The organism is Litoreibacter sp. JB4-2 (assembly GCF_055693445.1).
The window spans coordinates 1073417-1128757 of the sequence record NZ_CM146334.1 but is presented as its reverse complement, the minus strand read 5'-3'; the positions used below and the strand labels follow the sequence as shown (position 1 = coordinate 1128757).

The 55341-nt window shown below is 57.6% G+C and carries 56 protein-coding genes, 1 tRNA gene and 1 pseudogene (2 of these 58 only partly in view); 32 read left to right on the top strand and 26 right to left on the bottom strand.

Annotated features, from left to right (window positions below; translation table 11 throughout):
• Window positions 1-940, bottom strand: partial view of a phosphatase PAP2 family protein gene (locus tag ACZ1G7_RS05630; protein ID WP_472662853.1) — the 5' portion only. It extends 170 nt beyond the left edge of the window; only the first 940 of its 1110 coding nucleotides appear in the window; its start codon is at window positions 938-940; its stop codon lies beyond the left edge, outside the window.
• Window positions 941-1085: 145 nt separating this feature from the next.
• Between ACZ1G7_RS05630 and ACZ1G7_RS05625 the strand changes: the two genes are divergently transcribed.
• Window positions 1086-2729: an AfsR/SARP family transcriptional regulator gene (locus tag ACZ1G7_RS05625; protein WP_472662852.1), complete on the top strand. Its 1644-nt coding sequence runs from the start codon at window positions 1086-1088 to the stop codon at window positions 2727-2729.
• Here the strand turns inward: ACZ1G7_RS05625 and ACZ1G7_RS05620 are convergent.
• A complete protein-coding gene (locus tag ACZ1G7_RS05620) occupies window positions 2726-3415 on the bottom strand; it encodes an HTTM domain-containing protein (RefSeq protein WP_472662851.1) in 690 nt (229 codons plus the stop codon). The genes ACZ1G7_RS05625 and ACZ1G7_RS05620 overlap by 4 nt on opposite strands.
• Entirely contained in the window at window positions 3412-3747 is a 336-nt protein-coding gene (locus ACZ1G7_RS05615) for a hypothetical protein (RefSeq protein WP_472662850.1), read from the bottom strand. The genes ACZ1G7_RS05620 and ACZ1G7_RS05615 overlap by 4 nt, the downstream gene beginning before the upstream one ends.
• A gap of 345 nt (window positions 3748-4092) precedes the next feature.
• Between ACZ1G7_RS05615 and ACZ1G7_RS05610 the strand changes: the two genes are divergently transcribed.
• Window positions 4093-4168: transfer RNA gene (locus ACZ1G7_RS05610), tRNA-Thr, on the top strand.
• Window positions 4169-4333: 165 nt separating this feature from the next.
• Window positions 4334-4675, top strand: a complete 342-nt coding sequence (locus tag ACZ1G7_RS05605; protein WP_472662849.1) for an Arm DNA-binding domain-containing protein — start codon at window positions 4334-4336, stop codon at window positions 4673-4675.
• A gap of 287 nt (window positions 4676-4962) precedes the next feature.
• Here the strand turns inward: ACZ1G7_RS05605 and ACZ1G7_RS05600 are convergent, their stop codons facing one another.
• From ACZ1G7_RS05600 to ACZ1G7_RS05590, 3 genes are read right to left on the bottom strand one after another with little or no spacing between them, the layout of a single operon-like run.
• The gene (locus ACZ1G7_RS05600) at window positions 4963-5718 is read right to left on the bottom strand and encodes an ABC transporter ATP-binding protein (RefSeq protein ID WP_472662848.1); all 756 of its coding nucleotides are present in this window, start codon (window positions 5716-5718) and stop codon (window positions 4963-4965) included.
• Window positions 5718-6494: an ABC transporter permease gene (locus ACZ1G7_RS05595; RefSeq protein WP_472662847.1), complete on the bottom strand. Its 777-nt coding sequence runs from the start codon at window positions 6492-6494 to the stop codon at window positions 5718-5720. Before ACZ1G7_RS05595 ends, ACZ1G7_RS05600 begins: the two co-directional genes overlap by 1 nt.
• A gap of 3 nt (window positions 6495-6497) precedes the next feature.
• A complete protein-coding gene (locus ACZ1G7_RS05590; protein WP_472662846.1) occupies window positions 6498-7532 on the bottom strand; it encodes an ABC transporter substrate-binding protein in 1035 nt (344 codons plus the stop codon).
• 152 nt (window positions 7533-7684) lie between these two features.
• On the opposite strand from ACZ1G7_RS05590, the gene ACZ1G7_RS05585 reads away from it, so the two are divergent.
• Window positions 7685-9205 carry a sulfatase gene (locus ACZ1G7_RS05585; protein WP_472662845.1) on the top strand — a complete coding sequence of 507 codons (1521 nt, stop codon included), beginning with the start codon at window positions 7685-7687 and terminating at the stop codon, window positions 9203-9205.
• 31 nt (window positions 9206-9236) lie between these two features.
• Here the strand turns inward: ACZ1G7_RS05585 and ACZ1G7_RS05580 are convergent, their stop codons facing one another.
• Genes ACZ1G7_RS05580 through ACZ1G7_RS05550 form a run of 7 tightly spaced genes read right to left on the bottom strand, consistent with a single transcriptional unit; the run spans window position 9237 to window position 16669 of the window.
• The gene (locus ACZ1G7_RS05580) at window positions 9237-10172 is read right to left on the bottom strand and encodes a formylglycine-generating enzyme family protein (protein WP_472662844.1); all 936 of its coding nucleotides are present in this window, start codon (window positions 10170-10172) and stop codon (window positions 9237-9239) included.
• Window positions 10165-10278, bottom strand: coding sequence for a hypothetical protein (locus ACZ1G7_RS05575; RefSeq protein WP_472663675.1), 114 nt, complete (start codon window positions 10276-10278; stop codon window positions 10165-10167). The genes ACZ1G7_RS05580 and ACZ1G7_RS05575 overlap by 8 nt, the downstream gene beginning before the upstream one ends.
• 20 nt (window positions 10279-10298) lie before the next feature.
• A complete protein-coding gene (locus tag ACZ1G7_RS05570; RefSeq protein ID WP_472662843.1) occupies window positions 10299-11138 on the bottom strand; it encodes a sugar-binding transcriptional regulator in 840 nt (279 codons plus the stop codon).
• 2 nt (window positions 11139-11140) lie between these two features.
• Window positions 11141-11806, bottom strand: coding sequence for an L-ribulose-5-phosphate 4-epimerase (locus ACZ1G7_RS05565; protein ID WP_472662842.1), 666 nt, complete (start codon window positions 11804-11806; stop codon window positions 11141-11143).
• Entirely contained in the window at window positions 11806-12867 is a 1062-nt protein-coding gene (locus ACZ1G7_RS05560) for a zinc-binding dehydrogenase (protein WP_472662841.1), read from the bottom strand. The genes ACZ1G7_RS05565 and ACZ1G7_RS05560 overlap by 1 nt, the downstream gene beginning before the upstream one ends.
• Entirely contained in the window at window positions 12864-14378 is a 1515-nt protein-coding gene (locus tag ACZ1G7_RS05555) for an FGGY-family carbohydrate kinase (protein ID WP_472662840.1), read from the bottom strand. The genes ACZ1G7_RS05560 and ACZ1G7_RS05555 overlap by 4 nt, the downstream gene beginning before the upstream one ends.
• Window positions 14375-16669, bottom strand: a complete 2295-nt coding sequence (locus ACZ1G7_RS05550; protein ID WP_472662839.1) for a molybdopterin-dependent oxidoreductase — start codon at window positions 16667-16669, stop codon at window positions 14375-14377. The genes ACZ1G7_RS05555 and ACZ1G7_RS05550 overlap by 4 nt, the downstream gene beginning before the upstream one ends.
• Window positions 16670-16751: 82 nt before the next feature.
• Here ACZ1G7_RS05550 and ACZ1G7_RS05545 point away from each other — a divergent pair, with 82 nt between their 5' ends.
• The 18 genes and pseudogenes from ACZ1G7_RS05545 (at window position 16752) to ACZ1G7_RS05460 (ending at window position 36761) form a co-directional block, all read left to right on the top strand.
• Entirely contained in the window at window positions 16752-17675 is a 924-nt protein-coding gene (locus tag ACZ1G7_RS05545) for a transketolase (RefSeq protein ID WP_472662838.1), read from the top strand.
• An 11-nt stretch (window positions 17676-17686) separates the two neighbouring features.
• Window positions 17687-18691: a transketolase family protein gene (locus ACZ1G7_RS05540; protein ID WP_472662837.1), complete on the top strand. Its 1005-nt coding sequence runs from the start codon at window positions 17687-17689 to the stop codon at window positions 18689-18691.
• A 500-nt stretch (window positions 18692-19191) separates the two neighbouring features.
• Window positions 19192-19905, top strand: a complete 714-nt coding sequence (locus tag ACZ1G7_RS05535) for a GntR family transcriptional regulator (protein ID WP_472662836.1) — start codon at window positions 19192-19194, stop codon at window positions 19903-19905.
• A gap of 52 nt (window positions 19906-19957) precedes the next feature.
• Window positions 19958-20641: a phosphoglycerate mutase family protein gene (locus ACZ1G7_RS05530; protein ID WP_472662835.1), complete on the top strand. Its 684-nt coding sequence runs from the start codon at window positions 19958-19960 to the stop codon at window positions 20639-20641.
• Between the two features lie 25 nt (window positions 20642-20666).
• Complete coding sequence (locus ACZ1G7_RS05525; protein ID WP_472662834.1) at window positions 20667-21344, top strand: glutathione S-transferase family protein; 678 nt, start codon at window positions 20667-20669, stop codon at window positions 21342-21344.
• Window positions 21345-21571: 227 nt separating this feature from the next.
• On the top strand, window positions 21572-23302 hold the full coding sequence (locus tag ACZ1G7_RS05520) for a PEP-utilizing enzyme (RefSeq protein WP_472662833.1): 1731 nt from the start codon (window positions 21572-21574) through the stop codon (window positions 23300-23302).
• A 126-nt stretch (window positions 23303-23428) separates the two neighbouring features.
• On the top strand, window positions 23429-24244 hold the full coding sequence (locus tag ACZ1G7_RS05515; RefSeq protein ID WP_472662832.1) for a PEP/pyruvate-binding domain-containing protein: 816 nt from the start codon (window positions 23429-23431) through the stop codon (window positions 24242-24244).
• Between the two features lie 9 nt (window positions 24245-24253).
• Window positions 24254-25105, top strand: coding sequence for a branched-chain amino acid ABC transporter permease (locus tag ACZ1G7_RS05510; RefSeq protein WP_472662831.1), 852 nt, complete (start codon window positions 24254-24256; stop codon window positions 25103-25105).
• Window positions 25105-26028 carry a branched-chain amino acid ABC transporter permease gene (locus tag ACZ1G7_RS05505; protein WP_472662830.1) on the top strand — a complete coding sequence of 308 codons (924 nt, stop codon included), beginning with the start codon at window positions 25105-25107 and terminating at the stop codon, window positions 26026-26028. The genes ACZ1G7_RS05510 and ACZ1G7_RS05505 overlap by 1 nt, the downstream gene beginning before the upstream one ends.
• Window positions 26018-26764 carry an ATP-binding cassette domain-containing protein gene (locus tag ACZ1G7_RS05500; protein WP_472662829.1) on the top strand — a complete coding sequence of 249 codons (747 nt, stop codon included), beginning with the start codon at window positions 26018-26020 and terminating at the stop codon, window positions 26762-26764. Before ACZ1G7_RS05505 ends, ACZ1G7_RS05500 begins: the two co-directional genes overlap by 11 nt.
• Before the next feature lie 2 nt (window positions 26765-26766).
• Complete coding sequence (locus tag ACZ1G7_RS05495; RefSeq protein WP_472662828.1) at window positions 26767-27459, top strand: ABC transporter ATP-binding protein; 693 nt, start codon at window positions 26767-26769, stop codon at window positions 27457-27459.
• A 37-nt stretch (window positions 27460-27496) separates the two neighbouring features.
• The gene (locus tag ACZ1G7_RS05490; protein ID WP_472662827.1) at window positions 27497-28753 is read left to right on the top strand and encodes an ABC transporter substrate-binding protein; all 1257 of its coding nucleotides are present in this window, start codon (window positions 27497-27499) and stop codon (window positions 28751-28753) included.
• Between the two features lie 73 nt (window positions 28754-28826).
• Complete coding sequence (locus tag ACZ1G7_RS05485; RefSeq protein ID WP_472662826.1) at window positions 28827-32477, top strand: molybdopterin cofactor-binding domain-containing protein; 3651 nt, start codon at window positions 28827-28829, stop codon at window positions 32475-32477.
• Entirely contained in the window at window positions 32474-33544 is a 1071-nt protein-coding gene (locus ACZ1G7_RS05480; protein ID WP_472662825.1) for a zinc-dependent alcohol dehydrogenase, read from the top strand. The genes ACZ1G7_RS05485 and ACZ1G7_RS05480 overlap by 4 nt, the downstream gene beginning before the upstream one ends.
• A gap of 24 nt (window positions 33545-33568) precedes the next feature.
• Window positions 33569-34489, top strand: a complete 921-nt coding sequence (locus tag ACZ1G7_RS05475; protein ID WP_472662824.1) for an SMP-30/gluconolactonase/LRE family protein — start codon at window positions 33569-33571, stop codon at window positions 34487-34489.
• A 4-nt stretch (window positions 34490-34493) separates the two neighbouring features.
• Window positions 34494-35426, top strand: coding sequence for a 3,5-dioxohexanoate:acetyl-CoA acetone transferase (gene kce / locus ACZ1G7_RS05470; RefSeq protein WP_472662823.1), 933 nt, complete (start codon window positions 34494-34496; stop codon window positions 35424-35426).
• 15 nt (window positions 35427-35441) lie between these two features.
• Window positions 35442-36137: a CoA transferase subunit A gene (locus tag ACZ1G7_RS05465; protein ID WP_472662822.1), complete on the top strand. Its 696-nt coding sequence runs from the start codon at window positions 35442-35444 to the stop codon at window positions 36135-36137.
• A gap of 1 nt (window position 36138) precedes the next feature.
• A pseudogene (locus ACZ1G7_RS05460) lies at window positions 36139-36761 on the top strand (3-oxoacid CoA-transferase subunit B).
• Window positions 36762-37071: 310 nt separating this feature from the next.
• On the opposite strand, the gene ACZ1G7_RS05455 reads toward ACZ1G7_RS05460, so the two are convergent.
• A complete protein-coding gene (locus tag ACZ1G7_RS05455) occupies window positions 37072-37626 on the bottom strand; it encodes a hypothetical protein (protein WP_472662821.1) in 555 nt (184 codons plus the stop codon).
• A gap of 259 nt (window positions 37627-37885) precedes the next feature.
• Between ACZ1G7_RS05455 and ACZ1G7_RS05450 the strand changes: the two genes are divergently transcribed.
• From ACZ1G7_RS05450 to ACZ1G7_RS05435, 4 genes are all read left to right on the top strand, one after another.
• Window positions 37886-38986, top strand: coding sequence for an OmpA family protein (locus ACZ1G7_RS05450; protein ID WP_472662820.1), 1101 nt, complete (start codon window positions 37886-37888; stop codon window positions 38984-38986).
• A 100-nt stretch (window positions 38987-39086) separates the two neighbouring features.
• Window positions 39087-40271 carry an OmpA family protein gene (locus ACZ1G7_RS05445; protein ID WP_472662819.1) on the top strand — a complete coding sequence of 395 codons (1185 nt, stop codon included), beginning with the start codon at window positions 39087-39089 and terminating at the stop codon, window positions 40269-40271.
• A 34-nt stretch (window positions 40272-40305) separates the two neighbouring features.
• Entirely contained in the window at window positions 40306-40557 is a 252-nt protein-coding gene (locus ACZ1G7_RS05440; RefSeq protein WP_472662818.1) for a hypothetical protein, read from the top strand.
• Window positions 40558-40868: 311 nt separating this feature from the next.
• A complete protein-coding gene (locus ACZ1G7_RS05435; protein ID WP_472662817.1) occupies window positions 40869-41882 on the top strand; it encodes a hypothetical protein in 1014 nt (337 codons plus the stop codon).
• A 53-nt stretch (window positions 41883-41935) separates the two neighbouring features.
• Here ACZ1G7_RS05435 and ACZ1G7_RS05430 read toward each other — a convergent pair whose 3' ends face one another.
• Entirely contained in the window at window positions 41936-42247 is a 312-nt protein-coding gene (locus ACZ1G7_RS05430; protein WP_472662816.1) for a phosphoribosyl-ATP diphosphatase, read from the bottom strand.
• Window positions 42244-43008 (bottom strand): imidazole glycerol phosphate synthase subunit HisF, encoded by a 765-nt coding sequence (gene hisF / locus ACZ1G7_RS05425; protein WP_472662815.1) that lies wholly within the window; start codon window positions 43006-43008, stop codon window positions 42244-42246. Before hisF ends, ACZ1G7_RS05430 begins: the two co-directional genes overlap by 4 nt.
• Before the next feature lie 120 nt (window positions 43009-43128).
• Here hisF and ACZ1G7_RS05420 point away from each other — a divergent pair, with 120 nt between their 5' ends.
• The gene (locus tag ACZ1G7_RS05420; protein ID WP_472662814.1) at window positions 43129-43572 is read left to right on the top strand and encodes a DUF302 domain-containing protein; all 444 of its coding nucleotides are present in this window, start codon (window positions 43129-43131) and stop codon (window positions 43570-43572) included.
• Here the strand turns inward: ACZ1G7_RS05420 and ACZ1G7_RS05415 are convergent.
• Together ACZ1G7_RS05415 and hisA are read right to left on the bottom strand one after the other, a co-directional pair.
• Complete coding sequence (locus ACZ1G7_RS05415; protein ID WP_472662813.1) at window positions 43569-44045, bottom strand: DUF2867 domain-containing protein; 477 nt, start codon at window positions 44043-44045, stop codon at window positions 43569-43571. The two genes, ACZ1G7_RS05420 and ACZ1G7_RS05415, sit on opposite strands and share 4 nt — an antisense overlap.
• Before the next feature lie 83 nt (window positions 44046-44128).
• A complete protein-coding gene (gene hisA, locus ACZ1G7_RS05410) occupies window positions 44129-44851 on the bottom strand; it encodes a 1-(5-phosphoribosyl)-5-[(5-phosphoribosylamino)methylideneamino]imidazole-4-carboxamide isomerase (RefSeq protein WP_472662812.1) in 723 nt (240 codons plus the stop codon).
• A gap of 139 nt (window positions 44852-44990) precedes the next feature.
• Between hisA and ACZ1G7_RS05405 the strand changes: the two genes are divergently transcribed.
• The gene (locus ACZ1G7_RS05405; RefSeq protein ID WP_472662811.1) at window positions 44991-45383 is read left to right on the top strand and encodes a DUF2147 domain-containing protein; all 393 of its coding nucleotides are present in this window, start codon (window positions 44991-44993) and stop codon (window positions 45381-45383) included.
• A gap of 3 nt (window positions 45384-45386) precedes the next feature.
• On the opposite strand, the gene hisH is transcribed toward ACZ1G7_RS05405, so the two are convergent.
• Window positions 45387-46028: an imidazole glycerol phosphate synthase subunit HisH gene (gene hisH, locus ACZ1G7_RS05400; protein ID WP_472662810.1), complete on the bottom strand. Its 642-nt coding sequence runs from the start codon at window positions 46026-46028 to the stop codon at window positions 45387-45389.
• Between the two features lies 1 nt (window position 46029).
• The gene (hisB, locus tag ACZ1G7_RS05395; RefSeq protein WP_472662809.1) at window positions 46030-46617 is read right to left on the bottom strand and encodes an imidazoleglycerol-phosphate dehydratase HisB; all 588 of its coding nucleotides are present in this window, start codon (window positions 46615-46617) and stop codon (window positions 46030-46032) included.
• Between the two features lie 201 nt (window positions 46618-46818).
• Here hisB and pseG point away from each other — a divergent pair, with 201 nt between their 5' ends.
• Genes pseG through pseI form a run of 3 tightly spaced genes read left to right on the top strand, consistent with a single transcriptional unit; the run spans window position 46819 to window position 49402 of the window.
• The gene (gene pseG / locus ACZ1G7_RS05390; protein ID WP_472662808.1) at window positions 46819-47850 is read left to right on the top strand and encodes a UDP-2,4-diacetamido-2,4,6-trideoxy-beta-L-altropyranose hydrolase; all 1032 of its coding nucleotides are present in this window, start codon (window positions 46819-46821) and stop codon (window positions 47848-47850) included.
• Window positions 47843-48340: a UDP-4-amino-4,6-dideoxy-N-acetyl-beta-L-altrosamine N-acetyltransferase gene (gene pseH, locus ACZ1G7_RS05385; protein ID WP_472662807.1), complete on the top strand. Its 498-nt coding sequence runs from the start codon at window positions 47843-47845 to the stop codon at window positions 48338-48340. Before pseG ends, pseH begins: the two co-directional genes overlap by 8 nt.
• A gap of 9 nt (window positions 48341-48349) precedes the next feature.
• Window positions 48350-49402: a pseudaminic acid synthase gene (pseI, locus tag ACZ1G7_RS05380; protein ID WP_472662806.1), complete on the top strand. Its 1053-nt coding sequence runs from the start codon at window positions 48350-48352 to the stop codon at window positions 49400-49402.
• Here pseI and ACZ1G7_RS05375 read toward each other — a convergent pair.
• Both ACZ1G7_RS05375 and ACZ1G7_RS05370 read right to left on the bottom strand, forming a co-directional pair.
• On the bottom strand, window positions 49377-49523 hold the full coding sequence (locus ACZ1G7_RS05375) for a winged helix-turn-helix domain-containing protein (RefSeq protein ID WP_472662805.1): 147 nt from the start codon (window positions 49521-49523) through the stop codon (window positions 49377-49379). The two genes, pseI and ACZ1G7_RS05375, sit on opposite strands and share 26 nt — an antisense overlap.
• A gap of 10 nt (window positions 49524-49533) precedes the next feature.
• Window positions 49534-50697, bottom strand: coding sequence for a DUF4910 domain-containing protein (locus ACZ1G7_RS05370; RefSeq protein WP_472662804.1), 1164 nt, complete (start codon window positions 50695-50697; stop codon window positions 49534-49536).
• A gap of 133 nt (window positions 50698-50830) precedes the next feature.
• Here ACZ1G7_RS05370 and ACZ1G7_RS05365 point away from each other — a divergent pair, with 133 nt between their 5' ends.
• Entirely contained in the window at window positions 50831-51565 is a 735-nt protein-coding gene (locus tag ACZ1G7_RS05365) for an FkbM family methyltransferase (RefSeq protein WP_472662803.1), read from the top strand.
• A 6-nt stretch (window positions 51566-51571) separates the two neighbouring features.
• Here the strand turns inward: ACZ1G7_RS05365 and pseF are convergent, their stop codons facing one another.
• The 4 genes from pseF to ACZ1G7_RS05345 form a co-directional block, all read right to left on the bottom strand.
• Window positions 51572-52267: a pseudaminic acid cytidylyltransferase gene (gene pseF / locus ACZ1G7_RS05360; RefSeq protein WP_472662802.1), complete on the bottom strand. Its 696-nt coding sequence runs from the start codon at window positions 52265-52267 to the stop codon at window positions 51572-51574.
• Complete coding sequence (gene pseC / locus ACZ1G7_RS05355) at window positions 52267-53409, bottom strand: UDP-4-amino-4,6-dideoxy-N-acetyl-beta-L-altrosamine transaminase (protein ID WP_472662801.1); 1143 nt, start codon at window positions 53407-53409, stop codon at window positions 52267-52269. The genes pseF and pseC overlap by 1 nt, the downstream gene beginning before the upstream one ends.
• A complete protein-coding gene (gene pseB, locus ACZ1G7_RS05350) occupies window positions 53410-54408 on the bottom strand; it encodes a UDP-N-acetylglucosamine 4,6-dehydratase (inverting) (RefSeq protein WP_472662800.1) in 999 nt (332 codons plus the stop codon).
• 171 nt (window positions 54409-54579) lie between these two features.
• Window positions 54580-55341, bottom strand: partial view of a type III PLP-dependent enzyme domain-containing protein gene (locus tag ACZ1G7_RS05345; protein WP_472662799.1) — the 3' portion only. 474 nt of this gene lie beyond the right edge of the window; the window shows 762 of its 1236 coding nt (coding positions 475-1236); its start codon lies off the right edge, out of view; its stop codon occupies window positions 54580-54582.

Here is a 55341-nt window from a genome sequence, read left to right as displayed (position 1 = left end):
ATTTCAAGTCGGTGGTCTCGCCAACCAGATGCAGGAAAGCTTCGGCAAAGGCGCGGCCAATCACGGCGCCCGCGATACAATCCATCGGGTAATGCACGCCCGCGATCACCCGGTTGACCGAGATGCGATGCGCAATGCGCGCGGGCAGGGGCCAGTCATCGGAAAGATCAAGGCGTTTGGACATCAGCCGTTCCAGAATGGTGGCGACGGCAAAAGCCTCGACCGCGTGACCGGCGGGGTAGGCGGAATGATCCGGCGTCTGGATGATCGGAAGCACGCGCGGGTCGACTTCACCCGGCCGTGGTAGCCACAGCATATGTTTCATCTGCATTTCCAGTGGTACGCAAAGGCCTTGCACGACCGAGAGCAGCTCCATCGTCGCCTTGCGATCACGCGGGTTGAGCCGCGCCGCCTGTCCAAAGAAGGACATGATGTCGCTCAGCTGGACCTGAATTTCAGGGATCCGGTCAACGCGCAGGTCGGAATATCCGCGCATCAGCGCAATCTGCTGGGACAGCGCATGCGCGGATTTGCCCCTGCCGTAGCCCACATTGGGTTGGTGAATTTGCGCGACGGTTCTGCCCAGATAGACCAGCGAGGCGGCGGTGCCAGTCTCAGGCTTGATGTGGAAATGCGGCGCGCCCTGGCCAATCAGGACCTGTATCCGGCGCAGGCCGGTGAGGTAATTCATGTCGGTGGGTTTCTTTGGCAGATCAACCGATTTTGGCATCTCCCAGCCGCCGCGCACGCCTTCTTGATTGGCTAAAAGTGCAGCCGATAGCAGTGGTGATGGGCCGCTTCCGGCGTGCTGACCAGCTTCGTGCCCGCCAGCGTGGCCTCCCGCATGTCCACCGGCGTGACCACCAGCATGTCCGCCCGCGTGTCCACCGGCATGACCGCCCGCGTGGCCCCCGGCCTGTGCAAATCCATCTCCGCGCATAACGCCCCCCAAAAAACCAAATTTAAACAGGGAGATGGAAAACGCGGAAATCCTTCAGGTCAATACGGTTGGTGGTGGAATTCACGAATTATTGACGCTAGGCTAACAATTGCGCGAAACAATGTTGCGCTAAGAAGGGTGCGCAATGAGCAAGGTCAGGCTTTTCATCAACCTTTTCGGTGGCTTTTCGATTGCCGATGAAGCGGGCACTGACCTGACGCCGCGCGCGACCAAAACGCAGGCACTTGTCGCTTTATTGGTCACAAGCCGCCACCATCGCCGCAGCCGCGCATGGTTGCAAGACCACCTTTGGAGCGACCGCGAGGCGGAACAAGCCTCCGGTAGCTTGCGCCAGACCCTTCACGACCTGCGCAAAACGCTCGGCGACCATGCCGAGGTGCTTGAAGCCAGCCGATCTGTGATCTCGCTCGACAGTGATCAAATCGAGGTCGCGCCGCTAGAAGACATGCCCGCCGCAGAGGCGGAGTTCTTGGCCGGCATGGATGTTCGAGACCCGGAATTCAACGACTGGCTGCGTGCAATGCGCGCCCATTACGAGGAACAGCCCGCAACCACGGTCGTCAAATCATCGCTGGTTGCGCCAATGGTGACCCAACAAAAACCGGCCCCCATTCAGGTGCGCATCATCGCTGCCGGCACGGGCGACCCGGACAATGTCATCCTTGAAACGATCCTGATCGAGGCGATCCAACGCAGCCTGAATGAAGCGTTTGACGTCGAATTTTCCTTCGACCTGCCTGATGGTTCGTTTCAAACCAGCAAGATCGAAAGCGGTTTGGTGCTGCGGGTGCAGGGGCTGGCCAACCAGACCGGCGAGCGGCATGTTCGTGCCTCGCTGGAATCGCTCAGCGGGTTGCGCAGTTTTTGGGGCGAGACGGTCACCATCGCCCAGAACGAGGTCGCAGGCCCTGAAAATTTCAGCTGCCAGTCACTCGCGCACCGCGCCACCGTGGCCTTCGCAGAGCTGTTGATGGGCAATAGCGGGCTGGCGCAATCTTTGGCGGCGTCTGAGGCCGATATGATGGCCGCCTCCGCCTTGCGTAAAATGTTCACCATGCGCCCCGACGAGGTCGAAGAGGCACGCCTGCTGCTCAACAATGCGTTGGAGCGGCAAAACCGCGGTCTCTACCACGCATGGCTGGCGCAGGTGCATTGCATCCAGCATGTCGAGCAACAAAATCAGGAATCAAATATCCTGCGCGAGCAGACGGATGCACATGTGCGCTACGCGCTTGAGCTGGAACCAATGAATTCCAACGTTCTTGCTGCGACCGCCAATGCGCGGCTGATCTTTGACAATGATACGATCCAAAGCGGCGCGCTCGCCCGGCAATCGGTGACGCTGAACCGCTCCAACCCGCTCTGCTGGTTTGCCTGGGCCAATGCCAACCTCTATGGCGGCTCGCTGGAGACGGCATATGCTGCAGCCGTCACCGCGCAGGCCTTGGGCGCGAAATCATCCATCGAGTTCTGGACGTCGTTCCAACAAGCGCTCAGTGCAGCTGTCACCGGGCGACTGGATGAGGCAATGTCATATGCGTCCGTCTCCAACGCGCTCGCGCCGAATTTCCGCCCGCCTTTGCGCTACCTTGCCGGGATCGCGTCGCAGTTGGGGCGGATGCCGGATGCGTCGCGCGCATTGACGCGGCTCAGCACTTTGGAGGAAGAATTCTCCGTCGACCGGATGGTCAATGACCCTAGCTACCCGGTCTCGATGATGCGCCGGGCCAAGCTGCTGCAGCCCGACAAACTGACCGATTTGCTCTAGATCAGCTGCGCGACTCGCGACTGCAACCAGATCAGCGACGGGTAGGCCGCGACCCAAACGAAGACAAACCGGTTAAGCCCGAACAGGCCCGCATTGGCCAAATGAAACATCAGACCAACGGCCAATGCCGCCATCAGCAAGCGTGTATCGAGCAAGCTGAACGGGAAGAGCAGCTCAAACACCATCACCGCCCAGGACATCGCCAGCAGCAGCCGCTGCTTATGCGCCAGCCCGCGCAAGTTGCGGCAGACCGGGTATGCGGAAAAGCGGAACACGTCGCGCAGCGCCCGGCCCGCGCGCCAATCCGGGTTCACGATCTTGACCTGACCAGAGATGAAGTAAGACAGCACCACCTGTAGCGCCAGATAGCCAAATGCCAATTCCTGTGGGCGGCCTGACGGCAGCCAATGCACAGCCGTCAGGCAATACAGAACAAGCAGCCCCATCCGGTCGCTGCCGCCGTTATAGGGCCCGTCAAACCGGTGCAAAATCGCAAGGCTGTGGAGCGACAGCGCCAGCACCATCCAAGGGCTCGACACACCTGCAAGCAGCAAAACGGATAGCGCCGCGCGGGGCGCAAACAAAATGCCGTCACCTGTCTTGGCGAACAGATGCTCTGCGGAGCTTTGCAAAAAAGCAATTGCCAGAAGGATTTCACTCGCGCGCAGCGCCGCCTCCAGCGTCACGCGCTTTCCTGCTCAGCCACAATATACGGGTCCGACACGAATATCGTGTCGCGGGTGATCTTCCCGGCGGTGGCCTGCACAAAAACCAGCCGGAACAAAAAACGTCCGTCGCAGCCTGCCGCGCGCGCAGATCGCGCAATTCGTGTGCGAATTTCATTGATCGCATGGGGGTTTGCCTGCACGGTGATCCGCTCCGCGCAACTGACAAGATAAAGCGTTTCATTCCACTCCGGTGCCCAGAACAACCGGCCCAACATCTGCTTCGGTGAAAGTGTCTTCGGACGTGGTCGAAACGGGCGCCACCCTGCTGTCTCACCATCAGGAACATCCAAAAGCCGCCATTCAATCCGGGGGAGGGCGCAACCTCCTTGAAAAACCGCCAGGACGGCAGCAAGACCGGGATTGTCATCGCAAGCACATGCCACATGATTGCAGATAACCCGATCATAGCTAATGAATGGTGAAGAGGCGAAAGCCTGTACGAACGGCAATTGGGTGGCGTTGGCAATGCCTCTGTCGCACGCATGCGCGGCAAAATCTTGGTCCGTAAAACTCTCGCAATAAAGACAAGAATTCACCCTTGCGCATGGTTCAGCGCTGCGCTAATGCATGCGCGGCTCACATCGACGCGTCGCTGCTCTGAGCCCGTCGCGGAAAAGGCCACCTGACCCGCGCACGCCCCTATAGCTCAGCTGGTAGAGCAACTGATTTGTAATCAGTAGGTCCGCGGTTCGAGTCCGTGTGGGGGCACCATTTAACCATTCTTTAAAGTCCAGTGACATCTGGTTTAGCCTTTTTTATAAGGCTATGGTCGAGATCATTCGTCCTTTGCTGTTTTATGTGATTCAGCAGCGTACCCCCAGGAAAGGGGTGCAATTGGTGGCACGATGAATTTGCGAAACGTAGCGTACCCCCACGATGCCTTTAAGCGATATCCAAGTCCGAAACCTGAAATCAAAGGATAAAGCCTACAAAGTCAGTGATTTTGAAGGGTTGTTCGTTTTGGTTAAAGTCAGCGGATCAAAATCGTGGCGGTTCAAATGCCGCATCGATGGCAAAGAGAAGTTGCTGGTCATAGGTGACTACCCGGCAACCAGCCTTGCACAAGCCCGAAAGGCAAAGGATGCCGCCACGGCACTACTGGCGCAAGGCGCAGATCCGAATGACGCTAAGCAGGAAGTAAAACGGATCAGGTTGGCAGCCAAAGGCCAGACCAATGAATATCTGGTGCAGGCGTTTCTGAAAAAGCAGCTTATCTAAGGGAAGTCCAAAGCGGCTTTGGACAAAACGGCCTACCATTTGAAGTTGAAATATACTGCAATACGGGCAACCTTCGCGCGATGCAGCTTCTGCATGGCTAAGCATAGGTTGATAGCACGGTGCGTTGCCTCGGCGTTGAGTGGGAAGATGCTCTAAATATTGTTGAGCGCATCGACCTTCAAGCGATGTCGGCGAACGGTGTCTGCCGTTCCTCGATTTAGAGGAGACTTAAGACCATGCAGCGGCGAAAACGAAATACGAGCCCTTAATACCTACGCGATATCTGACTAGTGTTCGAGCATGGCCCACAAGCGGCGTTTGATCTGAATGAACTCATCCGTCAGCCGCATTCCGTCCGTACGGGGGCGTGGCAACGAGACCTCTTCGATATGATGAATGCGACCAGGGCGGGCGGACATAACGATGATCCGATCGGACAGAAAAATCGCTTCTTCGAGGTCATGTGTAACAAAGACAACCGTTTTTCTTGATTGTTGCCAAGCCTCTAATAGGTCCGACTGCATGCGTTCTTTGGTCTGGGCGTCAAGCGCGCCGAAGGGTTCATCCATCAGCAACACGTCAGGATCATTGGCGTAAACCCGGCCAATATCGACCCGCTTGCGCATGCCGCCGGAAAGCTCCCTCGGCCAACGATCTTCAAACCCTTTGAGGCCGACCATCTCGGTCCATTTGGCCTCCACCTCGCGCTGTTCAGCTGCGCTGGCACCGCGCAGGCGGGGGCCGTAAGAGATGTTCTTGGCAACGGTCATCCAAGGAAATACTGCATCCTGTTGGAACACCATTCCGCGCCGGCGGTCGGTGCCTTTGATGATGTCGCCGTCAAGCGTCATCTGACCATCGGAGGGATCAAAAAGACCGGCCATCATTTTCAGCAGGGTGGATTTGCCGCAGCCGGAGGTGCCGACAATGGAGGTGAAGCTGCCGTCCTCGAATTTAAGTTCGATGTTCTCAAGAACGGTGAGCGCTTCTGGGCCACCTTTGCCGAACGTGTGGGTCAGCTTATCAACAACAATCTCAGGCATTATTCACGGGTCTCCGACCAGATCATCAGGCGTTTCTGGATTGAACGAAAGGTGCGATCCATGATGAAGGCACAGGCACCGATGATGACGATGATCATCATGACCTGATCCGTTAGAAAGTACCGTCGCCCTTCTTGCAGCATGTATCCAAGCCCGCTTGGAGCGGCGATGAGCTCTGCGGCCACGAGGGTGGTCCACGCTGCTGCAAGAGCGATGCGATACCCGGTGATGATGAACGGTGTGGCCGCTGGAACTGCGACCGTGCGGAACACCTGAAACCGGCTGGCGCCCATCGTTGAGGCCGCATCGACATAAACCTGTGGCACGTTTTTCATGCCAGCGATGACATTGACCACACAGACCATGAAACAGGCAATCGAGATCAGCAGTACGCGGCTGAATTCTTCGATGCCGAACCAGATGATGATGATCGGAATATAGGCCAGCGGCGGGATCGGACGGATTGCTTCGATCAGCGGATCAACAAGGTATTCAACGGTCTTATACCAACCAACCAGACAACCAATGATCACAGCTAGCGTCGTGCCAATGAAGAAGCCAAGGAAAATCCGGTACAGGCTCGCCCCCAACGCATCCAGCAACGTCCCCGCCGCGAGGTTTGTAAAGAACGACGCGATGATATCTGGAATCGGCGGTAAGAGTGCCGGATTGTTGTCGGGGCGACCGGTGATGAGGGTATAAACCAAAAGCACTAGGCCAATCGACAGGGCGCCCAGCACAAAGCGCCCGGTCAATATTCTTTTCAGACCATCCATGGTCTAGATTTGCTTGATGATCTGATCGGATACAAGGGCATCGAGGTCCGGCATGCCGCCAATCCGCTCGTTCGCCACGAGGAACTCCGATTGGACAGCAAGCGCCTTGTTCAGAATGCCCTTGGCGTAAACGTCTTTGATCTCGGCCTTATCAAAGTAGAAATAGCCGTTCAGCAGCGGCTCGACATCTGCGGCCGTGACACCCGCACGTCCCATACCGGTCTGCCACTCAATCATCCGCTCAACGGTTCCGGCGTTATCCTCGCGCAGCATTTTCACGGCCTGATCGTGGAAGGCCCGGACAACCTCGACATAGGCGTCTTGTTTGGCGTCCATATTCTGCTGTGTGGTCATAAAGACGTCCATAATGGACGGGCGCGCCTCAAGCGGCATTTGCGATCCTTCGACCAACAGGGATGCGTCAGGCAGGGCATCATAGATCAGTTTGCGGGATGTGGCCAAAGGCACCGTCGCGTCAACGGCACCCGCGATAAAGGCCGATTGGCCGTCAATCGGTTCCATGTTCACGCGGGTCAGTGGCATATCTTCCAAGCCTTCGTTGGCCAAAGCCACGCCAAGGAAGAAATCGAAGTTCGACCCGGAGGTGACGGCGATTTTCTTGCCTTCAAGGTCAGCCAAGGAACTCATGCCCGGTTTGCCGACAATCTGGAACAACCCTGAAGCATCACCGCAGATTGAGATTTCGCGGAAGTCCGCGACTTTGCGGAACATCGCAGCCAGCGGGGGCACGGAACCCACGGTGATTGTGTCGACAGAGCCGCCTACCATGGCTTCGATTGCAGGCGGGCCAGACGGGAAAACAGAGAATTCCATGTCGACACCGGGTGCAAAACCCTGATCCTGGATCAGCCAGTACAGGCCAAACGAATAGGCGGGGATGATCCCGACTTTCAGCTTTTCATTTGCTGCATGCGCCTTTCCGACGAAAAAAGTTGGTGCCGCAAGTGCAGCGCTTGCGGCGACGCCGCCTTTCAGAACCGTCCGGCGGTTCAGGTAACTTGTCTTTGAATTTGGCATAGCCAGTCCTCCCGGTTTATTCTTGCACCTGGTTTCGGAATGGGCGTACCGAAGCCATGGTCGTAACTAATCAATTGTCATAATTTTTGACACTTGTCAATTTTAAGGTCTGAAGCTAAACTATTTGCAGGCCGCTAATGACGGAGTTTGGCATGAATATTGTTCTTGTCCTTGTGGACAGTCTGACAAGGGATTGCCTCCGCGCTTATAACCCCGACAGTTGCTGCGCGACTCCCAACATTGATCGCCTTGCTGCACGCTCGCACGTGTTCGACAACCACTTTGTGGGCAGTCTGCCCTGCATGCCCGCGCGACGCGAATTGATCGCAGGTCGAAAGGAATTCATGTGGCGCCCGTGGGGGTCGTTGGAAGTGTTTGATCCGCGGTTGCCTGCAGAAGTCAAAAAGGGCGGATATCACACCCACATTGTGACCGATCACTATCACTACTGGGAAGAAGAGGCGAACGGCTACATTCAGAGCTACGACACCACTGAAATGATCCGTGGCTACGAAGTTGACCACTGGAAGGTTCAGGACCCAAATGAAGAAAAGCCTGCTTGGGTCAAAAAGGTCGAAGAATTCCGCGCGCCGGAGCACATCGGGCAGTATTATGCCAATGTGAAGGATTTTGAGGGAGAAGAAGACTATTTCTCTGCAAAGACCTTTGGGGGAGCTTGTGACTGGTTGGATCGCAATGCCGACAAGGGCAAATTTTTCCTGCACGTGGAGACCTTCGATGTGCATGAGCCTTTTGAAGTCCCCGAACCCTATGAGAGCATGTATGCAGAAGGGGCCAGCAAAAATGAGTTCAACATCTGGCCGCCGTACCAAGTCTACGATGATCTCAATGCGTTCATGGATCAGACGACCGACGAAGAGCTTGCATTTCTAAAGTCACAATTCATGGGCAAGGTCACGATGATGGACAAATGGCTTGGTACCTTGATGGACAAGCTGGACGCGATGAGCCTGTGGGAAGACACGATGGTGATCCTGACCACGGATCATGGGCATGACATGGGCGAACGGCGGGCCTTTGGCAAACAGCACCCGCATTTCGACAGCCACGCGAATATCCCGTTGATGGTCTGGCATCCGGCCAATCCGGGTAATGGCAAACGCGTGTCCGGGCTGACCCAGACGGTCGATCTTTTTGCGACCATCATTGATGCGGCGGGGGTTGATGTGACCAAGGCCAATCGCCACAGCCGATCCTTGCTGCCGATGATCGTGCAGGATGCGCCGTCAACGCGCGAGGCGATTCTTTATGGGACGTTCGGGCAGGGGGTCTGTGCCACCGACGGCACCTGGACGATCCTGAAATCGCCTGAGCCGGACAAACCGCTGTTTCTTTATTCGACGGCGATCTACCGGCCGTTGATCGTGGACAATCCGATGGATGGCCGGTTGTCCAAGCCGCCCAACAAACCTGTGGATCAAGGATATTTCGATCCAAGCGTTGACCTGCCCATGTGGAAAATTCCGATCAGTGTTGATTCCCGAACCGGCGAGAATTTTCTGTTCAACCGGGTGACGGACCCCGGACAGGCGGACAATCTTTGGGACAAGAACCAGAGCGAACAGGACCGGATGCTCAAACTGGTGCGCGATCTGATGGACGCAGAGGGTTTCCCGCCAGAACAGCTTGAACGTCTTGGGCTTGCGGCCTGATCCGGATCAATCGGCGTCGTCTCAAACTGATCTACGCGTCCCACACCACACGAAACCCGGTATGGGTTGTTGTGCTGTCGGGTGAATTGCCCGTGCGGGCCGCAATGCGGTAGCGCCAGCAATAGCTGGCATGGCATAGAAATGATCCGCCTTTCGCCAGTTTGAACCCTTTCATCGCCGCTTGCCGTGCGCGGGCGGACTTTTTCTGCGACCGGATCTTGAACGGCTCGGACGTCCATTCCCAGACATTTCCGACCATGTTGAACAGGCCGTACCCGTTGGGATCGAACGATTTGGCGGGTGCCGTGGTCTCGTACCCATCGAGGCCTGCATTCGTCTGTGGAAACTGTCCCTGCCAGATGTTGCAGGGGAAAAACTGACGATCATCCGGGTCCGTGTCGCCCCAAGGGTAGCGCACATCGCCCAGACCGCCGCGCGCGGCGTGCTCCCATTCAGCCTCGGTCGGCAGTCTGCCACCGGCCCAAGCCGCATAGGCACGTGCGTCGTTCCATGAGACGTGCACAACGGGATGATCGGGGTGCCAAGCGGACGCTTGCGTGCCCGGACCGTGCAGATCGCGCCAGTTCGCTTCGTCCACCCGCCGCCACCATTCAACGCCGGACACCCCTTCGGTCGGCCCAGCGCTGTCATGCACCTGCGACCAGAACACGAAGGACCAGCCAAACAGCTCGGCCTCGGTCACATGGCCAGTCTGTTTGACAAAGGCCGCGAATTGGGCGTTGGTCACGGTCGTTTGTCCGATGCGAAAGGGCTTGATCTTTTTGCGGCGCAGCGGGCCTTCGCCATCGTCGGTGATCAGCGCAGTGTTGGTGCCGATCAGAGCGTTAGCAGCCAGAATGGCGATTGTCGGGAAATCGCCCGCTTTCATCTGTGGGGTATAGTCTGACCGGACAACATCGCGTGTCAGACGCCCCGATACGGGCCCGCAACACCCAGCCTCAGCCATCGAGCAATGCGGTCGCCAGCGCCGTGTCTACACAAAGGTGCGACACAAGCCCACCACGGATCGCACTGAGCGTTGCATCCCGCCGGTCTTCCCCGCAGACGATCAAAAGCCGCCGTTTGGCCGCTTTCAAATCGTCCAGTTCTGCCGCAATGACCCGTTCGCGGGGGGCAGGTCAATCTCAATCCCGTCGCGGTCAATATACCGGCAACAAACGATGCCAACAGCACCGGCCTTTGTTGCCGCTTTCAGCTCGGCGCTGGACGCGAGGCCTGCGGCCACCAGATGTGTGTCTGCCTTTATGTTCCCGATGGAATACACAATCAGGTCCAGCGCAGACAGCCGGTCCAGCTGGCTTTTGATTGCAGGTTCCGCTCGAAGGCGGGTCGCAAGCTCAGCGTTCGAAATCAATCCGGGCGCGTGCAACGTGAAAGACTGGGCGCCCAGTTTGCTGGCGATCTGAATGGTGCAATTCTCAGATGCCGGCACCCGGTCCGAGATCATAGAGCCAATCAATTGGCATACCTCTACGTCTGCCAAAGGGTTCATGGGGAGCGCATCCGCCACAGCCATAATGGTCTCACCCCAAGCAACGCCGACCCGGTCACCCGGGCTTGTCACATCCAGCAGGGCGGTTGACGCAACCCGCGCCAATTGCAAAAGGGTATCCGCGCGTGACAACGATTGATCCGCCTCAGCGCGTGCAACATAGACGTCTTCCAAGTCGAATTTTTCACGCAAATTGCGCGCGAGATTGGACCCCGACAGGTGGCGCCCCTCAACCCGGATATCGACGATACCCAATTCGCGGCTTTCGCGCAGCATGTTCACGATCGTGGCTCGGCTGACCTTCATGCGTTTTGCAATCTCGCCCTGTGTCAGACCCTCGCCGTAATACAGCAAGGCCACATTCGAAAGTAGGGCTTCCTTGTCCCCGCCAGAGCGGTGTGCATGTGTCGCTTTATCCATGCTTAGGAATTTACGTCCTTTTTCCCGGACTGACCATAGTTCTGACGGAACCACGCATAGCAGCGATCAATTTCTTCCTGCGGCAGTTCTTCGACCGGGCCGCGCAGCATGGCCAGATGCGTCGTCATCGCCGCCTCTTCAAGGTACATGGCAATCGACGTCGCCTCTGCTGCGGATTTGCCCATGGTGAAAACCCCATGCGCTTTGACCAACACAGCCATCCCGCCTTCAGCCGCGTCAATAATGGCTTGGCCTGTATCAACCTCGCCGGGTGTCGCGTAGCGTGAACAGGGCACGTCGCGGCCCAGGATATGCGTGATCGGCGTCAGGACCGCAGGAATGCGTTCGCCCCGAGCGGCAAAACTAGACGCATAGGGCGAATGGGTGTGGCACATGCCGTTCACGTCCTCGCGGTGGCGATAGATGTAGAGGTGAACGCCGGTGTCGACTGATGGCTTCATCTGGCCTTCGATGACATTGCCATCGATGTCGACCACCACCATCGTATCCGGTGTGAGCTTTGAGAATTTAACGCCAGAGGGTTTGATCACAATCAACCCGGTTTCAGGATCACGCCCGGACACATTCCCGCCCGATCCAACCACCAGCCCGTTTTTGGGCAGCTCATGGTTCTGTTCGCAAACCTCTTCTTTCAGCGCTTCAAGCATCACGCGACATCCTTGAGTGCAGCAGGCACGCCGTGGGGGTAGACCACAATCTTGAGCGATTTTTCCGCCTCGACCAGCATCCGAAAGGCTTCGGCAGAGTCCGAGATATCGAACCGATGCGAGATCGCTGCATCCGCCTTGATCCGCCCCGCTTCGAGCAGCCGGATGTAGCTGTAGGTGTCCGTATGGTCTGATGAATACCGCGACGTCACGGTGATCTGATCGAAATAGGCAGCGTTGCCGTTGCGAACCCAATCCGTGTCAGGCGGCAATGGGGCGCCCAGATGCATGCAACCGCCGACCTCGACCAGTGCCAGCGCCTGATCCCATGCAGACGGGAAGGGGGCTATTACGATCACCGTGTCGGCCAGCCGCCCGTTGTTCAGCGCGCGCATCGCTGCGACGGCGTCTTCGGATTTTGGGTTGATCGTATGCGTCGCCCCGAATTCAAGGGCCTTGGCCAATCGCCAGTCCGAAAAATCCAGTGCGACAACTTTGCCTGCACCAAACAGCGGTGCGAGATGCACAAATCCCTGTCCCATAAACCCGGCCCCAACCACAGCAACCGTATCGCCCGGCTGAATGTGGCAGGTCTTGAGCCCAGACAGAACGCAGGACCAGGGTTCAATCGTGATCGCGGCCTCGGTCGAAATACTGTCTGGAAGCTTATGCGCGTCCATCGCAAGGTGCTGGGCCGTCACGCGGTAATATTCGCAGACCCCGCCGGGATCGAGCTTCATGGATTTGTAGAAGGGATCCCGTGTGAAATGTCCCCTGAGCGATAGATGCGAATTGACGCGACCCACGTGGTGATTGACGAACAGGCGATCGCCCACGGCAAAGTCAGAAACGCCTGCGCCGACCTCGAGCACCTCGCCGATGGGTTCGTGACCCAGAACCTTGGGCTCGGACTTGTACCATGCCATCGTCTCACCACCGCACAGCCCACAGGCCAATGTCTTGAGAAGCACCTCGCCCGGTCCGATGTCAGGCACGGGGCGTTCCTCAAGCCGTATGTCGTCGATGGCATGCTGAACTGCGGCCTGCATGGTCTGTGTCATTGCGTGTCCTTACGTATGTTTGAAAGCTCTGCCTGCAGCGCCCTGTGATGGCGCGAAATGGCAGCGTATCTGGCGAAGACGGCGTCGTAAGCGCCGGCGTTCTTTGGTTGATAGGTCTCAAGCGCCTGATCGCGCTGAGCCGCGAGGGCCACGGCATCCCCAAGCCCGCAGGCAGCGGCACCAATCGCCGCCGCCCCCCACAGCCCGTGATCAGAGGCCGCGCTGACCTGCACCGGATAGCCCATCACATCCGCGATGATCTGACACCAGAGAGGGTTTTTGGCACCACCACCCGTCAGCTGCACCGGTGCTGTAGGCAAGCCGCCCTCGTCCTCAAAGCAATGGCGCAGGCTGAGGGCGGCCCCTTCAAGCACCGCGCGGCCCATGTCGCCTGTTGTGGTGGTGGCGGACAGCCCGTGGAACCCGCCGCGGATGTCTGGCGCCACAAAAGGCGCGCGCTCGCCGTTCAGATAGGGCAGAAACGTCACGCCGTTCGCGCCAACAGGAACGTCTGACACCAGTTCATTCAGGCGCGCCGCAACTTCGCCCGCTGATGTGCCGCCAAGGCTTTGCGGGTGCAAAGCTGCAAACCAATCGAACGCAGCCGCCCCGGTCGTGGGGGCCAGAACACGGATCGTGACGTCTGCCGTCGGATGCAGCACGCTCGCGCCAACCGGCGCGTCCGAAGGTGTCACATGATCGGTGAGGATATTTACGACCGCCGTTGTTCCCATGATCATCATGGTTTGCCCCGGTTGATCCATCCCCATTCCGACAATCATTGCAGACAGGTCCAGCGTCCCCACTGCGACCGGTAGCCCTTCGGGAAGTCCTGTCGCCTGTGCTGCTTTTGCCGTGATGGTGCCAAGAACACTGTCTGCGCACTGCGGGGGCGTGAGTTTCGGCGCGATGTCCTGACACCCCAAATCCGCAATCTGGTCGGGTGAATAGGCCCGCGTTTCGAAATCCAGAAAGGGGATCGAAGCGTCTGAGAAATCTGTGGCCAGCTGACCTGTGAGGCAAAGCCCGACCCAGTCAGCGCAATTGATCACATGCGCGGTCTGTGCGGCCCGGTCGGGATCGGCGGACTCAATCCACCGCCACAACATGCCCGACGTGCCGGACCAAAGGGACGTATGGCATCCGCGGCCAATGCTGGCCGTCGCACCCGTTTCAACCATCCCCGCCAAATCATCAGCGGTGCGCGTGTCATTCCAGAGCATGGCTGGTCCCGTCGGCGTGTGGTCATCAGAAATACACCATATCCCATCGCCCTGCGCTGCGACGCCGAGGGTCTCAAAGCTCTGCCCATCACATTGCGCTGTCAGGGCGCGCAGCACGCTAAAGACGGTGTCGCGGACCTCGTCCATGTCCTGTTCGCTTTTGCCGCCCGCAGATTGCTGAACCGCGCTTGGCGCTTCGGCCATCGCGACCTGTTGGCCGTCTTTGGTATAGGCCGCCGCTTTGACGGCCGTCGTGCCGACATCAAGTCCCAACCAGAGCTTTGTCACGTCTTGATCCTTACTTGATCGTTTGTTTCCGGCGCGATCACGGGCGGTCTGTCGATGCTCAGCTTTGGCGCCGGACCCACCCATTTCTCAATCTGAACTAGCGCAGTATGGGCCATGTTGCCCTGGCTCAGGTCTGAACAGCCGCGATCAATTGTCAGGACGTTTGGATTGCCGTGGACTTCGAGCAACTGGCCTTTGATCACTTGAGGATCAAACCACGCGCCTGTTGCAAGTGAAATGCAGTCTTCCCGCAGCAACGGATCGAGCCGCAGACCGGCAAGGCACGCGCCGCGCGTGTTCCAGATGCGTATGATTGAACCGTCCTCCAATCCGCGCGCGACGGCGGTGTTTGGATGCAGATAGGCAGGTTCGCGCCCGTTGATTTTGTCAGCAAGGGCCTCGGTGCCGCGATCATTCTGGCTGTGCAAACGGGTGTCGGGTTGCCCCGATATCAAATGCAGCTCGCCGGGTTTTGCTGACAAAAGGGATTCCGAGGGCGGCAGCCACGTTGGGTGCCCGGGGCAGCTCCGCAGGTTCCAGCCCGCGACTGTTTTGTTGTGCAAGGTGATCTTACCGGTCTCGGTCGCCAAGGGTGCGCCATTCGGATCGGCGACGAAACCTTCAAACGCAACGCGGGTATCGTCGGAATCAGGCACATCGAACCGCCCGGTTTCCTTGAACTCGGCAAAGGACGGCAAGGCAAACCCTGCCTCCTGCGCCGTGACTTGCGCTTGTTGCCAAAGCGCGGCCAGCCAATCGTCAGCGCTGCGCCCTTCGGAGAAGGCGTTTTCAAAACCCATCTCGGCAGCGAGCCCACGAAAAATGTCATAATCGTCACGTGCCGACCCGATAGGATCAAACACCGGCGACATATAGAACAGGGATGGATCACGCCGGTTCATCATTACATCCGCGCGCTCAAGCGGGGTGGTCGCGGGCAGCACGATATCGGCCCTTCGTGCTGTCGCAGTCCAGCTGTGGTCTTGAACAATGACGGTTTCGGGCTTTCGCCATGCGTCATTCAGACGGTTCAGATCCTGATGGTGGTGAAATGGGTTGCCGCCACACCAATACACCAGATGTATGTCCGGATAGCGGCGCTGTTCTCCGTCATAATGATACGGCTGGCAGGGGTTGAGCAGCATATCAGCAAGCCGCGCGACCGGAATATGATCCGTGATGGGATTCTGCCCCTGCGGAACAGACGGCCAGCTGATCAGCCGCGTGGCACCGCCCACATGCGTTGTCGATCCATAGCCAAAGGCAAAGCCCGTCCCCGGTTTGCCGATCTGCCCGACCACGCAGGCCAAACCCAGCGCGGCCCAAAGTGTCTGTTCCCCATGCTCTGCCCGTTGCATGCCCCAGTTCAGGGCGATCATGCTTTTTTGCGTGACCAATTGTTGTGCGATGACTTTAAGGCGTGCGGCGTCCACATCACACAGCGGTGCAGCCCATTCGGCGGATTTGGCCACGCCGTCGCTTTCACCCAGGACGTAGGCGCGCCAATCGTCCCATCCGCTCGTATAGGTCGACAGGAACGCTTCATCGGCGTGCCCTGCGGTCAGTATTTCATAGGTCAGCGCCAGCAGCATCGCGGTATCTGTGCCGGGCCGGATCGACAGCCAGTCTGCGCCGGGCAGGTCCGTGCCGCGGGGGGACACGTTTACAATTGTGGCACCGCGCGCGCGAAGTTGGGCCAATGCCTCACCGGTATCATGGCGCGTGACACCTGCCGATGAAATTTGCGCTGTTCGCTCAGAGATGCCGCCAAAGGCAAGCAAATGGTCGCAATGTTCCGCGACGGATTGCAGGCTTGTCATGTTGTCCAGAAAGCCGCGGTTGCTGAGGCCAATGATATAAGGGAACAGGATTTCTGCCGCAGCGTGCGAATAGGTGTTTCGGGACGAGACATAGCCGCCAGCCAAATTCAGAAACCTGCGAAGCTGGCTTTGGGCGTGGTGAAACCGCCCTGCGCTTGCCCATCCGTAAGACCCACCAAAAATAGCGCTGTTGCCATGTTCATCTCGCACGCGGGTTATCTCTTTTGCGATAAGCGCGTTTGCCGTGCCCCAACTCAGTTCGACAAAGCTGTCGTCGTGGCGTTTGTCGCCATTGTCTCCGTTCAGCCAGCCGCGACGGGCCACTGGCGTTAAAATCCGGCTTGCCCGATCTTGTGCGGCCGAAACCCATCCGCGCCCGATGCGGGATGGCTGCGGATCATCGCAAATGGGGGCGATCCCGCCAGCACCGTCCAATCGATAAGTCCCCCAGTGGGAGGATGTAAACTTCATCTGCAGGTCCCTGAGATCTGGCATCCTTGACTTTTACATATGATCTAAATTATGACTTTTGTAAAGTAATAGAGAGGCTGCCATGCGGAATGAAAAGACCACCGAAGACGTCGCCCTCGGCATCCGTCGTAGAGTATTTGAGCATTCCATCCGAAACAACGGCGGGTATCTGAGCCAGGCCTGCTCCGCATCGGAGCAACTCGCTTGGCTCTATAACGAAGAGCTGAACCTGGGCGCACCGACGTTGCCCATGATCCCTAAACCCTTTGAGGGCGTCCCGTCACCGGACAATCCCGACTACCACACCGGAGCTGGGTATAACGGCCCCGCATCCCCCGAATTTGACCGCCTGTTCATCGCGCCCGCGCACTACGCATTGGTCGCCTATGCCACGCTGATCGAGGTGGGCCGAATGGCGCCCGAGGGTCTGGAGATGTTTAATAAGGACGGATCATCTGTTGAGATGATCGGCGCCGAACACAGCCCCGGCATGGAAGTCCATAATGGCACTTTGGGGATCGGCCTGTCGACGGCGGCTGGATTGGCATGGGGCCGCAAACGGCGCGGTGAGGCCGGGCGCACATGGGTCTTCATGTCTGACGGCGAAGTTCAGGAGGGCCAGACATGGGAGGCCGTGCAGGCCTGCGCCCACCATGGTGTTGAGGTCAAAGCGATCATGGATGTGAACGACCAGCAATGTGACGGCGCAATGTCATCGGTGATGGAGGTCGGCGACATCAAAACTAAGTTTGAGAACTTCGGCGCGATCTGCATTGAGATTGACGGCCATGATCTGTCTGCGATGCGGGATGCCGCCGCGCAGGATCACTCGGGCAGACCGCTGATCATTCTGTCGCGGACCAGCCCGTTCCAGACCATGCCCATTCTGGAAGAGCGCTTCCCCCGGTTGCATTACGTCCGCTTCAAATCAGAAGACGAGCGTGCCCGGTTCAATGTGTCCATCGCCAACGATCTTGGTGTTGATCCCGTAGATTACACTCACTGAGAGGCCCCAAAATGGTAGAAATGGTAAACCGTCCTTACGCAGGGGCCTTTGAAAAATTTGCGGCAGGTAAACCTGACATCTTATGCCTATCGGCAGACCTGACATCGTCCTGCGAAATTGACGGATTTCGTGACCGGCACCCGGACCAATTCCTGTCCCTTGGCATGGCTGAGCAAAACATGATGAGCTTTGCAGGCGGGCTTGGGCTGGCGGGATATCGGCCCTTTATTCACACATTCGGCGTCTTCATGTACCGCCGTCCCTACGATCAGCTGATGGCCTCTGTCGCCTATCCAAGGCGGAAAGTCCGGCTTATGGGGTTTCTGCCGGGCGTCACGACCCCGGGCGGGATGACCCACCAGTCGATCGAGGATATCTCGGTGATGCGGTCCATTCCCAACATGACCATTCTGGAAACCGGCGACGCCACAGAGGTAGAAAGCATCTGCGAAGCGGCAGACAGCATTGACGGCCCCGTTTGGTGCCGGGTGCTGCGAGGTACGGTGCCGCGCCTGTTTGATACGCCGATCAAGGTTGGTGAAATGCGCGAACTGTCGACCGGTGACGATATCCTTGTTGTGACCGCCGGCATTTGTACAGAAGAAGCCATGCGCGCACGATCTGCACTTGCCAAAGCGGGGCTGAGCATTCGCCATTTGCATTTGCATACTATCAAACCTTTCGATCAAAAGGCGCTGCTGGATCACATCGGGTCCGTCAAATCAGGCGTTATTACGCTCGAAAACCATGTGACCGAAGGGGGCGTTGGCAGCCTTGTCGCGGAAACCATGGCCGACGCCGGTGTTGGTAAACGTTTGATCCGGCTGGGATTGAAAGACACCTATGCGCATGGCGGCTCTCGCGGATATCTGATGCGATACTACGGTCTTGACGCCTTGGCCCTTGTGCGCGGGATTGAAGAGCTTGTTGACGCGCAGTTTGGCATCTCTGAGTCCGATCTGGATGCAGCCCGCGTTGATGATGTCCACTCGCTCGCCAAAGCGGAAGCCTTGTAGAGGCTTTTCCTAAAGGTCAACGGTAAGGGTCATTTTGCCTTTCTTGTCCGCTTAACCACGGAGTAGTAAGCTATTTCGAAGCAGACCTTGTTGGCGCTTTGGAAGCCGCCTGTTTTGTCTTAGTCTTGATGATGATCACGCAGCCAATCTGCGAAAGAACGGTTTGAATTTCACGCCTCGATCGCGGAAGAGTTCTTCAACGAAAAAGCCGGAAGCGGACACTGTCTAAGGGGAATCGGCTCGTTGCCAACGTCCCCCCGGTACGTCAATGCCACAACGCGGCGCATAAAAGTCGGTAAGGGGGCTCCTGCGCAAGCCGACGTCTCGCTTCAAGTTGTAAAGATCAGTTGTCACTAGCACACAAAATGAACGCATAAACGCTAATCGATAATCGTTGGTAGTTGCGCCTGCGATGCATTGCTGCTATCGGTTGAGAGAGTTTGACACGATGTCAAGTTGATCAGAGGGCCGAAGGCGTAGCCAGAAACGGAGTGGCATCAGTGATTCAGCGTGTAGTTCTGAGCGAACAAGTCAAAGAACAACTCTTGGACGATATCATGTCCGGAAGGTTCAAGCCCGGCGACAGGTTGGTTGAATCCCAGATCGCGAAAGGGATGGGGATCAGCCAGTCCCCGGTGCGCGAAGCGCTACGCGACCTGGTGGCGATGCGCTTTGTTGAAGTGGAGCCCCACAAAGGTGCGCGCGTGCGCAAAATGGACGACCGGGAGGTTGTTGAAGTCTACCCCGTGCGGGCCCGTCTTGAGGAGCTGGCAGGCCAGCTGGCAGTAGAGCGCGTGCAACATCACATTGACGATCTCGAAAGGGCTGTTGAAAAGATGGGCCGCGCGTTTCGGGATAGAGACGCGCGCACAATGGCCCATTGGGACGTGGAGTTTCATCGCACCATTCTGGAGGCAGCGGACAACCGGATCCTGCTTGAAACATGGAACTCGTTGATGATCGAAGCGCGGACCTATCTGACGCTCAGCAACCTGATGGCGCGCCGTCCGGATGTGGACCTGACGCCATGGCATCACCCAATCATCGAGGCGATCCGCGGTGGCGACCCTGAGAGATGCGGGTTCGAGATGCGCAAACATGTCGAAGAGATCGGGGTCGTGATGCGCCAGGCTGTGGCGGACGGGACCTTGGATGCGGGCAAAGTCGACAGCTCAGACGGAGAGCCTGAATACCGCAAAGTCGAAGCCGGGTAGCGGCGTCAGGTCGCCCGGCCCCAACTCATTCATCAAGACAAGAGATATGCTAATGAACAAAGTGACTCTGGCATTCCTTCGGCATGGGAAAGTCCCGTCGCATGAAGGCGATATGCCGCTGACAGAAGACTCAAGAAGCGACATTGATATGGCCGTGCCCAGATTGCGCGCGCTAGGCGGCGATAACGCGGAATTCAGGTTCATCGCGACCCGGACGCACCGATCACAGCAGACTGCCGAGGCGTTGCGTCAAGCGATTGACCCAGAGGCGCCGGAGGTCCTGCCCGCATGGGGTTTGCGCAATCCCGATATCTATCTTGCCGGGTCGCGGGTGGAGATGGGGTCGAAAGCAGAATTCTTTGCCTCCCAATGCGAACATCTTGAAATGACGCCGGAAAAGGTGATGGAGCATCGGTTCTATCGCGGATTCTTATCCGCGCCCGACCGTATTGAATACTGGCTGACCCACGCCACGCCGCCCGGTGAAACGGCAGCAGCAGTGGCCCGTCGTGTCATGGCTTTTGCTGAGAGTTTTCGCGCGGCAAAAGTTGAGAGGGACCTTGTCGTGGCTTGCGTCACCCATTCCCCGGTAATGCGTGCGATCATCGTTGAAGGCTTGGGCATTTCTGACCCGGGTGAGCCGGAGTGGGTCGAAGAAATCGTGGTCGAGATGACTGGAGAAGACACAACCTTCCGGTTCCGCAATCAAACCGGGACATTGCGTAAATTTGCGTGAGGTGAGGCCCTTGGACGACAAATACGTGAGTCGGCTCAAACTCTACTTCGCGCCCCACACTTGTGCCATTGCCCCGTTGATCGCGCTGGAAGAGATTGGGGTGCCTTTCGAGACCGATCTGATACGGCTGGCCAAGGGTCAACAATCGTCACCTGCCTATTTGAAGATCAATCCGAAAGGAAAGGTGCCCGCGCTTGTTGCTGATGGCCTGCCGCTGACCGAGAATCCGGTTATCCTGAAATGGTTGAGCGAAACCTATCCCGCAGCCAACTTACTGCCAAAAACTGACACGACGCTCGCGCGGCATCACCAGATGTCAGATCTGGTCTTCATTGGCTCCACGCTGCATCCGGCGGTTACCCACTATGCGATGCCGTTTCGGTTTGTGACGGAGGATATCGATCCTTTTAGTGCCGTCAGACCGGCTGCCAGTGCTGCGCTAATCCGGTTGCTTGGCAAGGTTGAAAACCGGTTAGGGCAGGGGTCTTGGTGGTATGGGGATGCTTGGTCTGTTGTGGATGCGTATCTTCACTGGATTTGGACCCGGCTCACCCTGATCGGTTTTGATCAGAGCCCGTTTCCGCAACTCGTTGCACATGCGCGTCTGAGTGAGGCACGGCCCGCCGTTCAGAGGGCACGAGAAACGGAACAGCGCTACATCGCCGTTTTGCAAGACGAAGGCATCTACAAAGCACCCGCTTAGCGAAACGCGTCATCGTCATTCGATCTCGGATGCTGACGCATTTTGGGTGGGGCGCAGCAAGAAAATAGAACAGTCCCAACGTGGCCAGACGCACCATTTCATCGGGTAAAGTCATCACAGCAAAGAATAGATTATAAATTATCGATAATCGCTTGACTGAAAAATTGACTGGCATTATCGATATGCTTGAGGAGCTAGACAGCAACTAGCAACATAGGGAGGATAAGATGAGCTTGGACGAAACAAGCATCCTTGGTCAAAACCTTGGAACGGACGAATTTCCGGTAGAGTGGAACGACGGAGAAGCGGAGCAGTTCTGGATCCTTGATGATCTGCACTGCCCGAATCCGCTTTCTCCGATGTTCTTTGATATTGGTGGTTGGTGGTTGACCTGCGATCACATGTTCCGCCGTTTCGGCACACCCTTCGCGAGCGACTGGGTTGCCAAGAATATCAACGGATATCTCTATACAGCCGCAATTCCCGCGACGCCCGGCGTCGCCGTCGAGGCCGAAGAGTTCCAGAACCGCTACGTGCCGCGCGTGCCGCTGAACGATGACTATGCGGGCAAAATCGGCGCGTATCTGGGCAATGTTCTGCCCCACTATGCCGAGAACTTCCTTGACTGGTGGAACGACCGCATCCTGCCAGAGATGAAGACAAACTTCGCCTACATCGATGGGTTCGACAAAGACAATGCTAGCCTGACGGCTTTGGCGATCCTTCTCGAAGACATGATGGATATCCATGACCGCCACTGGAAAATCCATTGGCTTCTGAACTTCTCGCAGTTCTCTTCGACGATGGCGCTGAATGGCGCGATTGATGAGATCAAACCTGATGCTGATCCGGCCCTGAAAGGGCGTCTGCAAAGCTCTGTCGATGACCGCAACTGGGATTCTGTTGAAGCACTTTGGCAGATGAAAGAGACGGTCAAAGGCAACGCGACGCTGCAGGAGGCATTCAAAGGCCAGACCGCTGCCGACGTTATGGCCGCACTTGAAGGTTCTGCCGACGGCAAGGCGCTGATCAAGGATAAGCTTGAGCCATACCTTGAAGAGTTTGGCCATAAAGCACTTTGGTCGCACGAAACTCGCTTTCCGCTTTGGATCGAAAACCCGGGTCCTGCAATCGAAGCTATCCGTGGCTATGTGGTGTCCGACTACGACTATCCTGCCACCATCAAAGGCGTCAAAGACGACCTTGAGGCTGCCATTGCCGAGTGCATGGATGGCGTCCAAGGCGAAGACTGCGAACGGCTGCAAACGGCGCTTGATGCGTCGCTGCGGATGAACCCGCTGACGCCCGATCACCACTTCTACATCGACCAAGGCACAAATGCGCGTCTGCGCACCGTCCTGATCGCCATCGGCAAAAAGATGGTCGAGCTGGACATGCTGGACGACAAGGAAGACATCAACTTCCTGCGCTACAACGAGTTGCGTGCGCTGGTGGGTGACAAAGATGCCTATGATGCCCGCGAAATCGTGTCCGATCGCCGCGATGCGGATGAGGAGGCAACGGAAATCCGTCCGCCCGATTGGTTGGGCACGGCGACGCAGGAATCTCTTGATTTCCCATATGCTGGTCTTTGGGGCTTCCCTGAGCGGTTCTACCGTGAGCCACCGACCAAAGCGGGCGAAATTGTCGGCTTGGCCGCGTCCCCGGGCGTGATCGAGGCCAAGGCGCGTGTCATCACCGATTTGGACCAGTTCCACACCGTGGAAGAGGGCGAAATCCTCGTGTGCCGCATGACGAACCCAGCCTGGGTTGTCTTGTTCACGCAAATCTCGGGCCTGGTGACCGATGCGGGCGGGACAACCTCGCACTCCGCCGTTGTGTCGCGCGAATTTGGTTTGCCGGCTGTGGTGGGGACGTCTGTCGCAACCAAAGACATCCAGACCGGCGACACGCTGCGCGTCAATGGCACTACAGGCATTGTGGAAATCCTGAAGTAGGGACCCGACAGCGCCTGACTGTTCCCCGGCCCTCCCACCGGGGAACACTCTCTCAAAGTTTGTATGCCCCCACGTCCAGTGGGCCGGGGGCATGCACCCTAAAGATGCCTGCCAAGGAATGAACGGATGCAAAAGACTATTCTCTGGTTCGAAGACCCTGACTGCCGCGATGTAGCGGTGACGGGTGGCAAGGCCGCAAGCCTTGCAACAATGACGCAACTTGATTTGCCTGTGCCGGGCGGGTTTTCGATCCCCGCTGACGTTTTGGAAAACTGTCTGGACGTGGATGCCTTGCGCAAGTTTGCCCAAGCCAAAGACCACGAGGCAGCCACAAAGCTGGTCGAAGACACCGCAATCGTCCCGCAAGAGGTATTTGACAGCTACGCAAAGCTAGGCGGCGGTAAGGTTGCCGTCCGCTCCTCCGCCTGCGCCGAGGATTCTGAGGCCGCAAGCTACGCAGGCCAACAAGAGACATTCCTGAATGTCGAAGGCGACGACGCGGTCCGCAAAGCCGTGATCGATTGCTGGGCGTCATTCTTTTCCGAGCGTGCGATTTTTTACCGGGGCGAAAAAGGATCATTGGATGATCTGCGCATGGCAGTTGTCGTCCAAAAGATGGTCGACGCCGACAAAGCGGGCGTGGCCTTTTCAAACCACCCTGTCACTGGCCGTAAAGACCGTATGATGATCGAAGCCGTCCATGGGCTGGGCGAAGCTGTCGTCTCGGGCGAGGTCACACCCGATCAATATGTGGTCGACCGCAAGGGCCGCGAAAAGAAATCAAAGACACCGCATGGCGGGGTTCTCAGCGCGGATGAGCTGGCTCGGATCTCCGAAGTCGCTGTGCATCTTGAAACCACAAACGGCGCACCGCAGGACATCGAATGGGCGATCTACCAAGGCGATGTCTACCTGCTGCAATCCCGGCCGATCACGGCCTGAGGGGGACCAATGCTGTTACTCGATTCCATATTCATCGGGCTTTTGGAGGCCTCACCGCTGATCTTAGCGGCGATGGGCTTTACCCTGATATTCTACCTCAACGGGTTCATGAACATCGCTTACGCAGAAAGCATCACCTTTGGTGCCTATTTCGCGATCCTCTTCAACGTGGTTTTGGGCGCTCATTTCTATCTTGCGATTGTGCCTTCGATGTTGTTGTCAGGCGCTTTGAGCGTGGCAGTCTATCTGGGGATATTCCGGCCCGCGCTGAACCGGGGCGTCGGTCCGACTGAGATGATTATCCTTTCGGTCGGTGTCTCGTTCCTGCTGCGCTACGGCCTGATCCTGGCTGTCGGGCCGGTAAACATGTTCCTTAATGAGCCGAACATCACCTACATGCAGTTCCTTGGCATGGGGGCGACTAACCTGCAGTTGGTCGCGCTGGTACTAGTGCTGATCGCGGCCGGGACGCTCTATTGGATGATTTACAACACCGGTTTGGGCGAACAGATGCGTGGGTTGGCCAACAATCATGATCTGGCCATGGCCAGCGGCATCAACCCGCACCGCACATCCGTCGCGATCTGGTTTATCGCAGGCTGTGCGGGCGGTTTGTCGGGCATCTTTAGTGGCGTGTTCGCGCAAGTGACACCTTACATGGGCTGGAATGTGATCCTAATCACCATGCTGGTGACCATCGTCGCCGGTGTGGGCAGTGTTCGGGGGGCCGTTATCGCCGCCGTCGCGGCGGGCATTCTGACGGCCTTCATCACTCTGGTGACCAAGCCGCTTTATGCCGAGGTCATCCTGCTCACCATGTTCATCGCCGTTCTGACCTTCCGTGGCGCGAGGACTGCCTGATGGATTATCTGATTTTCTCATTCTCGTTGATGCTGGTCTATATCGGGCTGGCGCAGCTGCTGCATGTTCAGTTTGGCATGGCGGGTATCCCGAACTTCGGCGTGGTTGGGTTCTGGGGGCTGGGGCTTTACGGAACGGGTGTTCTCTACGTGACCTACGGTGTTCCGCTGTTCATCGCCATTTCATTGGCGTCGGTGTTGTCGGCTGCGGTGGGTTACGTCCTAGCGCTGCTGGTGTTGCAACGCAGCGGGCAGGCGGTTCTGGCCGCGACCTTGGCGTTGTCAGCAATTATCGCGACGCTAATCGTGTCGGAGAAAGACATCACCGGCGGGGTACAAGGGCTGGGGACGATCAAGTTTCCGTTTGGCAACATGGACGGGCGCAACATCGTCTTTATGGTGTTTATCCTAATCGTTGTGGTCGCCATGGTCTGGCTGTCGGCCAAACTGCGCGACAGCCGCATGGGCCGCCAGTTGGTCGCCATCCGCGACAACGAGGAACTCGCCGCGAGCCTTGGGAAGGACACTGCGTCGACCAAACGTTGGGTCTTTGCCATCACCTGCGGGATGATGGGTGTGCTGGGCGGAATGTCGGCCCCGCTGCACCAGTTCCTTGTACCCTATCAGTTGGCCCCGTCGCTGACCTTTGCGGTGTGGATCGCGCTGGTACTGGGCGGTAAGGGCCATAACCTCGGAGCGATTGTCGGTGTCTTCGTGACCTTCGGGCTATTCGATATCCTGATCGAGACCTACGCCCCGGTGCCAGCCGAACAGGCCATCCTGCTGCCTAATTTCAAACTGTTTTGCTACGGGCTTGTGCTGATCATGATCATCATGTTCCGCCCGCGCGGCATGCTGGGCGAGGACAAGCCCAAAGTCCGGGCGCGCCCCGCCCGTGTCGAGGGGATGCCCAATGAGACTTGAAGCACAAAAACTGACCAAGGCGTACCACGCCCATGAGGTCGTCAATATCGAGAAAGTGACGTTCGGCTCTGGTGGCCTCGAAGGTCTGATTGGCCCCAATGGTGCGGGCAAAAGCACCCTGATGGGCCTGTTAACCCGGCGGATTGCGCCCACAAGCGGCGACATCCAGTTGGATGTGGGTGACGGGGTGCACAAGCTGAACCCGTTAAAATCCCACGAGGTCGCGCGCATCGGTCTGATCAAGACCAACCAGCGCATTCAGGGCTTCGACAGCCTGACCATCAAGGACTCCCTGCGGCTGGCTGCAACGCCGCCCAAGGACGAAGGGTTTGCCAGCCTATTTTCGAAGGAACGGGACACGGACGAGATCGAAGAAAAGGTCGCCCGTCTGGTCGAGGCGTTCCCGTTCACTGACCGCAACGGCTATGCGATGTCGGGCGGTGAGAAAAAGCTGGTCGATATCCTGCGCTGCCTGATTGCAGAGCCCAAGCTGTTCTTGATGGACGAACCCACCGCTGGCCTGCCCGATGACATAACTCGGATGGTCATGGACATGGTCCGCCAAAAGGTTGCCGACGGGGAGATGCGGGTGGTGGTGGTCGAACACGACCTGCCGATGATCTGGGAATATTGCGACTACGTTCATTTCCTGTCTGAAGGCACGATCCTGTTCGAAGGCACGCCCGAAGAGGTGAAATCGAACCGTGTCGTCGCCGAAAAGTACATGGGGGTTTAGGCATGTTTGAAGCAAAGAACATGAGCAGTGGCTACGGTGAAATGGCCGTCCTGAAAGACATCAGCTTTTCGGTGAAGGACGAGATTTTTGCCGTGCTCGGCGCCAATGGCGCAGGCAAAACGACGTTGCTCAAAACCTTGGCGCGTTTGCTGCCGGTGCAATCAGGCGACCTGACCCTAGCGGGCAGCGATGTGTCGGGCACGCCCGCCTATGCGATGCCGGGGGCAGGGGTGGCTTACGTGCCGCAAGAGGGCAACGTCTTTCCGGACCTGTCGGTCATGGAAAACCTGTCGATTGGCGGGCGCACCGGACACCGCTCCAAAGCCGAAAAGCTGGAAGAAGTGTTCGCGCTGTTCCCGCGCCTGAAAGAACGCCGCAGCCAGGCCGCCGGATCGTTGTCGGGCGGCGAGGGCCAAATGCTGGCCGTGGGCCGCGCATTGATGCAGGACCCGCAGGTCTTGCTGCTGGATGAGCCCTCCGCAGGACTGTCACCTTTGTTCGTGGACACGTTGTTCACCAGCATCGCGGACACCCGACGCGACAGGGGTTTGACAATCGTCCTGGCCGAACAGAACGCGGTCAAGACCCTCGAAATTGCTGACCGTGTCATGGTGCTGTCCTTGGGAGAGATGCACCTGCTTCGTGACCGGGCGGACCTATCGATGAGCGACATCACTGCCGCTTATCACATTTGAAGTGAAGACGTCGAAAAGCCATAGGAGGAGTAATTCGATGAAACTTACGAAAATTGCACTGATGAGTGCGTCTGCACTGACCGCAGGCCTAGGGTTTGCGACGATCGCAAGCGCCGAGGATATCACGGTCGGCCACCTTACCTATCACACCGGTGAATATGGCGGTTTTGGGCCGTTCTTTGATGGCGTGACGGAAATGACCTTGTCCAAAATCAACGAAGATCCGCCTCTCGGCCGCCCGTTCGTGGCGATCCACCAGGACATTGGCACCGTGGGCGAGGCCCGCGCGGCGCGCAAACTGGTCGACAGTGATGGTGTAGACATCCTGCTGAACCCGGCGCACAGCTACATGTCCTACCGCGAATTCATGCTGGAAACCGTTGCGGCCAAAAATCTGCCGCTGATGCCCTCCGTGCATGGGGGTGCCATTGAAGAAGCCATTGGCGGGGTGACTGAAGAGCCGATTTTCCGCGGCGCACCAATGGACACCGCACAGGGTATCGCAGCGCTGTTGCATGCCAAGAACGCGGGCCTGAACAGCATCGTTGTTGTTGCGGCTGAAACCTCTGGCTCCCAGCTGCAAAAAGAGGCTGCGTTGCGGACCTATGAGGCGATGGGTCTGGAACTGCTGGACGATATCGATATTGACGGCGGTGCCAGCAACTTCCGGTCCGTGATCACGCGGATCAACCGGTTGGAACCTGATGCGGTTATCGTCTATTCGTCCCCGCAGGCAGGCGGCAGCTTTGTCAAAAACGCCGCTGAATCCGGTGCGTCGTGGTTCATTGTTGGGCCCAGCGAATGGCAAGAGACTGAATTCTACGACACCGCGACACAAAGCGCGTTGGACCAGCACAAGTCGATCCACATGACCGCTTATGCCTATGATGACAACGCGGCTTGGGCCGCTTATCAGCCCTTTGCCAGTGGGTCAAAATGGGCCGGCGACATCGGTGATGTCGGCAATTCCTACGCGATCCAATACTGGGATCTGTTGGTCGCCACTGCCTTGGCCATCGAAAAGTCCGGTGAGGTGAACACCGCAAGCTGGACGCAGGCGATGTATGACGTTACCGGCGGCGAAGGCGACGTTGTTTACACCTATGAGGACGGTCTGGCCGCCATTCGTGCCGGCAAAGAGATCAACTATGACGGTGTGACGGGCTCCATGGAGTATACCGGCACAGGCGTCGTGTCGGGTATCTTTGGCATTTTCGAATGGCAGGATGACGGGTCGATCAAGCAGATCGACACGGTCGATGGCGACGCTGTCCTGAAGCTCGACTCGATGTAATTGATCACTCCCCGGGCTGTGTTGAACGGCCCGGGGACCCTCTTGGAATTTAGACCCGGACCCCACGCTTCAGATGAAACCGTTCGACTACATACAGCCCAGGGATTTGGCCGAGGCCGCTTCGGTCTGGGCCGCCTACGGGGCGTCGGCGCGTCTGCTGGCGGGGGGCACGGATATGATGGTCGCCCTGCGCCATGGCGCGGTTGAGACAGATATGGTGATCGACCTGAAACGGGTCGCGGAACTCGGCGGGGCCATCACGACAGACAATGATACGCTGCGGGTGCCTGCGGCCGCGACAATGACAGCGCTGCGCGATTATTTGGCGGAGCACGGGCTTTTCCCGGCACTGCAAGACGCGGCGGCAGTCGTGGGGTCGATCCAGATCCGCAATCGCGCCACACTGGCAGGCAACATCTGCAACGCGTCACCTGCGGCGGATACGGTGCCGGTACTGGCGTCGCTTGGCGCCTCAGTAGAAATTCACGGGCCGGACGGGCTGCGTCAGCGCCCCGTGGCCAAGTTCATTCAAGGCAACCGCCAGATTGATCTGGGCGCGGGGGAGATTGTGAGCGTGGTCCGGATCCCGCTGCCCCAAGGCCCCCACGGCTGCGCCTTTGACCGGATCACTCGCAGGCGCGGCGTGGATTTGGCGACGACGAATATGGCCTGCTCGATCACCCAAGACGGCGCTGTCACCATTGCTTTTGGCGCGGTGTCGCCCAAGCCTTTAGTATTGCGCGATGACACAGGGATTTTAGGCGATCCGACCGCAAGTGCCGACGACCGCGCGCCAGTTCTGCGCGATCTGGCGGCCCATGCCAGCCCAATTACAGACGTCCGCGCCAGTGCCGACTATCGCAGTACGATGCTCTGTGTGATGGCCGAACGCGCGCTTGGCGTGGCGCATGCACGATTGGCGGCGGGGGTGGTCATGCCTGATACGTTCCACCCTTCTAGCTCTGACGGATTTGGCACAGCCATGAACCTGAAGGCCACTGTGAACGGTGCGCCCATCGATCAGGATGTTGCCGCTCACACGTCGCTCTTGGATTTCATGCGCGACGACCTGAACCTCAAGGGTGCCAAGGAATGCTGCGGCGTCGGTGAATGCGGGGCATGCACAGTGCTGGTCGACGGCGTGTCCGTCAATTCCTGCCTGATGCTCGCCGTGGAATGTCAGGGCGCGCAGATCGAAACCGTCGAAGGCCTGTCCAATGGCGGGCAGCTTAGCACGGTGCAGCACAGTTTCCTGAAATGCGGCGGCGTGCAGTGCGGGTTCTGCATCCCCGGCATGGTCATGTCCGCCGAAAGCCTGCACCGCGATAAACCGGGTGCGGATGAGGCGGAGGTGCGCGAAGCGCTGTCCGGCAACCTCTGCCGCTGCGGTGGGTACAACCGGATGTTTGACGCCATGCGCGACGCCGCAGGTGAGGATGTGCATCTCAAAACGGTAGAGCCTGTGACAGGCAAAACCGTCGGCACCGATATCTCCCGTCTGGGCGGGGTCGAACGCGTCAACGGCCGTCAGGAATTCATCGCCGATATCGACGTGGCCGGGATGGCGCATGTCAAGCTGGTCAGCCTCAATGTCGGCCGCGCCAAGATCAAAGGCATTGACGCAAGTGCCGCGCGCGCGGTGCCCGGGGTGATCGATGTGATCACGCCCGCCGAATTGCCCCACCCGATGCCTCGGTTTGGGCCGGCCTATCTTGACCGCCCCGTGATTGCCGTGGATGAGACGCGCTATCACGGCGAACCAGTCGCCGCTGTCGTGGCCGAAACCAAAGATATCGCCGCTTATGCCGCCGGTCTGGTGAAGGTCGACTATGACGCCCTGCCTGCGGTGACATCGATTGACGCCGCTTTGGCCGACGACGCTCCCTTGGTGCAAGACCCCGCGATGCGGGACAACAAGACGCTGGCCCAGACCAACATCCTCAAGACCATGGACTGGGGCTGGGGCGATGTGGACGGCACGGACGCCGATCTGGTCATTGAAAACACCTATACCTTTCCGATGGTCACACATTTCGCGATTGAGCCGCACGGCTTCGTCGTCGATGCCTCGGGCGAGCGGTTGAAGATTTGGAGCCCGGTGCAACACCCGTTCCTGATGCAAAAGATCATGGCGAATATGTTCGATTTGCCGCTGAGCGATGTGCAGGTCATCTCGCCTGATCCGGGCGGCGGGTTTGGTGGCAAGCAGATGCCAAAGTTCGAACCGCTTCTCGCCTTCACCTCGCAACGGATCGGGCGGCCCTGCCGGTTGATCCTGACGCTGGAAGAGACGTTTCAGGCCGTGCGCCGGGCAGGGGCCAAAGTGCAGATCCGCTCAGGCTTCTCCAAGGATGGCGACGTACTGTTCCATGACATCCAGTCCGATTATCAAATTGGGGCCTATGTCGATATTGCCGAACGGGTGACGACCAAGGGCAACTATCTGGCCTGCGGGCCGTACCGCGTTCCGAATGCCCGGATCAACGCACGTGGCGTCTTTAGCAACACACCTCCCAGCACCGCGTTTCGCGGGTTCGGCACGCCGCAAGTCAATTGGGCCGTCGAAAGCCAGATCAATGCGGCGGCACGGGAACTGGGCATCGACGGGTTCGCGATGCGGATGCGCAATGTGTCCGACAAGGGTGATCAGGTCGTGCCGGGTGACGTGCCCGCCGATGGGCACTGGCTGCAATCTGTGCAAAAGGCCGCTGATCTGCTGGGATGGGACGCACCAAAACCTGAAGGCCACGGGCGTGGCATTGCCGTAGGGATCAAGGCGGGAGCCACGACAGGGCTGTCGAATTCTACTGTGCGGCTGTTGGCCGATGGCAGCATCCTCGTGTTCGCAGGCACGTCCGATATGGGGCAGGGCGCGCGGACGATCTTTGCCCAAATTGCCGCCGACGCGCTTGGCGCGCCCTATGATCGGGTGACGCTGATCATGGGCGATACCGATCTGGTACCCTTTGATCTGCAAACCTCGGCCAGCCGTTCGACGGTGTTTATGGGCACTGCGATCACGCGAGCCTGCGCCGATATCCACGCGCAGGTGATTGAACTGGCCAGCGATACGCTTGGCCTCGATGCCGCCAACCTGCGCATCGAAGACGGCAAAATCCACCTGCCCGACGGCCCGGTCTCGGTCTTTGACTTTGTGCAGCGGTCCTTGGGCAGCTGGAATGGCGAACTCATCGGCCATGGCCGGATGCGCAAACCCACTGACCCCGATCACCCCTTGGGAGGTTCGCCTGCCTTCTTTGAATTCAATTGCACCGCGTTTGAGGTCTCCGTTGATGAAGGTACAGGCGAGGTCACGATCCACAAGCATGTGACTGTCGGCGATGTCGGCACCGCGCTGAACCCGTTGCAGGTCGAAATGCAGGACGAGGGGGCCGCGATCATGGGGCTGGGTCATGCGCTCTATGAACAAATCCTGATGGATGATGACGGGCGCATTCGAAATCTGGGTGCCATCGACTACCGGATCGTGACCAGCAAGGACATGCCCGAACGACTGGTCACCGGGATGATCGAAAACGCAGACGGACCCGGCCCCAAAGGGGCAAAGGGTGTCAGCGAAGGCGCGATCCTATGCACCGCGCCGGCGCTCGCCGCCGCCATCACCGACGCCACGGGCGTTGCATTCACAGATTTACCGCTGACGCCAGAACGCATCTGGCGGGCGCTTCAACCACACACGGATACAGAGGAGAGAGGCACATGAACGTCATGAGCAACACAATGGAAGCGTTGGTTCTGACCGCGCCGAGCGAATTTTCGGTTCAGGAAGTTCCTAAGCCTGTCGCCGTGGATGATGAGGTGTTGGTCAAGATCGATACGACCTTCATCTGTGGCACCGATCCGCACATCATTCAGGGCGATTTCCCCGGTTTCTGGCCTCCGGCGTTTCCGTTTACGCCGGGTCACGAATGGTCTGGGACGGTTGAGAAAACCGGACCCAAGGCCGCGGCTTTGGGCTGGAAAGAGGGCGATCGCGTTTGTGCGATCAGCCATGTGGGCTGTGGCTATTGCGCGAACTGTATGAAAGGCCGTTACACGCTGTGCCTGAACTACGGCAATCAGGACGCCGGGCACCGCCAGCATGGGCACATTACGCCGGGTGCCTATGCGCAATACATGACCTCCTCGGTCAAGAGCCTTTATAAGATCCCCGATGACATGGATCTGGAATACGCCGCCTGCGTCGATCCGCTGTCTATTGCGCTTTATACCGTAAACCGCAGCCGGATGGAGGCAGGCGACGATGTACTGATCATGGGCACGGGGCCACAAGGCCTTATGGCGCTGCTTTGCGCCATTGCCATGGGCGCGGGTCGTGTGTTTATCGCGGGCAGCGGAGAGCGGTTGGCACTGGCCGAAAGTCTCGGCGGTATTGGCATTGATTACCGCAACGAGGACGTTCTGGAGTCCGTGCGCAAGCACACCAACGGTCTTGGCGTGCCGCGTGTACTTGAATGTGCTGGCACTGCCAAATCAATTCAGCAATCGTGTCATGCAGCTGCCAAGGGTGGCGTTGTCTCGATGATCGGTATCCCGCACGGTGACCCCGAGGTGCCGGTGAAGCGGATGGTGCTCGATGAGGTAGAAATGATTGGCAACCGCGCTAACCCGAACACGGCGGAACCTGCGATTGCCCTGCTGCACCAAGGCCGCGTCGATCTCAAACCGCTTATGTCGCACACGTTCCCGCTGTCTGATTTTGCAACTGCGCTGGACACTTATGAGCAACGCAAAGACGGCGCGATGAAAATCGCGATCAAGCCTAACTAAGCCCAAGAACAGGAGAGTACCGCCATGGCCGTTACGATTGAATGCGTTCTGGACTGCAAAAACCACTTGGGCGAAGGCCCTGTTTGGGACGTCGAAGAAGGGCGGCTTTATTGGCTCGATTGCACAGGTCCTCGGTTCGGGCTGGATGCGGTGTGGCGGATGGACCCCAAGACCGGCAAGGTCGAAAGCTGGGCTCTGCCCAAGGACATCGGCGCCATGGCCCTGCGCGAGAAGGGCGGCATGGTCGCGGCCATGTGTGACGGATTCTATTTCATGGACATCAAGGGTGACAAACTTGAGCTGGACCTGATCAAGGAGGTCGACGCCGACATAGAGCGCACCCGCCTGAATGACGGCAAGGTTGACCGGCGCGGGCGCTTCTTTGCGGGCGGCATGGATGATCTGGAAGAGCTGAAGAATTGCGGACTGTTCCGCCTGGACCCGGACCTGAGCGTCACCAAGGTTGAGGACGGGCTGATGTGCACCAACGGTCCCTGCTGGAGCCCGGATGACAAGACATTCTACATCGCCGATACCTTTATCGAGGAATTCTGGGCCTACGACTACGACATCGACAAAGGCACTCTGTCCAACAAACGCGTTCATGCGTCCACCAAAGATGACGAAGGCGTCGCGGACGGGTCAACCGTGGATGCCGAAGGCTACATGTGGAACGCGCAACTGATCTCCGGCGATCTGGTCCGCTATGCGCCGGATGGCAGCATTGACATGCGTATCGGGATGCCGGTGAAAAACATCACCAGCGTGATGTTCGGCGGCGACAATCTGGATGAGATTTACGTGACCTCCATGGCGCGGGTCAAACACCCTGCGGTGCATGACATGTTTGCTGTGCAGGCCAAGCCGCAGTTTCAGGCAGGCGCGCTGTTTAAAGTAACGGGGCTCGGCATCAAGGGCCTACCCGAACCTCGATTTGGAGGCTAAGCCCATGTTACAAAACGGCAAAGTTATCATCACCTGTGCAGTCACAGGCGCTATTCACACGCCCTCAATGACGCCTCATTTGCCGGTCACCCCGGACGAGATTGCGACAGACGCGATTGAGGCGGCGGAGGCAGGCGCCTCCATCCTGCACCTGCACGCCCGTGATCCCGAAACAGGTCGCCCTGATCAAAGCGTCGAAGGCTTCGCACCGTTCCTGCCGCGCATCAAACAGGCCACCAACGCCGTCATCAATATCACCACCGGCGGCAGCCCTTACATGAGCGTTGCCGAACGCGCTGCCCCCGCCGCGCACTACCAGCCAGAGGTCGCCTCGCTCAACATGGGGTCAATGAATTTCGGCCTCTACCCGATGCTGAACCGTTTCAAAGAGTTCAAACACGATTGGGAGCGCGAACACCTCGAAGGCTCCCGCGATCTGGTATTCCGCAACTCATTCCAGGACATCGAATACGTGCTGGAAACCTGCTACGGCAACGGCACCCGGTTTGAATTTGAATGCTACGACACCTCCCACCTCTATAACCTGGCGCATTTCGCAGACCGAGGCTTGGTGAAGGCACCGTTCTTTGTGCAATCGGTCTTTGGCCTACTTGGTGGCATTGGTGGGCACCCTGAAGACGTGCAGCACATGAAACGGACCGCCGACCGGTTATTCGGCAATGATTTCCGCTGGTCCGTGCTGGGGGCAGGGGCCAATCAGTTTCGTATCGCCGCGCAGGCGGCTGCGCTTGGCGGCAATGTCCGCGTCGGTCTGGAAGACAGCATTTGGGCCAGCAAAGGCGAGCTTGCGACATCCAACGCGGTGCAAGTCCGCAAGGTGCGGCAGATCATCGAAGGTCTGGGACTTGCGGTTGCTACGCCCGATGAGGCGCGCAGCATATTGGACCTGAAGGGCGGCGACAGCGTCGCCTTCTAAAATCGGAGATCACCCATGAAGAAGATTTATCCCGATGCAGCGGCCGCGCTTGATGGCCTGCTGCATGACGGCATGTTCATTGCCGCCGGCGGCTTCGGCCTGTGCGGCATTCCCGAACTTCTGCTCGACGCCATCAAGGACGCGGGCACCAAGGATTTGACCTTTGCGTCCAACAACGCGGGCGTGGACGATTTTGGCATCGGCATTTTGCTGCAGACCAAGCAGGTAAAAAAGATGATCTCCTCCTATGTCGGCGAAAACGCTGAATTTATGCGCCAGTATCTGTCCGGCGAGCTGGAGCTGGAATTCAACCCGCAGGGCACGTTGGCGGAACGCATGCGCTCTGGCGGGTGCGGCATCCCCGGTTTCTACACCAAGACCGGCGTCGGAACCGTGATTGCTGAGGGCAAAGAGCATAAAGATTTCAATGGTGAAACCTACATCATGGAGGAAGGTATCTTCGCCGACCTGTCCATTGTGAAGGCCTGGAAAGCGGATGAGACTGGCAATCTGGTATTCCGGAAAACCGCCCGCAACTTTAACCCGCCCGCTGCCATGTGCGGAAAGACCTGCGTGGCCGAGGTTGAGGAAATCGTCGAAACCGGCAGCCTTGACCCCGACAGCATTCACCTGCCCGGCATCTACGTGCACCGCATTATTCAAGGCGAACACGAAAAGCGGATTGAACAACGCACAGTGAGGAGCGCGTAACATGTGGGACCGCAATCAAATGGCCGCGCGTGCGGCGCAGGAACTGCAAGACGGCTGGTACGTCAATCTTGGCATCGGCATCCCGACCCTTGTGTCGAACTATATTCCTGAAGGCATCGAAGTGACGCTGCAATCCGAAAACGGCATGCTGGGCATGGGTCCTTTCCCGACCGAGGATGAGATCGACCCGGACCTGATCAACGCGGGCAAGCAGACGATTACGGAGCTGCCCCAGACCGCTTACTTCGACAGCGCGCAGTCATTCGGCATGATCCGCGGCGGCAAGATCGCTATGGCCATTCTGGGTGCTATGGAAGTTGCCGAAAACGGTGACTTGGCGAACTGGATGATCCCCGGCAAGCTGGTCAAAGGCATGGGCGGCGCGATGGATCTCGTCGCAGGTGTTGGACGCGTCGTCGTTGTGATGGACCATACCAACAAGCATGGCGCCAGTAAGGTGCTCAAGGAATGCACTTTGCCGCTTACGGGCAAGTCCGTTGTGGACCGGATCATCACAAACTTAGGTGTTCTGGATGTTGTTGAGGGGGGCTGAAAATAGTCGAAACCGCTGTTGGCGTGTCCGAGGATGAGCTGCGGGCGGCGACAGACGCCAAAATTATTTGATCACTGTGCCTTCTCGCCAAGCCAAGGCAAGTCCACGTATTTTCAGTGCACCATTCACACCCGCCAAAAGCTGGATACTTCAGAGCGCCGGACTTGTGCGGTTCTTGGCGTGGCGCGGTTCAGTCTGAGAGGCCAACCCAAGCTAGCAAATGATAGTGAGCGTCGCTTGGCAATGATCCGATTGGCCAAGCAATATGGGCGATATGGCTATCGCAACGTCACGGCCCTTTTGCAGATGAAGGGTTGGCGGGACAGTCATTAGGCCGAACACTTGTGGGGCTAGACAGTAAAACCGGGGTGGTTGTGATTGCTACTCGCAGCCTGTTTGTGCCCAATTTCTTAGGTTCAATTTGAATGTGCCGCCATATGGGTGCTGCTTTACCAGGTTTTCAGCGCCCGCGTCAGAAAGATATGTGTTTGCCTGCGTGCACAAATTGGCCGGTTCCCATTCGTGGCAGCTGGAGCATTGTTGCTCTTTCCAGTATTCTTCTGGCAGGCCTTCGACTGGGGGAAAAAGCGGTGTCCCTGCAATTAGTTCTTTGAGGGTTTTTCCAATAATTTCTTCGGAACCCTCGCTCAGCGGAGCATCAAAAGTTACTGCCGTAACCGATTGATTTGGGGTTGTTTCAGGCGAAGCTTCCGGAGCCTTCGCCGCAAGCTCGACCCAAAGCAAGTCGATCATGTAAGATTTCGCTTCTTTCGCGTATTTGCTGTCAGGATACGCCTGAATAAATGCGAATACTTCTGCTGATGTCGCGCTTTTCTTGGCGAGTTCCCAAGCTTCTACCTCTGCGGCGTCTTGCGCGCTCGCTGAAGATATTGCCAAAATCGCGCACAGTGTGGGCGCTAGTACATGCTTGAACATAACCTGATCCTCGAAATATTATACAGCCCACCTTTTTGGCTCCGAATGAGGCGGTTTTAAGAGGATTTTAGGATCAATTATGTCAATAATAGATCAAAAAAACCAAGATTTTGTCCTAATATTGCAACAATTTCCAAGCATTCATTTCGTGTGGGATGAGCCCCGACCGCTTCATCGTAAGTGAGCGTGAGTATGAAGTCGCATGTGTGAGGCGCGGTATATGCCGCATCACTCTCGTTGCGTTTTTTGGAGAGTAGCTATGCTTAATAAGCACACAAAAATGGTGGCCGCCAAGTGGAATCAGCTATTGCTGGCAGGGGTGATTGCATTTGCCCCTCAAGTCGCGGTGTCACAGGAGAGCATCTTTGCTCCTGGATGGACAATGAATGCGGATGCATCCACTTTACGTTTCCAATCTGTAAAGAACGAAACCAAGGTAGAGTCGAGCACGTTTGGCTCTTATGCAGGAACGATCGACAGCGATGGGTTGGCGACTGTCCGTATTCGGATGGACTCAGTCGATACAAATGTCGATCTGCGCAATGTGCGTATGCGTTTCCTACTGTTTGAGACATTCCAGTTCCCTGAAGCTGTCATCACGATGCAGTTAGATCCTGCCGAACTGGAAGATCTGGCACAGGTGCGCCGCAAAGTCATGACGGCGAACTACACCATCGACCTTCACGGCATCACGTCAGAGCGTGAAGCGGAGATCGCAGTGACCCTTTTGGACAACGACACAGTGTCTGTGACCTCAGGCACGCCGATCTCGCTTCCAACAGCCGACTTTGATCTTGATGGTGGTGTTGCAAAACTTGAAGAGGCCGCAAAAGTTGAAATCATCCCTTCGGCGACTGTGACATTCGACTTCATGTTTAACCGCTCAGGCTCGCAAGGTGATTATGCGAGCGCTGCGACCGCCATGGCACAAGAAGCAGGCCTCGAAACCGTGGCCCTGGAAGACGCAGGCGATTTCTCTATAGCTGCCTGTAAGGGTCGCTTCGAGATCATGTCACGCACCGACAACATCTACTTCGCGACCGGTAGCTCGCGTCTTGATAAACGCAGTAACCTGCTGCTCGATAGTATTGTCGATATCGTCAATCGTTGCCCTGAGCTTAAAATTCGAGTGGACGGCCATACGGATTCTGACGGGAGTGAAAGGTCAAACCAGATCCTTTCAGAGGCCCGTGCGCGATCTGTGCGTGCGTATCTGGTCGAAGCTGGCGGAGACGGCGAACGCATCGACGCAATTGGTTTCGGTGAAACCGTTCCAGTCGTCGCGAACAACTCCACAGAAAACAAGCAACGCAATCGTCGGATTGAATTCTCCGTCGTTGGCGAAGCACCTGAAGCGTAATGGAAAGAATGGTGGTCCGTTTTGCGGGCCACCCATTGTGTCAGCGTTTCGGTCGTTTAACTGGTATCGTTTCATGACGCGGAACATGTCCGCAGGGTGATTGACGCAGTTCGGCCCATCTGCACACAGCCACATTGATAGGTTTGTAACAATGAGACTTGGATTAATTCTTGGTATTTTGGGGCTAACAGCGCTCTTATTTTTCTATGCTGTTCAGTCGAATACGCAAGCAGCGAGCAGGCAAGCGGCAACGCTCAGCGCGCAACTCGTAGAAGATCAAGCAAGCTTGAAGCAGCAATCCGACGCACGGATCGCTGATTTGGAATCGCAGCTTGCCGCCATGCGGGACGAACGCGATGCGTTGGGTGTCGAGATTGCGGACATCGGTACACAAACAACGGACATCGCTGCACTTGAAACTGAAAACAGCACCCTAGCCGAAACAGTCGCAAGCCTTCAGGTCGAGCTTCAAAAGCTCGAGGTCAGCGAAGCCAAAAACACGAGTTTGGCCTCTGAAAACGCCGAACTGTCGGAACAGGCTGCTACTTTGGAAGCAGAGCTTGCTGCGTTGCTTGGGGCGAAAGCGGACAACAACGCGCTGACGGCAGAAAAGGAAGCCCTTTCCAAAGAACTGGCTTCTGTGCAGTCAGAACTCGCTGATTTGCGCGAAACAGCTTCAGCGCATGCGTCGCTTACCGCAGAGAATGACACGCTGACCGCGGAAATCTCTCGGCTGCAAACTGACCTGTCTGCGGTGCAGCAGGCGTCAGGTGACAACGATGCTACAACACAATCGTTGAGCAATAGCCTTGCCGAAACGCAAGAAGCGAAGAGCGCGCTTGAACAGCAAGTTGCAGAACTTCAGACGGCTTTGGATGCGAAGGCGACCGAAGGGACCGGTGCTTCGGCCTTGGCTCAATGTCAAGAGAGCTCCGATCTTGCGCTTTCGAACGGCGGCATTGCGTTTGAAGCCGGGACGACTGCATTGGCCGCAAGTTCGATTGCGCAGCTGGAGCGTATTGCGGAAATCGCACTCACTTGCATGCAGGATAATTTGGTATTGGAAATCGAGGGCCATACCGACAGTGAAGGTGGCTTCGCAAGTAACCTGCTGCTCAGCGACGGGCGTGCGAAGGCAGTCTATGATTTCTTGGCGGAGCGTGGCGTTCAAACCACCCTGATGCGCCCGGTTGGCTTTGGCAAAAGCGATCCGATTGCTGATAGCGCGACCGCTGACGGTCGTGCAAAGAACCAACGCATTGTATTCGACTGGGAGCAGTCATGATGCCCAGCGAAAAATTAATGAAGGCGACTTAGTAATGTTCGATCCAACAACAGATTTGGTCATGTTCTTGTCCTGCGCATTTGTCCTCGGCCTTGCCCTGGGATGGAGCATCTGGAAGCTCGGCTCAAACGAGCAATCTGCGGGCGATGCCTCCGAGACAGAATTCTGGCAACAACGCCTGAAACAAGAACAGCAAGCACGCAACCTGGACCAAACCAAAATCGAAACGCTGGAAAAAGAACGCAATAAGCTCAAGCAACGTCTCAAAACCAGCTCTGAGTCCTAACTGCTGAAAGCGCGAGCAAAGCGGACATATCCGTTCAGTTTGCGGAGTTCGTGAGTTTGTGCCGGTGCTTGGTAGTGTGCAAAAGCAAAAGACCGTGTGTCGAACGCGAAGACGCTTTCTCTGATCGTTGGCTGCACTGAGTGAATTCAGTTTCATGGATGGGCACCACTCGTCCTATTTCCATAGCCCGGTGATTGTCGGCGTTGTATCAAGATCATTTGCGCATTTCTTTTTGCCACGTCGCAATTGCTTTGCGATTTGCGCGGGTCTGCCATTGCCCGTAAGCTTGGGTAAAACAGACAGGCAGGCACATGGCGCCGGGCAGAGACCCTAAAACTTCAAGGCAACCGTTCAACATTGTGGCTGTGGTCCAAAGCGGGCGGCTGCAATATGAGGCGATCCTGCTGGCCGCGTCCCTGCGCCAGACCAACCCGGATTTCCAAGGCCGGCTGCTGCTGGCCGAACCGCAGATGAACCACCGCTGGGATGCCCCACCGCAGGTCAGGAACCCTGACGTGCTTGCCTGCCTTGAGATGCTGGGCGCGGAGATCATCCCGTTTGAAAATCAGGTCTTTGGCAGCGGCTATCCGCAAGGCAACAAGATCGAGGGGTTGCTGGCAATGCCGAAAGGGGAGCCGTTCTTGTTTCTCGACACAGACACGCTGATCACTGGCGATCTGGGTACGGTGCCGTTTGATTTTGACCGCCCGACCGCGTCGATGAAACGCGAGGCCACCTGGCCGCAAATCGAGCTATACGGCCCGGGATATGGTGCGATCTGGAAGTCGCTCTATCACAGGTTTGGGCTGGATTTCGACAGCTCGCTCGACCTGTCGCACCCGGATGAATACTGGCAGCGATACTTGTATTTCAACGCCGGATTTTTCTTTCACAGCTGCCCAAGGGACTTTGGCGCGCGGTATCTGGACTATGCGCAAACGATCCGCGACGACCCGCCGCCCGAGCTGGTCTGTCAGGAGATGCGGCCCTGGCTGGATCAGGTCGCGCTGCCCTTGGTCATCCAGTCCTTCGGTGGCGGGCGGGTGCCTGAGGTTTCAAAGCCAATGGATCATGATGTGACCTGTCACTACCGCCTTCTGCCGTTGCTTTATGCGCGCGAGCGGGACGTGGTTGTTGAGCTGCTCGAACAGGTCGCGGCGCCCAACAAAATCAAAAAAGTGCTCAAGCAATATGAGCCGATGAAGCGGATGATTTATCAGGGCAAAGGTCAAAAAGCCCGCGCGCTGATTGACCGCGACGCGCTGCCCCGTAAGGAGCAGGCGATCCGCAACCGTTTGAAACGTAACAATCTGTGGTTGCGGTGATCCAAAGGCGCGCTACCGCGCAGTCTCATTTCAGATATCGGCGCGGCAATGCGTTATGTGCGGGCGGCTTTCTCGGCAATGCCTGACACGCCGTCGCGGCGGTCCAGCTCGGCCATCACATCTGCCAAAGTCACGCCACTTGCCTCCAGCATCACCAGCAGATGGTAAAGCACGTCTGCGGCTTCTGCCTTGAGGTTCTCGGTGTCACCCTTCGCGGCGGCAATGATCGCCTCGATGGCTTCTTCGCCGAATTTCTCGGCGCATTTTTCAGGGCCTTTGGACAACAGTTTTGCCGTCCAGGACGTTTGCGGATCTGCGCCTTTGCGCGCGGCAATGGTCTGGGCGAGCTTGTCGAGCGTGTTCATGCGCCGATCCTCATATTGAGACCTGCGGCGGCCATATGCGCCTTGGCCTGCGCGATCGTGAAATCGCCAAAGTGAAAGATAGAGGCCGCAAGAACAGCATCTGCCCGGCCCTCAGTAACGCCTTCGACCAGATGATCGAGCGTGCCGACGCCCCCCGACGCAATCACCGGCACGCTGACCGCATCGGAAATGGCGCGGGTCAGGGGCAGGTTGTAGCCGTCGCGCGTGCCGTCGCGGTCCATGGAGGTCAGCAGGATTTCTCCCGCGCCCTTTTCGACGATCATTTTCGCGAATTCCACAGCGTCGATGCCGGTGGGCTTGCGCCCGCCTGCGGTGAACAGCTCCCATTTGCCGGGCGATACGGTTTTGGCATCCAAAGCAACGACAATGCACTGCGAACCGAACCGGTCTGCGGCCTCGCGCACCACGTCTGGCTTGGCCACGGCGGCGGAGTTGAAACTGACCTTATCCGCGCCTGCCAGCAGCAGCTTACGCACGTCCTCATGAGTGCGCACGCCGCCGCCGACGGTCAGCGGGATATAGCAGGCCTCAGCCGTGCGGGTGACCACGTCGAACATGGTGCCGCGATTTTCATGTGTTGCGTTGATGTCGAGAAAACACAGCTCATCGGCGCCCGCCGCGTCGTAGGCTTTGGCGGCCTCCACCGGGTCACCGGCGTCGCGCAGGCCCACGAAATTCACACCTTTGACGACGCGCCCGTCCTTGACGTCAAGGCAGGGGATGATCCGGGTTTTCAGCATGATGTCGCTCCAATTGCGCTGCCCGTTTAACGCCTATTTGGCCTCTATGCCAGAGATGTGATTGGCTTTCGGCGCGCCGCTATGCGGTTGTTGCCTTGCAATTTTATGTGGAGAGAGACCATGAAAGCCCTTTTGACGACTGCCCTTCTGACTATTGGAGCCGCGATGCCCGCCTTTGCCGACCTTGTGACCGTGAAAACCGAAAAATCCGTGCCGGACGTCATGGACGCGCTGCAAGCCGCTGTCGAAGGTGCGGGCGCCACCGTGTTCGCGCGCATCGACCACCGCAAAGGGGCCGAAAGCGTCGGGCTGGAGATGGATTTTGCCGAGACGCTGATTTTTGGCAACCCCAAGCTGGGCACGCCCGCGATGAACGCCGACATGCGCGCCGCACTTTTCCTGCCTTTGAAAGTCGCGGCCTATTCGCCGCCCGAGGGCGGCGTTTACCTGACCTACGAGGATCCGGCATCCATGTTTGACGGGCTGGACATCCCAGCGGATGCAGAGTTTGTGAAAGTGATGACCGGGGCCTTGGGCAAGCTCACAGCCAAAGCCGCAAACTAGGCCGGCGCGCGCAGGCTTGCTTTGGCGACGCGGGCCAATGCGTTGCGGGCAACCAGAATGTGAAACGGCATTATGGCGGCAAGGTAAAGCTTGCCGCCTATGTTGTGGGGGTGGACCCAAGTGGCAAGCGACACCCGCCCATCCAACGACATGACAGAAACTTTGAAATTCAAATGCTTGTCGTCGAAACCGGCGATCACCTCAGTGTCGGAGCTTTGCTCGACGGGAAATGGCCCAATCTTTTCGACGCCGTCCGGGCCGTCTTGCGCCAAGCCAAACGGCGCGGTTAGCACGCCGCGCAAGGCCAGCAACATCTGAACCCAACCGGGAAATGCTGTGATGATCTCGGCGGCGTCGCGCGCGGGCAGATCGCTTGCGGTCGAGAAGCAATCGAGAAAATCGCCCGCCTCAAAAACGTCGTGCAACGCGCTCTGCGGCGCCAGTTCCGATCCTTGAACAGATGTAAACACCATACCGGGCCTCATGCTTCAGCGATCTTGCATGGATCATATCTATGCACGCGCGCGCCCAATGCACTGAGCCATATTGGCGCAGGTCAGGCTTTCAGCAGCCGCAACGCTTCACCCAAATCAATCGCCCCGTCATAGAGCGCGCGGCCTGAAATGGCGCCATCAAGCGGCGCGCCGCTCGCTTTGAGCGCTTTCAAATCATCAAGCGACGACACGCCGCCCGAGGCGATGACCGGGATCGAGACAGCATTGGCAAGCGCTGCCGTGGCCTCCACATTGGGCCCCTGCATCGCGCCGTCGCGGTTGATATCGGTGTAGATAAGGGCAGCAACACCTGCGTCTTCAAACTGGCGGGCGAGGGCGGTGACCTCGATATCGGTCTCTTCCGCCCAGCCGCGCGTCGCGACCATGCCGTTGCGCGCGTCGAGCCCAATGGCGACATGGCCGGGAAAGGCCTTCGCCGCCTCGCGCACCAGTTCGGGATTTTCCACCGCGACAGTGCCAAGGATGACCCGTTGCAGGCCTTTTTCCAACCAGGCCGCAATCGTCGCCATGTCGCGGATGCCGCCGCCAAGCTGTGCCGGCACCTTGGTCTCAGCCAAGATCGCCTCAACAGCTGCACCGTTCACGGGCTCCCCGGCAAAAGCGCCGTTCAGGTCCACCAGATGCAACCATTCGCAGCCTGCCTCGACAAAGGATTTGGCCTGCGCGGCAGGGTTGTCGTTGAACACCGTGGCCTGATCCATCTCGCCTTTGTACAGGCGCACGCAATTGCCGTCTTTCAGGTCGATGGCGGGGTAGAGGATCATGGCGACGCGTCCTTTCGGTCAATTTCCCGCCCCTATCCCATAGTGACGCAGCGTTTGCAAAGGGGCAGGGACCCTACGTCACGCTTGATCGCAAAGCGCAGCCCCGGGCAAGCTTCGCCTCACAAACAGGGAGGACATCATGAAAACACTTACACTGGCCGCAGGGCTTGTTCTTGCCATGGCCGGAAGCGCCTTCGCGGCTGACCCATTGGAAGGTCTGTGGCGCACGGCCAAGGATGACAACGGCAATTCGGGGCTGATCAAAGTGGCGCCATGCGGCGACAAGCTGTGCGGCGTGTTGGTGCAATCCTATGACGCGGCTGGCAAAAAGTTCAAATCCGAAAATCAGGGCCGCAACATCATTTCGTCCACCGTGGCGCAGGGCGGTGGTAAGTATAAGGGCAAGGTCTATTCGCCGGACCGCGACAAGACTTACAACTCGCGGCTGGTGATGTCGGGCAAAACGCTGAAAGTGTCGGGCTGCGTTTTCGGCATCTGCCGCGACGGCGGTACCTGGACCAAGGTCAAGTAAGCCTTAGGGCGCCCATTGCAAAAAGTTTGAAATGAGCCGGAGCCCGGTGCTCTGGCTTTTTTCCGGGTGGAACTGCGTGCCGATCATCGTGTCACGCGCGACAATCGCCGTCACCGGCCCGCCGTAATCCACATGCGCCAGTAAGTGCGCCGGATCAGCGACATCAAACTTGTAGCTATGCACGAAATAAGCGTGATGCCCGGTCTCGAGGCCCTCTAACACGTCATGCGCGCCATTCAGGACCAAATCGTTCCATCCCATATGTGGGATCTTGAGCGATGGGTCATCCGGTGTAATCGCGTTGATTTCCCCGCCGATCCAGTCAAATCCGGGCGTGGCGGTATATTCGCGGCCCATCGTGGCCATCATCTGCATGCCTACGCAAATGCCCATGAACGGGCGCGCCTTGACGGTGGCGGCTTCCACAATCGCCTCATAAAGCGCGGCGCGGTCCTGCATCAACGCGTTGCGGCAGGCCGGAAATGCACCATCGCCCGGCAAGACGATCCGGTCAGCGCGGGCCACATCTTCTGGGCGGGTGGTCACCAGCACCTCGCCGCCGCCGACCTCCGCCGCCATGCGCTGAAACGCCTTTTCCGCCGAATGCAAATTGCCGCTGTCGTAATCGACAAGAACGGTCAGCATGTCAGAGGCTGCCTTTGGTCGACGGGATATCATCGGCCTTGCGCGGGTCGGTCTCCATCGCGTCGCGCAAGCTGCGGGCGACCGCTTTGAAGGCGGCCTCCACAATGTGGTGGCTGTTGAACCCGTGCAGTTTGTCGATGTGCAACGTGATCCCGCCATGGGTGGCGAAGGCCTGGAAGAATTCGCGTACCAGCTCGGTGTCGAATGTGCCGATTTTCGCGGTTGCAACCTCCAGATTGCAAATCAGATAGGGTCGCGCCGACAGGTCCAGCGCGCAGCGCACCTGCGCGTCATCCATCGCAAGGTGGCATTCGCCGTAACGCCGGATGCCGCGCTTGTCGCCCAAAGCTTTTGCCAGGGCCTGACCCAGCGCGATGCCGGTATCTTCCACCGTGTGGTGGTCATCAATATGCAGATCGCCCGTCGCGCGCACGGTCATATCCATCAAGGCATGGCGCGCCAGCTGGTCAAGCATATGGTCGAAAAAGCCCACGCCGGTCTGGTTGTCATAGGTGCCGGTCCCGTCGAGCGTCAGCTCAACAGTGATATCCGTCTCCGCGGTTTTCCGAGCAATCTTCGCGCTTCGCATGGGGGCTCTCCTTGGGGCTCTCGCCGCCTTATAGGCGCGGTACGGTGTCGGGCCAAGGGGGCAGGGAACGGTGTTGGCTCAAGTGTCGCGCAAATGCATTGGGATGGTGAGTTCAGGACGGCTGGGCAGGCCGCTACCTTACGTATAGTATTGATCTTTACAGTAGGCAGGCCGCATGTCGCAGTGAATACAAGAGCGCCCATGAAGACAGTGACTTTCCGCGCCGATAGCTCGGCTAGAATCGGGGCAGGGCATCTGATGCGGTGCCTTACCCTTGCCCATGCGCTTCGCAAGGTCGGGGCGCAGTCCCGGTTTCTGTGCCGCGACCTGCCCGGAAACCTCAACGCACAAGTGCCGGCACAGGGGTTTCAAGTGCATATGTTGGGCGATGACGATGCGCCAGCCACCCGCGCGATTGTACAGGACGCAGACTGGCTGGTGGTCGATCATTACGAGCTTGATGCGACATGGCAACGGGCGGCTTGCCCGGACAACACAAAGCTTGCCGTCATTGATGATCTGGCCGACCGCCCGCATGACTGCGCCTTGCTGCTCGATCAAAACCTCGGCGCGACAAAATCCAGTTATGCCGCTCTGGTGTCTGCGACAGCGCGGTATTTGATAGGGCCTGAATTTGCGTTGCTGCGGTCTGACTTCGCCAAGGCACGGGACGGCAGTTTGCAAGGGCGCGCAGCGCGGCGGAGCCTTGATTTACTCGTGAATTTCGGCGCTGCTGATCCGTGTGGTGTGACGGCAAAGGTTCTTGATCAGCTCACGCTGCATCGCGACAGGTTTGACGCGCTTACTGTCGTTCTTGGGGGTGCTGTGCGCGATCCGGCGCCGTTGCGGGCTAAGGCAATGGCGATAGGGGCCAAGGTCCTGACCAACGTGCCCGATATGGCCAGCGTGATGGCGCAAGCTGATTTGGCGATTGGGGCGGCCGGGACCACAGCATGGGAGCGCTGCTGCCTGGGCCTGCCCACCGGAATGGTCGTCGTGGCCGACAACCAAAGACGCGGGGCGCGGGCGTTGCATGATGCTGGTGCCGCGGTGCTTGTGGCTGATCTAAGCGCGGGCGATGATCTGTCGGCGATGCCGGATTTTCTGGCACGATGCCATAAGGATCGCGCCTATCTAAACGACTTGTCATCAAAAGCTGCGACAATCGTGGACGGGCAGGGCGCGGCCCGTGTGGCGGCAATCATGCAAGATATGGTGGCTCAAAATGGATGAATTTCTGCGCCCTGTCAGCGCGGCGGACAGCACCAATATGCTGCGTTGGCGCAATGCTGAAGGCGTCCGGCTCAACGCGTTTGAGCAAAAGGTCATCGCGTCCGAAGAGCATGCGCGGTGGTTTGCAAAAATGATGGCGGATCCAACGCAGGCCTATTTCGTCTATCTGCGCGACGCCGTGCCCTGCGGGGTTGTCGGGTTTAGCGGGATCGACACAAGAAACAGCCAGGCAAGCTGGGGGTTCTACACGTCCCAAGAAGCGCCAAAAGGCACTGGCACCGCCATGCTACAACAGGCCCTCGCGCTTGCGTTTGATGAAATGGGGCTGACGCGCATTGCTGCCGAAGTCCTAACCAGCAATACAGCGTCGTTACACCTGCACGCCAAGCTTGGCTTCGTCGAGAACGAGCGGCGGCTCAACCAGCAACTCAGCAATGGCGCATTCCATGACGTCGTCGTCTTTGTTAAGACACGCGAAACACCCGTTTAGGACAGGCCCATGACGCCCAATATCTCCATAGCAGGACGCCGCATCGGACAAGACGCACCACCCTATTGTATTGCCGAAATCTCGGCCAATCATGATGGAGAAATTTCGCGCGTCTTTGAGCTGATCGACCAGGCAGCGCGGATCGGCGCGGATGCGGTGAAAATCCAAACCTACCGTCCCGACACGATCACTTTGGACGCAACGGGCCCGGAATTTCGCATCGAAGGCGGGTTATGGGCAGGGCGCACGCTCTATGAACTTTACGAGGAAGCCCATACGCCATGGGATTGGCATGCCCCGATCTTCGCACATGCGCGCAAGCGCGAAATCACGCTGTTTTCGTCACCTTTCGACACCACAGCTGTCGATTTGCTAGAGGATCTGGGCGCGCCCGCGTACAAAATCGCATCTTTTGAAGCGGTTGATCTTGCGCTCATTCGCTACGCGGCTGCGACGCGGAAACCAATAATCATTTCGACGGGCATGGCTGATGCCGACGAGATCGGCGAAGCGGTGGCCGCCGCGCAAGATGGTGGGTGCACCGAGCTCGCGCTGTTGCATTGCGTCAGCGGCTATCCGGCGGCGGCTAGCGACTACAATTTGCAAACATTGGCGGATATGCGGACGCGATTTGGCCTCGTCACGGGCCTGTCGGACCATACGCTTAGCAATGCAACCGCCGTGGCCTCCGTCGCGCTGGGTGCGTCCATCATCGAGAAACACTTTACCATGAACCGCGGCGGTGGTGGCCCCGATGACAGCTTTTCGCTGGAGCCTGAAGAATTCGGCGCACTCTGCCGCGATGCCTGCTGCGCTTGGGAGGCCTTGGGGCGCGTCGACTACGGCCTCAAATCAAGCGAGCAGGGCAATATCCAGTTCCGCCGTTCCTTGTATTTCGTCAAAGATCTGGCCCAAGGCGCCGAAATCACCGCCGATGCGGTCCGCTCCGTGAGGCCGGGCTACGGGCTTGCCCCGAAGCATCTAGACGCCGTCATCGGCAAACGCGCGGCCCGCGACGTTAAGGCAAATACGGCTGTCAGTTTGGGCTGCCTTGCAGAGTAAGCAGGCCCGCTTCCGCCAGCATCTCAGCAAGGTCCACCAAAGTCTCAAATGGGACTTTGAGTTCCTCGGAAAGCGCGATCAAGTCTTGGGTTCCGTCCGCATAGGCCAATAGGTTGCGCATTGGCATAGCATCAACCGCTGACCCGACCTTCGACAGATTCTGCGTAGAGACCACGCCGCCCCAGTTGGGGCTCCCCCAAGACTGTAGTTTTTGGCAGTGAGTTACGCTCAATTATTCGCAAAATTCGACGATGTGTTGCGATAGCGGCTGAAAGGCCTTGGGGCGTCACGAATGCAAGATCGTCTAGCGACGTGTGGTACTCGGGAAAGGTCCCGTATTTGCTGTTCATCACGGAACAAACCGGAAGGTCGATCCCTGGGGCGCAATACTGACGCTCGTCGCTCCCGCGTTGCAAAAAGCTGTAGTGATCAAAGTCTATGCCCGACAACGCTGTAAGCGCTGCGCGGTCTGCAAGTGTGTTGCCTGCTCTTGATGGCATGTAGGATCGCGCCCTTTCATCGCCGACACATGTCAGCACAAAGCCTGCGCGTGTCCGGTCGCGGAGATGGTTCAGGTTTTGCGAAAGATAAACCAACGCGCCTATGGTCTCGGGCACGAAAACAAATCGGTAGGTGTATTTGCGACGCGGTTCCGCAGCGACGATTTGCGCGAGAGCATGCGCGACAACTGGTCCTGACAACTCATTATTCGCCATCGAGGGGTGGCAAATATAAGTAGATAAAAGAATTTCTTCGTCGGTTTCCCCTGGTATCACTAGGTCGCCGTAAGTGAGCTCGCCGTCGAAATGATCAGTGTCGATGACCACCTGATAAGCGCCATCCGGTAAGCTGTCTCTGAGGTTCTGGCTTAAACAAAACCCCCAATTCTCGCCGTAGTAGCTGGTGACATAGGGAATAGCGTTTGGCTGGTCTGGCAAGGAATGCAAATGCGGTTGCAGCTCGCTCAGGTTCATGGTGGCGTTCTTCGCCTGAGAGTAGCCAATCAGATGGAGATTGTTTTCAGAAAAGTCGCAAATCCGCTGGCCATTTGGCGTTACAAGATAAGCCTGCTTTACGCGCCATTCCTGCGGAACGATCCAGTCGAAAGCGGGCGTGCCACTTTTTGTTGTGTGTATCTTCAGGTCAGGAAGCTGTTCGCCGAGGATTCTCAGCGTTTCAACGACCCCTTGACCCGTCAATGATCGGTTGAGGGGCCATAATCGTTTGGCAAGGTCATGGGCATCCTGACCGAGAGATGCATCTGTTTTTAAGTCGAAAAATTCGCTGAAAGTCATGCGTTGCTATACTCCCTGTTACGCATGTATCAGCCGCAAATCGAGAATTTAACCGAAAATGTTCGCGCTTGCTTTGTTACGGTAATGTGTGGTGATAACGCGCACGCGACGATCTAAGCGAAAATGGGTGAAGATGTTACTTTGGTTCAGAACCTGGCGGCGCAAGCGGTTGGTGGCAAAATATGAAGCCCAAAACGGGACAACCTATAACTTCCATGGGGTGGAGGTTCATGTGCCGCCAAGCGGCTCGGTTGATCTGAAAAACGCGCTGTTAAAGAACAAATATGAAACCGAAGAACGCGCATTTATTGAAGCTTTCTTACCGGAAGCTTTGGATGTGGTTGAACTGGGTGGATCCATAGGCGTGGTTGCGGCCTTCACACGGTCTCGCATGGCACCTGAGGCCCGCCAAATTGTCGTTGAAGCTCTGCCCGAACTTGCGAAAACCTGCGCGCGAAATATTGCGGCGCAGGACAAACAAGGCAAAAGCCAAGTCGTTCAAGCCGCTGTGAGCTACAGTGACGCGCCGACAATCCAGTTTATGACCGGGGACAATCCGCATGTCGGTCGCATTGGGACGGGTGAGGGCGAGACGCTTGATGTCCCGGTGACAAGGCTCGAAACGCTTTGCGCGGTGCATGAGATCAAAGAATTTACCCTAATCTGCGATATCGAAGGCGCCGAAATTGAGCTGTTCAACAGCACCGATATATGGAAAACCGCCTGCCCGCTCATCATCCTTGAGACACATCCGGGCTTCTATCCCGACGGGGAAGTAGCGCAACAAAGGCTCGTTAAGTTGATCGAAGATGCTGGGTTCAAGACACTGCGCGAGAGCAGAGGCGTCTTTGCGTTTGGGCGCGCTTGAGCCGAGCTAGCGCGCAAGCCCCAAGGCGCGAAACATCGCCTCCGCGCGGTCCCAATCCTCCGGCGTGTCAATGTCTTGCACACGGGCAGAAGGCAAAACCGACATAACGCTGCGGCCACCCTGCAAGATAGAGCGTTCTTCGCGCCAGGCCTCGGATGTACCCCAGTAGAACTGGCCTGCGTCGTGATAGGCCGGCTCAAGGTCTTGCGAACGGGTTTGGTCATGTTCGGGTGATATCATGTGTGCGAACCCATCGGTGTCCCGGCGCAGTGCGCGCTGAATGGGGTAGGGGAAATGGGTGGCGGAAAAAACATAATCTGCTCCGCTGCGCTCTAATTCGGAAAGGCCCGCGCGCAGATCAACCGGTTGAACAAAAGGTGCAGTTGCGTAGAGGCAGCATATTTGCATTGCTGCGCCATAAATCGCCCCACAGGCCTCAATCGCATGGGCGATGACGGGCACGGTCGCAGTGTGGTCATCAGCCAAAGCCGCTGGGCGGGTGAAGGGGATATCTGCGCCAAATCGCCGTGCTACCTCCGCCACCTCGACGTCTTCTGTGGATACAATGACGTGGTCAAACAGCCTGCATTGCAACGCTGTTTCGATCGACCACGCAATCATCGGCTTGCCGCAAAACGGGCGAATATTTTTGCGCGGTATTCGCTTGCTACCGCCCCGCGCCGGGATCACGGCGAGGCGCATCAGCTCAGCGCTTCCGTGATCTGCGCCACGACCTCATCCTGGTCAGCGTCGCTCATCCCGGCATAAAGCGGGATAGAAATAGCCTCGCTATAATAAGCCTCAGAGGCGGGGAAATCGCCTTCGCAAAACCCGAGACCAGCGTAGTAGGGCTGCAAATGCACCGGGATGTAATGCAAATTCACGCCAATTCCGTTCGCGCGCAGTGATTCAAACACAGCCAGATGCCGCGTCGCCTCGACGCGGATGATGTACAGATGAAAGGACGACCGGGTTGTGGGGGCTTGAGCCGGGCAAGACAGCGGCAGATCGCCCAATAGGCTATCATATCGCGCTGCCAGCTCTTGGCGTCGATCAACAAATGCCTCAAGGCGCTGCATCTGTGTCACACCCAGCGCCGCTTGCATCTCCGTCATCCGGTAATTGTAGCCCAGATCAATCTGTTGATAGTACCACGGCCCGTCCGACTTGCTCATCAACTCCGGTGCTCGGGTTACCCCGTGGCTGCGAAGATAGCCCATTTTTTTGGCTAAGGCGGCGTCTTGAGTGGTCGCAACACCGCCCTCCGCGGTGGTCACAATTTTCACTGGGTGAAAGCTGAACACAGCGATATCGCTATGGGTGCAAACGCCTACGGGGGCATCATTGTAACTTGCGCCAATGGCATGCGACGCGTCTTCAATGATCCTCACGCCATATCGCCGGGCCAGCTCACCGATAGCCCTCATATCGCAGCTTTGCCCCGCAAGATGCACAGGCACAATAATCTTAGGCAGGCAGCCATCGGCGGCGGCCTGTTCAAGTTTTTGTTCCAACGCCTTGGGGCACATGTTGAAGCTGATCGGGTCAATATCGACAAAATCGACCGAGGCCCCGCAATAAAGCGCGCAGTTGGCCGAGGCCACAAATGTGATTGGGCTGGTCCACAGCAGGTCGCCAGGCCCAAGGTCCAAGGCCAGACAGGCAATGTGAAGCGCAGAGGTCGCGCTGTTCATTGCGACAGCAAACTCAGCCTGAGTGGTCCGCGCGACTGCTTGCTCAAACGCAGGCACCTTTGGACCTTGTGTCAGAAAATCGGACTTCAATACGTCTATGACCGCGTCAATGTCATCTTGCTCAATCGACTGGCGGCCATAAGGGATCATTTAGTATTTCCCGATTTTCTCAGCATTTTGCGCGATCCAGTCTTGCAACTGAGCTACGCTCATCCATTGCGTGTTGTTGTCGCTCGAATAGACAAACCCTTCGGGCACCGGGGTGCCGTTCTTGATCCGCTGCGCGCTTTTGGACCATTCGTTGATCACAGGTAGAATTTTGAAATGGTCTTTATATTCAAAGGTGTAAGGCCCATCTTCAAGCCCGATCATCTGCTCATGGACCTTCTCGCCAGCGCGAATGCCAACAATATCATGATCAGCATTTGGCGACACAGCACGGGCGATGTCGCCAATGCCCATTGACGCGATCTTCTTGACGTAAATCTCGCCGCCGATCATGTCTTCGAACGCGTGCCAGACCAGTTCGATCCCTTCCTCTAGAGTGATCATGAACCGCGTCATGCGCGGGTCGGTGATCGGTAGCGACTTTGCGTCTTTCAGCGACAAAAAGAACGGAATGACCGACCCACGCGAGCCCATAACATTGCCGTAGCGCACCACGGAAAACGTTGTGTCATGCTCGCCCACATAGGCGTTCCCGGAGACAAATAGCTTGTCCGAACATAGCTTGGACGCGCCATAAAGGTTGATCGGGTTTGATGCCTTGTCGGTAGACAGAGCCACCACCTTCTTAACGCCACAATCAATGCACGCGTCGATCAGGTTCATGGCCCCCATAACGTTGGTTTTGATGCATTCAAACGGGTTGTATTCAGCCGTCGGAACAATTTTGGTGGCAGCCGCATGCACAACATAATCAACGCCTTTCAAGGCGCGGTATAACCGTTCTCGATCGCGGACATCGCCGATGAAAAACCGCACCCGAGGGTCACCCTGATACAGCTTGGCCATGTCCCACTGCTTCATCTCATCCCGTGAGAAAACGATTATTTTCTTGGGGTTGTATCGCTCCAACGTTGCGGGCACGAATGTGTTGCCAAACGATCCCGTGCCGCCGGTGAGTAAGATAGTGCTGTCTTCGAGCATGGTTTGAACGGTCTTTCTCTGCGAGGCGCTTTCGCCATAAATGACACAAACGCGTAACCTTGATCCGGTGAAGTTTCAACCAAACTACCGCGCTAAAACCCGACACACCAGAAATGATAGCATGGCGCCCCTCAGCGCAAAATTTGGCATTGATCGATACTCGCTGAGCGGTCAAATCATGAATTGGCCGGGTTCTTCATGTGACAGGAAGTTCAATGGGCTCGCGGAGTATCCATAAGCTCCAGCCTGAAACACGCCCACATATTCACCGATTTCCAGTTTTGGAAGCGACACCGCCTTCGCAAAAACGTCGATGGGCGTACACAGCGGGCCGATCAAGTTGATCGTTTCATGTTCGCGGTCGAGGTTGGAAATTGGGTAAACCGGGTGGTTGCGCCGCAGGGCTTGCCCAAAATTACCCGTTGCCGCGCTAAAGTGGTTCAGGCCCCCGCTACAAACAACGAAATGCGTTCCACCAATCGTCTTTTTATCCAAAACTTGGCACATATAAAGACCAGATGGACCTGCAATATACCTTCCAAGCTCAATGCAGCTTTCTGTCTTAGGAAAGAGTTTTTCCAACCCTTTGCGGGCATTGGCCCAAATCGGGGTCATGTCTTTTAGATCGATAGGTTGGTCTTGCGCGCTGTAGGGAATCCCAAGACCTCCACCCAGGTTAATAAGCTTCGGTGGAGCAGGTACCGGAAGTCTTTCAAGGGTCGCAATCGAGGTCGCCAAGCCAGTCTGAATGGCTTCCGTTCGCAGAATCTGTGATCCAAAGAACAAATGAAAACCGAAGAATTTAACGCTTGAACACGCTTTAAAAAGCGAAAGGCCGTGTGCAATATAGTCGTCAATATCCCAACCGAAACCATTGCCTTTTCCGCTCATGTTGAGGCCGCCACCAGCACTTTCGCGCAAATCGTTCAATCG

What these genes read in the sequence shown, in the direction of transcription:
- ACZ1G7_RS05605 (WP_472662849.1), top strand. Translation starts at nt 4,334, where the DNA reads ATGCCTTTAAGCGATATCCAAGTCCGAAACCTGAAATCAAAGGATAAA.
- ACZ1G7_RS05585 (WP_472662845.1), top strand. Translation starts at nt 7,685, where the DNA reads ATGAATATTGTTCTTGTCCTTGTGGACAGTCTGACAAGGGATTGCCTC.
- ACZ1G7_RS05485 (WP_472662826.1), top strand. Translation starts at nt 28,827, where the DNA reads ATGAAACCGTTCGACTACATACAGCCCAGGGATTTGGCCGAGGCCGCT.
- ACZ1G7_RS05415 (WP_472662813.1), bottom strand. Translation starts at nt 44,045, where the DNA reads ATGGTGTTTACATCTGTTCAAGGATCGGAACTGGCGCCGCAGAGCGCG.
- ACZ1G7_RS05500 (WP_472662829.1), top strand. Translation starts at nt 26,018, where the DNA reads ATGAGACTTGAAGCACAAAAACTGACCAAGGCGTACCACGCCCATGAG.
- ACZ1G7_RS05420 (WP_472662814.1), top strand. Translation starts at nt 43,129, where the DNA reads ATGAAAGCCCTTTTGACGACTGCCCTTCTGACTATTGGAGCCGCGATG.
- ACZ1G7_RS05440 (WP_472662818.1), top strand. Translation starts at nt 40,306, where the DNA reads ATGTTCGATCCAACAACAGATTTGGTCATGTTCTTGTCCTGCGCATTT.
- kce (WP_472662823.1), top strand. Translation starts at nt 34,494, where the DNA reads ATGTTACAAAACGGCAAAGTTATCATCACCTGTGCAGTCACAGGCGCT.
- ACZ1G7_RS05520 (WP_472662833.1), top strand. Translation starts at nt 21,572, where the DNA reads ATGAGCTTGGACGAAACAAGCATCCTTGGTCAAAACCTTGGAACGGAC.
- ACZ1G7_RS05545 (WP_472662838.1), top strand. Translation starts at nt 16,752, where the DNA reads ATGCGGAATGAAAAGACCACCGAAGACGTCGCCCTCGGCATCCGTCGT.
- ACZ1G7_RS05405 (WP_472662811.1), top strand. Translation starts at nt 44,991, where the DNA reads ATGAAAACACTTACACTGGCCGCAGGGCTTGTTCTTGCCATGGCCGGA.
- ACZ1G7_RS05600 (WP_472662848.1), bottom strand. Translation starts at nt 5,718, where the DNA reads ATGCCTGAGATTGTTGTTGATAAGCTGACCCACACGTTCGGCAAAGGT.
- ACZ1G7_RS05595 (WP_472662847.1), bottom strand. Translation starts at nt 6,494, where the DNA reads ATGGATGGTCTGAAAAGAATATTGACCGGGCGCTTTGTGCTGGGCGCC.
- ACZ1G7_RS05560 (WP_472662841.1), bottom strand. Translation starts at nt 12,867, where the DNA reads ATGACACAGACCATGCAGGCCGCAGTTCAGCATGCCATCGACGACATA.
- hisF (WP_472662815.1), bottom strand. Translation starts at nt 43,008, where the DNA reads ATGCTGAAAACCCGGATCATCCCCTGCCTTGACGTCAAGGACGGGCGC.
- ACZ1G7_RS05435 (WP_472662817.1), top strand. Translation starts at nt 40,869, where the DNA reads ATGGCGCCGGGCAGAGACCCTAAAACTTCAAGGCAACCGTTCAACATT.
- ACZ1G7_RS05540 (WP_472662837.1), top strand. Translation starts at nt 17,687, where the DNA reads ATGGTAGAAATGGTAAACCGTCCTTACGCAGGGGCCTTTGAAAAATTT.
- ACZ1G7_RS05490 (WP_472662827.1), top strand. Translation starts at nt 27,497, where the DNA reads ATGAAACTTACGAAAATTGCACTGATGAGTGCGTCTGCACTGACCGCA.
- ACZ1G7_RS05570 (WP_472662843.1), bottom strand. Translation starts at nt 11,138, where the DNA reads ATGGATAAAGCGACACATGCACACCGCTCTGGCGGGGACAAGGAAGCC.
- ACZ1G7_RS05495 (WP_472662828.1), top strand. Translation starts at nt 26,767, where the DNA reads ATGTTTGAAGCAAAGAACATGAGCAGTGGCTACGGTGAAATGGCCGTC.
- hisH (WP_472662810.1), bottom strand. Translation starts at nt 46,028, where the DNA reads ATGCTGACCGTTCTTGTCGATTACGACAGCGGCAATTTGCATTCGGCG.
- ACZ1G7_RS05580 (WP_472662844.1), bottom strand. Translation starts at nt 10,172, where the DNA reads ATGGCTGAGGCTGGGTGTTGCGGGCCCGTATCGGGGCGTCTGACACGC.
- ACZ1G7_RS05505 (WP_472662830.1), top strand. Translation starts at nt 25,105, where the DNA reads ATGGATTATCTGATTTTCTCATTCTCGTTGATGCTGGTCTATATCGGG.
- ACZ1G7_RS05565 (WP_472662842.1), bottom strand. Translation starts at nt 11,806, where the DNA reads ATGCTTGAAGCGCTGAAAGAAGAGGTTTGCGAACAGAACCATGAGCTG.
- hisA (WP_472662812.1), bottom strand. Translation starts at nt 44,851, where the DNA reads ATGATCCTCTACCCCGCCATCGACCTGAAAGACGGCAATTGCGTGCGC.
- ACZ1G7_RS05550 (WP_472662839.1), bottom strand. Translation starts at nt 16,669, where the DNA reads ATGAAGTTTACATCCTCCCACTGGGGGACTTATCGATTGGACGGTGCT.
- pseI (WP_472662806.1), top strand. Translation starts at nt 48,350, where the DNA reads ATGACGCCCAATATCTCCATAGCAGGACGCCGCATCGGACAAGACGCA.
- ACZ1G7_RS05475 (WP_472662824.1), top strand. Translation starts at nt 33,569, where the DNA reads ATGGCCGTTACGATTGAATGCGTTCTGGACTGCAAAAACCACTTGGGC.
- ACZ1G7_RS05365 (WP_472662803.1), top strand. Translation starts at nt 50,831, where the DNA reads ATGTTACTTTGGTTCAGAACCTGGCGGCGCAAGCGGTTGGTGGCAAAA.
- pseB (WP_472662800.1), bottom strand. Translation starts at nt 54,408, where the DNA reads ATGCTCGAAGACAGCACTATCTTACTCACCGGCGGCACGGGATCGTTT.
- pseC (WP_472662801.1), bottom strand. Translation starts at nt 53,409, where the DNA reads ATGATCCCTTATGGCCGCCAGTCGATTGAGCAAGATGACATTGACGCG.
- ACZ1G7_RS05370 (WP_472662804.1), bottom strand. Translation starts at nt 50,697, where the DNA reads ATGACTTTCAGCGAATTTTTCGACTTAAAAACAGATGCATCTCTCGGT.
- pseF (WP_472662802.1), bottom strand. Translation starts at nt 52,267, where the DNA reads ATGCGCCTCGCCGTGATCCCGGCGCGGGGCGGTAGCAAGCGAATACCG.
- ACZ1G7_RS05375 (WP_472662805.1), bottom strand. Translation starts at nt 49,523, where the DNA reads ATGCGCAACCTATTGGCCTATGCGGACGGAACCCAAGACTTGATCGCG.
- ACZ1G7_RS05515 (WP_472662832.1), top strand. Translation starts at nt 23,429, where the DNA reads ATGCAAAAGACTATTCTCTGGTTCGAAGACCCTGACTGCCGCGATGTA.
- ACZ1G7_RS05510 (WP_472662831.1), top strand. Translation starts at nt 24,254, where the DNA reads ATGCTGTTACTCGATTCCATATTCATCGGGCTTTTGGAGGCCTCACCG.
- hisB (WP_472662809.1), bottom strand. Translation starts at nt 46,617, where the DNA reads ATGCGAAGCGCGAAGATTGCTCGGAAAACCGCGGAGACGGATATCACT.
- pseG (WP_472662808.1), top strand. Translation starts at nt 46,819, where the DNA reads ATGAAGACAGTGACTTTCCGCGCCGATAGCTCGGCTAGAATCGGGGCA.
- ACZ1G7_RS05590 (WP_472662846.1), bottom strand. Translation starts at nt 7,532, where the DNA reads ATGCCAAATTCAAAGACAAGTTACCTGAACCGCCGGACGGTTCTGAAA.
- ACZ1G7_RS05455 (WP_472662821.1), bottom strand. Translation starts at nt 37,626, where the DNA reads ATGTTCAAGCATGTACTAGCGCCCACACTGTGCGCGATTTTGGCAATA.
- ACZ1G7_RS05450 (WP_472662820.1), top strand. Translation starts at nt 37,886, where the DNA reads ATGCTTAATAAGCACACAAAAATGGTGGCCGCCAAGTGGAATCAGCTA.
- ACZ1G7_RS05465 (WP_472662822.1), top strand. Translation starts at nt 35,442, where the DNA reads ATGAAGAAGATTTATCCCGATGCAGCGGCCGCGCTTGATGGCCTGCTG.
- ACZ1G7_RS05530 (WP_472662835.1), top strand. Translation starts at nt 19,958, where the DNA reads ATGAACAAAGTGACTCTGGCATTCCTTCGGCATGGGAAAGTCCCGTCG.
- pseH (WP_472662807.1), top strand. Translation starts at nt 47,843, where the DNA reads ATGGATGAATTTCTGCGCCCTGTCAGCGCGGCGGACAGCACCAATATG.
- ACZ1G7_RS05625 (WP_472662852.1), top strand. Translation starts at nt 1,086, where the DNA reads ATGAGCAAGGTCAGGCTTTTCATCAACCTTTTCGGTGGCTTTTCGATT.
- ACZ1G7_RS05480 (WP_472662825.1), top strand. Translation starts at nt 32,474, where the DNA reads ATGAACGTCATGAGCAACACAATGGAAGCGTTGGTTCTGACCGCGCCG.
- ACZ1G7_RS05430 (WP_472662816.1), bottom strand. Translation starts at nt 42,247, where the DNA reads ATGAACACGCTCGACAAGCTCGCCCAGACCATTGCCGCGCGCAAAGGC.